The sequence below is a fragment of the Corynebacterium sp. HMSC30G07 genome (assembly GCF_001806945.1).
Lineage (GTDB): Bacteria > Actinomycetota > Actinomycetes > Mycobacteriales > Mycobacteriaceae > Corynebacterium > Corynebacterium riegelii.
The window spans coordinates 1-54,689 of the sequence record NZ_KV786457.1; the positions used below are offsets into that span (position 1 = coordinate 1).

The following is a 54,689-nucleotide window of genomic DNA, read 5'->3' on the forward strand; positions in this document are numbered from 1 at the left end:
CAAGTTCACTGGAGCCAAATGGTTTTGGATGAAATGTCGCGCAATCTACGTAAGCGTATTAATGCGACTACTCAAGATACACGTCGGCTTGAAGCACTGATGAATGACTTCCTCCCTGAAGCTCTTGTTCAAGACGCGCGGTTTGATATCAAGCTTCCTGAAACAGTCTCGGTACATCCAAAAGATCGTCATGTTTTGCAAGCTGCGCTGTGTGTTAACGCCAACATAATTGTCACTGACAACCTAAAGGACTTCCCTGCGGATTGGATGCGAAAGCAAGGAATCCTGCTTGTAGACAGTGCCGCGCTCATCTCTATGCTCGTTATGCAATTTCCAACTCAATTCAAACAGGCTCACGAACTCTGCGTGGAACTAAGCGGCTCTCAGAGCGAAGCGAAAGTCCTCCAACAGCTGGAACGCGCGACCAACGCCAATGTTGTTAAACAAGTCCGAGACCTACTTCGCTCTGTCAGCTGACTCAGAATTACAACAGGCTCCCCTACACCGGGCGGAACGTGTCCGGTGAGGCGGCCTTCCAGTCGGGCGCCCAGGATGACGGGGGATCTTCTAGCAGCTGGCCGGGACGCAACCACTCGTAGATGTTGGCGTAGGAGCGCGAGTCCGTGGGTGAGATGTTGCGGCGCAGCATGTCAGGCGTCAGGTCAGCCGGATCCGTCACACCCATGGACGCCATGAGACGCACCGCGGTGTTGACGGTGGTGTGGTGGTAGTTGTACACCGCCTGGGCCTTGTCCTTAACCACAACGGCGCGGTTGCGGCGCGGATCCTGGGTGGCCACGCCGGCCGGGCATTCGCCGGTGTGGCAGCGCTGCGCCTGGATGCAGCCAACCGCCATCATCATGGCGCGGGCGGAGTTGGTGTAGTCAGCGCCCTGGATCATGCGCATGACAATGTCTGAACCACCTGCGACCTTGCCGGAGGCGCCGATCTTGACTTGGTCACGAAGACCGGTGCCAACGAGGGCGTTATGCACCGTCATCAATCCGTGGGTCAGCGGCATGCCCATGTGGTCTTCAAAGTCGATGGGTGCGGCACCGGTGCCGCCCTCGGAGCCGTCCACAACAATGAAGTCCGGCGCGGTGCCAACCTCACGGATGGCCTTGCAGATGGCCAGCACTTCCCTGCGGCTGGACACGCACAGTTTGAAGCCAGCTGGCTTGCCGCCGGAGAGCTCACGCATCTTAGCGATGAACTCGACCAACTCCACCGGCGTACTAAACACGCGGTGACCTGCGGGGCTGATGCAGTCCTGGCCCATGGGCACTCCACGGATTTCGGAGACCTCTTTGGTGATCTTGTCCGCCGGCAGCACGCCACCAATACCCGGCTTCGCGCCCTGGCTGACTTTGAGTTCAACCATCTTGATCTGGTCATCGGCAGCGCGGTCGCGGAACTTCACCGGATCAAAGTCACCGTCTGGCGTGCGCGCACCGAAGTAGCCGGTGCCCATCTGCCACACCAGGTCACCGCCGAATTCCTTGTGGTACGGCGAGACACCACCCTCACCCGTGTTGTGTGCAAACCCGCCCATGGCCGCGCCCTTGTTCAAGGAGCGCACGGCGTTTTTGGACAGAGAGCCGAAACTCATCGAGGACACGTTCAGCATGGAAATGGAGTACGGCTTGGCGCAGTCCTTGCCGCCGACAAGGATGCGCGGCGGCTCATCCGGCATCTCAACAGGGGCCAACGTGTGCACCAGGTGCTCATGGTTGGTGGCGTAGACGTCCTGCACCGTGCCAAACGAGGTCTCGCTTTGCTTGCCCTTCGCACGCTCATAGATAGCGTTGCGCTGGTCACGGTTGAATGGGCGGCCGTCCCAGTCACGCTCGATGAAGTATTGGCGCAGCTCCGGACCAATATCGGTGAGCATGTTGCGCATGTGCCCAAGGACGGGATAGTTGCGCAGGATCGGGTTTTTCGTCTGCGTCATGTCGTGGATGGCCACGCCACCCAACGCCGCCGCAACTGTGCCGAGGGCGACCTTGCCAAAGTTTCCGGATTTCTCCTTAGCCATGCGCCCCATCATGCCCTAACAGTGCCCACATAGTGGGACAAATCGCAGACCTATTTTTGGCCACCGCGGCCCAGGGCTTGGATGTCCTCCGAAAATCTAGAACTCAGTGGAGCCCATATCTAGCTCGGGTCAGTTTCACAAGCTCATCTGCAGAGATCAAACCATCGACCCAGCGTTGCCCGTCTGCACGAGTAGGAGCGCTCACAGTCAGGCCCTCCAACCGATTATTCACTACGGCTTCTTCAAGCAGCTTTTGCCGACTCAAAGCATCACTCATAGGCTGCGGCCCAGGGCTTGGATCTCCCATCCGGCTGCCTGCCAGGCTTCCGCTGGCAGCACATTGCGGCCGTCGATGAGCTTTTGCTTATCGACGATCCCCGCAACCCACCCCGGCTCCATCTCCTTAAACTCCTGCCATTCTGTTGCGAGGATGACAAGTTCGGCGTTGCGCAAGGCGTCTTCAAGCGAAGAAGCGTAATCAAGCGTTGGGAAGACTTTGCGTGCGTTGTCCATGGCCTGCGGGTCATAAACGCGCACACTTGCACCCGCGAGCGAGAGCTGACCTGCAACGGCGAGTGCCGGCGAGTCACGCACGTCATCCGAGTTCGGCTTAAACGCCGCCCCAAGCACCGTGATGCGGGTACCGATCAGGGAACCGAGCATCTCGCGGGCGAGGTCCACCACGCGCTGGCGGCGGCGCATGTTGATCGCGTCCACCTCGCGCAAAAACGTCAGCGCCTGGTCCGCACCCAGCTCGCCCGCGCGAGCCATGAACGCACGAATGTCCTTGGGCAGGCAGCCACCACCGAAGCCGAGGCCGGCGCCGAGGAATTTGCGGCCGATGCGGTCGTCATGCCCAATGGCATCAGCCAGCTGTGTCACGTCCGCGCCGACGATCTCACAGACCTCACTTACCGCGTTGATGAAGGAGATCTTGGTGGCCAAAAAGGCATTAGCCGACACCTTCACCAGCTCCGCCGTCTGCAGGTCCGTGACAATAAACGGCGTGTTGTGCGCAAGCGGGGTGGCATAGACCTCGCGGGCAACCTGCGCCGCTGAAGATTTCGCCTGGGAATGAGTAGCGTTGACGCCAAGCACAATGCGGTCCGGTTCAATGGTGTCTTTCACCGCGTAGCCTTCGCGCAAAAACTCTGGGTTCCACGCGATTTCTACACTCGCGCCGTTTTGAACCAGCTTGTCCGCGCGTTCCTGCAACGCCGCCGCAGTACCAACCGGCACGGTGGATTTACCGAAGATGATGTGGTGGCCCTGCAGCTTCGGCACCAGATCATCAATAACCGCCTCCACGTAGCGAGTATCCGCCGCGTACGACCCCCGCTGCTGTGGAGTACCCACGCCGATGAAGTGGATGTTGGCGAAGGAGGCGGCGGTGGCGTAGTCCGTCGAAAAGCTAAGGCGACCTGCGTCAATATTTCGCTCAAGCACCTCCGGCAAACCGGGCTCATAAAAAGGCACCGTGGAGTTTTGCAGTGCCTCAATCTTGTGTTGATCCACGTCCACGCCGAGCACCTCATGGCCAAGTTCCGCCATGCACGCCGCGTGCGTCGCCCCAAGATAGCCAGTACCGATCACCGTCATCCGCATAGTTGGCAATTATGCCGTGCGGTGGCCAGATCGGCAGCGCGAGTTAATCCTCGCCATCCAAGTAACCGGTGAACTCCACCTGGAAATCCGGGTGGTCATCCGCCCACGTATTGCCAGTTTCGTCTTCCCAATCCTCCATGGCGTACTTAATGCTCAAGCGTGCGTCGTCCGCGTCCGTGATCTTGATCGGGTGCGACGGCTGCGGCCCCCGCTCACTCAACAGCCTTGCGCGCTCATCAAACGCCCCCTCTTCCGAGGATGCCTGGACGGTGAACATGCCTTCATCATCAATGATGAAGTAGAAGCCGCGGCCGAGATCGTAGACCACCACATCCGGGCCGGACATGTAGCTGGCCTCCGGGAAGACCTCGGACGGGTGCTGCAAGAACGCATCCAACGCCTGCGTGATGTATAGGGACGCAAGCAGCGCAAACAGCTCACACACCGCCGGGGAAAACGCCGGCTGGTTACCGTTTTTCGCAAGCGCGTTATCCACGTCCTCCTCATAGAGCGAGGTGGCCAACGCAAGGTTGCGCAGCGCCATGGACAGATCCACCGCACGCTGCTCGTTGGTCAGCTGCGGGTCCTTAACGACGGCAGCGACCTCAGCCGCATACTGCAAAATGCGCGCCTGGCGCTTTGCAAACTGGTCGTAGATGACATGGTCAGCGTCGATACGTTCGGCAAGCTCAATGATCTCCTGCTGCGTAATCGCAGGATCCTCGCCCTGCACTGGCAGCGGGGTGAAATACAGTGTGTAATCTTCCATCGGTTTCGTCCTTTTGGTTTGTTCTTCTGGTTGGTTAACGGAAGTTCAGGTAGGCCTTCGACGCCGTCGGCCCCCGCTGCCCCTGGTACTTCGAGCCCAACTTGGACGAGCCGTACGGCGTCTCCGCGGCCGAGGTCATAGCGAACAACGCAAGCTGGCCCACCTTCATGCCCGGCCACAACGTGATCGGCAAATTCGCCACATTGGACAACTCAAGCGTGATGTGGCCTGAGAAACCCGGGTCAATGAAGCCTGCGGTGGAGTGCGTCAGCAGTCCTAGGCGGCCCAGGGAGCTTTTTCCTTCAAGACGCCCCGCCAAATCCGCCGGCAACGCAAAACTCTCAAGCGTTGCCGCCAACACGAACTCGCCCGGGTGCAGCACAAACGCATCCCCCTCCGGGACCTCAACCAGTGTGGTCAGGTCCGGCATCTCCTCTTTCGGATCAATGTGCGTGTACTTCGAGTTGTTGAACACCCGAAACAGGCTGTCAATGCGCACATCGATCGAACTCGGTTGAATCATCTCCGGATCAAACGGGTCGATGCCGAGGCGGCCGGACTCAATAGCGTCGCGAATGTCATGATCAGAAAGCAGCACGTATGCGAGTGTACTTCCCCATTTTTGGGCTTGGATTGCACGGTGCTAAAGTCGAGGACGCTGCCGGCGTAGTTTAGTGGTAGAACATCAGCTTCCCAAGCTGAGAGTGCGAGTTCGATTCTCGTCGCCGGCTCCAATTGTCGCCGGCTCCAATGTCGCCGGCTCCACTATGACGTCGAAAATGATAAGTACCCTTTTGCGTTAGCGAGTACGCCCCAAGGGGGTCAAGAAAATCGCTTGCGTTAGCGAGTGTATAGCGCGTTTGCCCTGACCTGCGGAAATGCTTTCCTCTCTTTCGACCGAGCGAGCGTTTGCGTTAGCAGGCGTTGATTTGGTCGAGGTGGATAGCGTGGTCGGCGACCTCGGTAACGAGTTCAGCGTCGTGGGTGATGACGATGACGACGGCACCAGTGTCAGCGAGTTTACGCATTACTCGGGAAATCGCGACAAGGTGCTTGTAGCCAACACCTGATGTCGGCTCGTCGAAGATGTAGACCTTCTTGTTCGCGGCAAGCGCTGTAGCAATAACCAGACGTTGACGTTGCCCACCAGAGAGTGCTTGGGGATGATCAGCCTCATGGTCGGTGAGGTCGAGTTCTTTAAGGATCGCCTGGGCGTCGATGTGTTGTTTTTCGGCTCTCGTTATCCCGAGCGTGACTTCGTCAATAGCGGTGTCTGAGAATAGCTGCCGGGTGGGGTCTTGCATTACGAGGTATGCGTCCCGGTTGGTGAATTTTTGCCTATTGAGTGTGATGGATGCACCTTTGGCTTTTTCGAGTCCGCAGATGATGCGTGCCAGTGTTGATTTGCCTGACCCGCACGGGCCGAGGAGCGCTGTGATTTTCCCTGCCGGAAAGAGCAGATGGCCGATGTTGAGAACCGTGTTTCCGTGGCGGTAGGCGAAGGTGAGGTTGTCAATCTCAAGCCCATCTCCTGCCGGTTGCGGAAGTTGTGGCATAGGCACAGTCACTAGGGATCGCAGCCCAAGCTGTTTGCGCTCCTCATCCGAGGTAGCGTAGAACTCTTCGCCGGTTGCGGTGAGGGCGATGTTACCTTTATCGAAGCAGTAGACACGGTCAGCGATCCCGGAAAGGAAACTTAGCCGGTGTTCAGCAATGATGATGGTGTGTCCATCAGCTTTGAGCCTGGCGATGAGTGTGGCGAGTTGGTCGATAACGTCAGCTGAGAGGTTCGCGGTCGGCTCGTCAAAGACAATCAGCGACGTGTTGTTGCACATGGCGACGGCGCAGGCCACGCGTTGCATCTGTCCGCCTGATAGTTGTGTGACGCGGGATTCCAACAGGTCGGCGATACCTAACTCGGCTGCAACCTCGTCAATGCGGGCACAGATCTCCTGCGGGTCGCGGCCGAGATTTTCTGGGCCGAAGGCGAGTTCTTGACGCACGTGAGTGGTGTAGAACTGGGTGCGCGGGTTTTGAAACACTGTCGAACAGTGGTGGGCAAGCTCTGATAAATCTACTCGTGCCACGTCAATGTCGTCGACTGTGACGCTTCCGGTAAGGTCGCCGTCGTGGAAGTGCGGGATGAGCCCGTTAAACAGCCGCAACGCGGTGGTTTTCCCCGACCCTGACGCACCACACAGCAAGGTGACGGTTCCAGGTGTGATGGTGATGGTTACGTCATTGATTGAGGGGTGGTCTGCTCCCCGATAGGTGAAGGTGACCCCAGTTGCTTGGGCTGTTGTCATAGGACGATTCTCCATATCGCGAAGCTGATAACGATGAGCAGAATGACCGCGTCGATCACACGGAATTTCACGACCGTGACTGAGGTGGGCTTTGCGGTTCCGCCCAGTCCGCGTACAAGGGCAGCAGATGCCAGTTCGTCTCCGCTGCGTACCACGGTCGATAGCAGCGGGATTGTGAAGTACTGGGCCGCACGCAGGGAAAGCGCGGACATGCCGCGTAGTTTCATGGCATCTGAGATCGCTTTAACCTCGTGGCCGATCACGGGCAGCACACGTAACGCGACTGAGATCGGGATCGTGAAACAGGTCGGGATTCGTGAGCTGGCGAGTGCTTTTTGCAAGGTGGCAGGTCGGATCACACCGATCGCGTAGGCTCCCATTCCTGCGCTGACACTGAATCGCCACATCCACTGCAAAAACAGCACGAGGAACGCGCTGGCCGTTGACTTCCACACCAGTGGTATCACGAAGACGAGTGTGCCGAGAGCCGCAAACGTGGCCAGGTAGACGGCAACCCAGCTCGGGCGCACGAGCGTGTTGGGATTGATCGCAGCGCTCGCCAGCATCACGGCGGCGAATCCGCCCAGAGCACACACGAACCACGGCGAGTAGGCACTGTAGATCGTGGTGGAGACGATGACGAGCGCTACGATAATCGTGCGCGGGTCGGGAAGTTTAGACAAGACCGGCCCGTTCAAAGTGCTTACGCGCCACCCTGGTTCCCAACAGACCAGCAAGCCAGCCCACGATGAGCATCACAACGAAGAAGCCCAACAGAATCGGAATCGTGACAACCTGCGCCATCTTCGCGGCATACTCGGCGCCCATTTGTTCGGCGATCTGCGACATATATGCGTCTTGGTTCATAAATAGCGGAATCCACGGGGAAACATAGATCGGCAGGATAAACAGTGCATATGCCAGCGGGACACGAACTTTCACGCTCTTCGGCCCCTTGGTGATCACCAAGTCAGCGAGCAGGCCGAACACAGCGGCGATCGCAATTCCTCCCACCCAGTGACCCGTTACGAAGAAGAGGACTTCGATGAGGATCAGCATGATTGTCAATGCCCCCATCTTCGGAGTGCGGGCAGTAAACAGCGCGAACACGGTGCCGTTGACGAGAATGGAGAGTAAGAAGCCGGCATACATGGCAGCCGGAATGAACCCGAGCATTCCGAATGCAAACACGATGACGAACATCAAGGCGGTGAAGACGCCGATATTGATGAAGTCGCGCGTGTTTAGGCGCGAGGACGTGGGTGTGGACATAGTTTTTCCTTTCATGTGCGTATACGTGCTGTGTTTAGACGAGTTGCCATCCGGCAGCATTGATGCGTTCTTGCCAGAAATCGCGGTATTGACCTGGCTGGTTGACCAGCTCGTCGTGGCACCCGCGCTGGGCGATACGCCCATCGTGGGAGAGCACAATGATTTGGTCAGCTTGGCGAATGGTTTCAAGTTTGTGGGCGATCACGATTAGCGTGGAGTGCTTGCGTAGCTCGTTCATCGCCGCAACAATGTTGGCTTCATTTTCCGCGTCCAACGCGCTGGTGGCCTCATCGAACAGCACGATCGGGGCTTTCTTCACCAAGGCGCGAGCGATGGACACTCGTTGGCGTTCCCCACCTGACAGTGCACGCCCGCCAGCACCCGCCAATGAATTCCAGCCGTCTGGGAGGCGGTTGACAATTTCCGTCACGCCCGACAGCTCAGCGGCCCACCTGATTTCTTCATCAGTAGCTTCGGGATTGCCAAGGCGAATGTTGGCTTCGAGAGTGTCATTGAATAAATAGACGTCTTGGAAAACGAGAGACACCTGGCGCATCAAATCTTCGGTGGTCTGCTCGCGCACATCAACCCCGCCAACGCGTACGCTGCCGGACTGCACATCCCAGAAACGTGCAACCAACCTCGCGATTGTGGTTTTTCCGCAGCCGGAAGGGCCAACCAGGGCACACATGCCGCCTTGCGGGACATGGAAGGACATATCACGGAGAACCGGGGTGTCCGGATCGTAGCCGAAGGTGACGTCCTCGAAACGAACATCACCAGGTGCCCTCACTGGTGTAGAGGCATCGGGTTCGGACAGTTCGGGGGCATCCATGACCTTGTCGACGTGGTTCATCTGCTGGCGGCGTTCTTCCAGCCCGGTCATGCAGCCACCGATGTCTTGGAGCATGGTGGTGAACCGCAGGCACATGCCGATTGTGACCACGGCGTTCAGCGCATTCATTTGCCCGCCGAGGGCGAGTTGGGCGGTCAGCCAGATCATTATCACGACAAGGGCTTGGACGAACATTCCATTAATCAGGTTCGCTAATGTTTCGATCCACAATGCTTTGCGGCTTTTGCGGTCAGCCTGTTTGAATGCCCGATCAAGGGCCGGGTAGTCGTCGGCGACATGGCAGGAGCGCAGCGCGCCTTGGCAGGTGGCGAATTCGACCATGCGAGCCGCCAATTCTGACTCAGCTGGTTCGGAAACCTGCTTACCTTTATCAAGAAGCACGCGGGAGATATGGAGGAAGGCGAGCATGATCGGGAACGCGATCGTCAAGGTCAGTCCCAGCCGCCAATCCCAGAACCAGGTTCCCACAGTGATCACCAGCACGGCTGAGAGTTTTTGGACGAGGGAGAAAATGAAGTGCGCCGCCGACTCGCCCAAGTTCATCATTTCCTGGGTGACCATGCGCGACAGTCGGCCAGAGCTACCCGAATCGAACACTCCCAACGGTAGGCGGGCTACTTTGTTACCTATTGCGTGGTGGACGTCGTGAATGAACCCGAGCGCGCCAATATAGCCGGTGCGCATGCCATAAAACTCGGTGCCTACACCCGCTACCGAGATCACCGCCAAGGCGATGAGCCAGCCCCAAAACGATAACCCCCACACCGGCATTCCGGTCGCTAGGGCACTTGCTGCGGGAAGCAGAATCAGCAGGGCAAAGCCGTGACACAGTCCTGAGACCGCACCCCACGCTTGACCGACCGAGAGGTCACGCCACGAGGCGGGTTCCATCAAACGCTTAAAGCGTGGCAGCAATAGTTGATTCATCGTGTCATCTCCTCACATGCACCTTGGGCAAGAAGTGCCTGATAGTGCGCATTACCCAACAGCTCGTCGTGTTTACCGACCACAGCAATGCGCCCGCGTTCCATGACGACAATCTGATCCGCGCCCCTGATCGAGGCCAACCGGTGGGCGATCACAATCACGGTTCTGCCTTTGGCAAGAGTCGAGAGAGCTTGTTGAATTTTCGATTCCGATTCCGGGTCCGCCATCGCCGTCGCCTCGTCCAGCACCAACACTGGGGCATCAACCATGAGCGCCCGGGCGATCGCGATACGGGCTGCCTGCCCGCCCGAAACGTGGGTGTCCTCCCCCAACACGGTGTCGTAACCATCTGGCAGGCTCATGATGAACTCGTCGATCTGCGCGGCTCTCGCCGCCTGTCGCACCTGATCCAAGGTTGCGTCTGGCGCGCCCAGGGCAATGTTGTTGTGGATGGTGTCGCGAATAAGCTGTGCATCTTGCAAGACGAACGCGACCGTCGAATACAACACATCCTGGGAAATGCTCTTTAGATCAACCCCGCCGATAGTGATCGTGCCAGCGTCCGGGTCATCGAAGCGGGCAATTAAACTCGCCAACGTCGACTTCCCCGCACCCGACGGGCCAACCAGCGCGGTCACCGTGCCTGCCGGAATGCTCAGGCTCACCTCGTCTAATGCCTGGGTGTCGTCATAGGCATACGACACACCCCGAATCTCGATATCATGACCGTGTGGTGTCTGTGGCGCATCGGGCTGACTCAACGCTGGTAGCTCCATAACGTTCACCAGCCTCACTGCCGCAGACCCTGCGAGCTGGTACGACCAGGCGATGGTTGCGACTGCCATCAACGCTCCCGGCAGCACCAAGGCGATCAACGTCGTCGTTATCACCTCGTAGATGCTCACCCAACCGGCGTTCATCATCAACGCGCCACCGCCAAGGTTCACGATCAACAACACCGGGATCGACACCCACGAAAATGAGGCGACCGACATCGACACCAGCGGCATACACCACGCCCGGTAGAACTTAGAAAACTCGTTAGCTGCATCTAAATAGGCTTTATGTGCTTGGCCGACCTTGCCGAATGCTTTCACCACTGAGATACCGGCAACGAACTCGGCCATCGTTGCCGAAACCTGAGCGAGCTTGGTGTCCATTTGTGCGGTCTTCTCATTCATCCCACGCATCGACATGCCATACATGCCCACATAAATCGGAATCGTCGCAATCGACAGCAGAGCGAGCCGCCAATCCACCACAAACGCATATATCAACAAGGCGAGCGGGGATACGATCGCGTTCAGTTTCTCGATCGGCCCGTGCGCGATCACTGTATGCACCGTGGCCGTATCATCCTGAATGGTCTTGCGGATCTTCCCCTCACCCTCGCGGGTAAACCACGACAGCGGAGCAGTCGACATTCGGGCGGCAATTTGCCGACGCATCTGATTACGCAACGACAGGTCAATAAAATGCGTCACGCCCAATGCAACAAAATATAAGGTCAACCGGGTCATGTATGCGCTGACGAGAAGCATGACAATCCAGTTCACCCGCGCCGGGTCCATCTGGTCTTGCATAAGTTCTCTGCCAAGCTCCACCAGAGCCACATACGGGGCAATAGCCAACACACCAGAGAGAAAAGCCAAAACCTGCGCGACGAACAGCTTGCCTTTCACCGGCTGCGATAGCTGACGGATTGCGTTCTGGCCAGCGACAGATTTTTCCTTCGCGGACCCATACTCACCGTCAACAACCTGATCCATTGCACTATCGTCCATGCAAACACCATCCTTCTTAGGCAAGGCTAACCTTATCTAAATTCTGGGAGGTGTACCTAACCGTGCACGTCAACTGATACGAGCATCACTCTTTCAGGGCCATGCTCACCTGTTCACCTGTGCGGAACACGAACCGGATCGTATCCTCGTCTACGATGGCGTGATCGATGAGAGCGCTCCATTGTGCGGGGTGAAACTCGCTCACAGGTTCGCCCGTCAAATCGCCTAGGGCTGTGGTGACGGCGGCATGCTTGGCAGTGTTCGCTGCAATATCTGCCTCTAGGCTCGCTTTGTATGCGAGCGTCTTACGGTAGATAGTATCGAATTCGGTGTAGCGGGCTTGGTAGGCGTCCTGGTCGAGCGCGCGTTGCTGGTTTTCCGCAATCAGCGCTTCGATCTGCTCGGTGAGTTCCACAAGTTTCGCCTGGCACGCGGCAGCTTGTTCTTCCAAACGGCTCGTACCGAACATGTCGCCAAGCACCTGCGGTAGCTGGCTTTGCTGCGGACGGCGGGCGATCAGTTGATTGAGCGCTTGCACGAAAGAATCCTTGATCTGCTCGTCTTTCACCGTCGCGCTGCTGCAGGGATGTTCGTCTGTGTATTTGTGGTTGCATTGCCAGACTGTGTACTTGTATTTCGTGTTCGACGCCCACGTCTTACGCCCATACCACACCCCACACCGAGCACATTTGAGCCGGGTGGAGAACAAGCCGACTTTCGCTGACGATATGTTGCCATGCCTGGTGGCGAGCTCGTATTGCACTTGATCCCAGATGCGTGGAGCAATAATCGGCTCGTGGTTGCCTGTTACGTAGTATTGGGGTACTTCACCTTCGTTGACCTTCATCTTTTTAGTAAGGAAATCGGTGGTGAACGTCTTTTGCAGCAGGGCGTCGCCTTTGTATTTCTCGTTCGACAGGATGGAGCGCACTGTCGATGTCGACCACACTTCTTTCCCGCGTGGGGTGAGGATCTTGCGGGCAGCGAGTTCGGTTTTGATTTCGCTGATGGCCATCCCGTCAAGGAACAGCTGGTAGATCAGCCTGACGGTCGGAGCTTGGGTTTCGTCGATGACGAGGCTGCCGTCTGCTCCTTTCTTGTATCCGAGTAGGGATTTGTAGGGCACCATGACTTTCCCATCTTGAAAACGCTTCCTGTGCCCCCAGGTGACGTTCTCGGAGATCGAGCGGGATTCTTCTTGCGCCAGTGAGCTCATGATCGTGATCAATAGCTCGCCTTTGGCGTCAAAGGTGTAAATATTTCGCCGGCTCCAATATGACCAGGGTTTTGTGCCCTGGTCATTTTCGTGGGTTCGGGCTCGGGCTCGGCGGCAAACATCGGATAGCAAACATCGGATAACGTCCGTTTTGGCGCTTCGGACCCCTATCCGATGTTTGCTATCCGATCTTTAGCGTCTACGTCGACTGAACGCCTCAATCGCGTTTTCATCACCTGGCGGCACATCCATAAACATGTAGCCTAAAAGACATGCTTGACCAGCGTTTGCCCACAACCTTGGCATTGTCTGCTCTCGCGCTTATCTTCAGCGGCGCAGGCGTCCTTCAGCACTACCCCACTACCCCACTATTCACCGCGCTGATCATTATCCAAGCACTCAGCCTCATCGTCGCGCCCAACCATCCACGCATCAGCACCGCCACCTACATCGCAGCATTTATTACCGCATTACTAGTCGGCTACTCGACAGGCTTCGAGCTATTCCTCGGTGTCTTTCTTATCACCGCTCTCACCGCCACCGGCCACCCTATTCTGGCAATCCTAAGCGCCACTACCATCACGCTTGGCGGCTTCTACTCACCCACCAACGCCCGCATCGAATTCGATATCGGCGCTGTGATTATCTTCATCACCATTATCGCCCTGGCTCACCTTCTTGGCTTGTGGATTCACCACACTCACCAACAACACCTGAATTCACAACGGTTTGTCTGGTTTTTGGCTAGAATTCACCCCCGCGAACAGGATCTACTGATCGCTGGTGGAGGCTATGCTCTTGGAGCACTCATCTGCGCAGTTCCTGCAGTTGGACAAAGTGCGTGCTTGGTAATTGGAGCCATTATCACAGGGGCAAGCTGGGCTATCTCCAGCTACGGAAAGTGTAATAATCGTCTGCACGTAGATTTTCGTTGGACTGGATCCGTGAAAGGCGAGAGGTGCACCTAATGACCATCAGCATCAAAGCGATCATCCCCTTCTTTATGGGGGCGTTCTTCTCACTCATGCTAACCGAGAGATACGACTCTTTGATTCTTGGAGTTGGTTTCCTCACTGTAGTGACCATCGCTTGCTACGTGTCGAATCGCGTAATCACAAAGTCGGACTCGACCAAATCTTAAGCGCCACCGAACAGGCAACCCTCATACCCACGCAGAGCCCTTCTATTTGAAAGGGCTCTGCGTTTGTTTTGTACCACCCCAACAACCGGCCTCAAACTACTCCGCGACCGTGCAGGGGGTCGGCGGTTCCATCGACACTAAGATCGCCTTGTAGGAGCTGCCGCCACCGGTAGTGTAGCGCAGGACTTTCCAATCCGGGTTGTACTCCGTTGCACGCGCAAGCTCTTCAGGGTTGTGGTTGTAGGCGCAGACCGTTTCGGTCCCGTTCGGGCTAGTAAACGCGAAGGTGATCTTGGTGCCGTCGTGCTCAAGCACCTCGATGGGGAACCACATGTACTTCTGGTTCATGGCGCGTAGCACCGGAATGTAGTGCTGATTGTGGCCGACAGCCACAAGGTCACACTCCTTATACATGCAGGCGCGACGGGCTTTTGGTTGCTTGGGCAGGGGAACCACGGCGCCACCAACACGCACGGCACCGGAGATTCGTGAGTACTCAAACTTCGCACCGGTATTGGTAATAAACATCATCGCCTCGGCAGGGTTGTTGAATTCTGCAACGATGGCCTCATCAGTCTCGTCCAACGTGAAGGTGAACGAAGCTCCGGCCAGGTTGGATACGGTTGCGGGGGTCCAGTCTGTAGGAAAGCCAGTAGGCATGAGAAAACACTCCTGAAGAATCGCACTTCCGGCGCGGCGATTGCTCGTGCCGGCGGATCTTCTCCCGGGGGCACCGTGCGCGATGTGCGCGGTTGCCAGCCGACGAGCCGGGAGGCTTTGAAATACGTCGGACTTCGTGATCCACGTGAAACCCTACTAGACAGAGCTGTCTGGTGCAAGTTGGCGTCGAAAAGCAATAAGCTCTTGGGGGTGAAATGGTTTATAACACTGGCACTTGGGTACGGCGCGGCGCTGGGACTGCAGGAGCGACCCAGCCTGCCGTTTAACAACCCGGATTTCGTGCCAACGCACCCGACGCCGGTGCTGTATATCCATGGGATTAACTCGCGGACGGCGTCGTTCAAGGAGAACGCGAATTACCTGGCTGCCCAAGGTTTTTGGGTGTGGGGATACGACTACGGTGACATGATCGCGCCCGGGTTTTTCGGCGTGGGCGACCTGGATGCGATTGTGGAGGACGTCGCGCAAAACGTGGAGCGCGTGCTGCGTGAAACCGGCGCTACACAGGTGGATATTGTGGCGCACTCCCAAGGCGCGCTGATGACCAAGCTGTTCATCGCTCGCGGTGGGGCGCCCAAAGTGCGGCGCGTGGTGGCCATGGGCGGCAACTTCCACGGCACGGACATGCGGGGCTGGGCTGGCCGCCTAGGGAAGGTGGCGGCACGCTATCCGCGCCTGACGGCACTGCTTGCTTCCGGCGCGTCGCAGCAGCTTGTGGGCTCGGCGTGGCTGAAGCGGTTCGCGGACGTGCCGGATACGGACCCGTCGATCGTGTACACCTCGATCTACTCCCCCAGGGATCATGTGGTGACGCCGAATTCGGCGTCGCAACTGAACGCGGTCGGTGGCGCCGACGTGGTCAACATTGACTCCGGTGCGATTTACGACGGCTACGCGCCGCTCCACTCACTCATGCCACGCAACCCGCTCTACGCTGCACTAACCGCGTGGGGGCTCACCCGTAAAGTGGGCGAGCACACGCCGCCGGCGCTGGAGATCCACTGAGCAACTGAGAAGAACTAGCCACACTTCACAATCGGCACTGGGGTGTACACCGTGGTCTGGGTTTCGCGGGAAAGCTCGTTGCCCGCAAGGTCATAGATCACTCGCGTGTCAGAAGTGGTGAAGCCCGGCGCGCCCGAGGACGGGATACAGCTGCCGCCGGTAACGCGCTGCTCCTGCGGCTGCGTTGTCGCCCAACGCCCACCGTTGAAGGATTCCACGGTGGTGGTTTTCACGCCCATGAGACTGACGGTGACGCTGCCACCGCCAACGTTGGTGACAATCTTGACTGGGTGCGGGGAGTCGTTGCGGAACTGCAGGTCAATGGCACCTTCATACACGGTCGCCTCACGGCCGGCCGGGTAGCGGGAGATGTAGTAGGAGTGCGGGGTGTGCGCCACATCCGTCATCGCCGCGAAGTATGCGGCGTTGTACAAGGTGGTGGCGAACTGGGAGATACCGCCGCCCACCGCGGTATCCGCGCGGCCGTTCAAAATGATGCCCGATTCCACGTACCCCTGCGCCGTGCCGCGTGGGCCGGTGTAGCCGTTCAAGGAGAACGTCTCACCCGGGTTGACCACAGCACCCGAAACGGTCTGCGCCACCAGGGCGATGTTTTGGCCGGATGCGGCGGAGTATCCGCTGGTGGTGAAGCTGCCAACCACTTGGTCGAACGTAGCGTTGGCGGCGTCCTCAGTAGTAAATGTCGCCGGTTCTGGTTTGTAGGTTGCGTCCCATTCACGTGGGGCGCTATCAAGCAACCTGCCCTCAAAACCGTCTAAGGTTTGCTCCCAATCCACCACCAGTCCGTCGATGGATTCCTGCACGCCGCCGCCGGTGAGTACGCGCGCGTTTTGCGCCTCAACCTCCGTCGGCGCGAGCTGCTCACCCAAAATCCCCTGCGCGGCCTCCACGTTGACCTGCGGCTGGATCTTGCCGTCCACCACCGGGAACTGGATGATCTCACCCAGTCGCTCCTGCGGCACCATCGCCGCCACCGCCGGATCATTACTGCGCACCGTCAGCGGCCCGTTCAACGCCGCGCGCACCGGCCCTTGCTCCGCTGCACGCACCGCCGCCTCGTTCACGGCAGGCTCCACGGTCACCGGCTCAACCTCCACCCCTTCCGGTTGTAGCCACTGGGCCTTGATCGCTTCGCTCAGCTTGTTTGCGGCGACGTCCTGCCCCAACACCGGCTCATCCACATTGGCACGCCCACCTTCAATATGGATCGCACCATCAACGGGATCCCGGTGCAGCTCAGCGCTTAAGGTTTCCATGGCGGGGTTGAACTTCGCGTCATCCACCTTCGCCACTGCATCAACCTCACGCTGCGTAAACAAGCCGCGCAGCCTGCTGATCGGGTTGGCGGACTCAACGCCAACGGCGTCAATGGTTGCGTCCCAATCCATCACCAGACCGGCCTGGGCCGGAACGAACTGCGCGGTGGCCTGGTCAGCGCGTACGGAAACGGGGTTCGTTTCAATGTTGCCAAGCTCGTCTTGGAGCTTGCCTTTGGCGCTCTCAGGCTTCATACCCCCAATTGCCACTCCACCAACGGTGGTGCCGCGCGGGACGTTGCCGCGGTTCATCGCCAGGTCCGCCAGGTAGATCGCCAGCAAGACAGCCAGCACGCCGACGAAAATGCCAACGGCAATCTTGCCGCCGCGGCCTTTGCCACGCGACTCGGATTGTGCTTGCACAGTACTCACCCCGTTAAGCGTAGCCAGATACTCGCCGGCTGGAAAAGCCCCCTAATGCAAACGCTCAACGCGCGCGGCTGCCTCGTCCACACGCGCCAGAGGTATTTCCCCGCTCTCCACAGCGGCGACAACCAGGTCGATCGTGGCCGGCAGGTCAGCGCCCGTAGACCATAACGCCTGGTCAGCGCCCGCGGCAATGGCCATCTTCACGGCTTGCGGGGTCGGCGCGAAGTCTAAAAGCCCACGCATGCCGGAGAGGTCATCGGTGACAATCACGCCGTCAAAGGGCACACCACCCGGGTAGTCGCCTTCGCGCAGGATGCGATACGCCTCCGGGTTCAGCGAACTTGGCACACCTACCGGCCCCATGCCGGGGACGATCATGTGTCCCATCATCACGCTGGCATCAGGAAACCGTGCAAGCAGCGGCCCATACGGAAGCATGTCAAGCGCCTTCAACTCCTCCACGGGTGGGGTCACGGCCAGCTGGTGGTGGGTATCCCCAGAGGCCCGGCCGTGGCCCGGGAAGTGCTTAAACGTCGGCGTCACGCCCGCGTCCACCAACCCCTGGGAGAACAACCCGCCAACGCGCACTACCTCCTCCGGCACGGAGTTGAAGGAGCGGTCCCCCACAATGTCCAGGTCAATCACATCAAGGTCCAAAAGCGGGGCGTAATCCACATTGATGCCGTGGTTGCGCAGGGAAACGCCAATGTCATAGCCGGTCCCCTGGATCACCTCCGGCGGGTTGCCAGCCAGCGCGCGCGGCGGCATGAAGCTACCCAGCACCTGCGTGTGGCGCTGGACGCGGCCGCCTTCAAAATCAATCGCTACGGAAAAGGCCCGCGGGTACTGCTCCCGCAGCGCGTTAATGTTACGGCCCGGCTCCGTCAGTAGCGCCGGATCCGCCCAGCTCGGGATGATCAACCCGCCCACGCCCTGGTCCAGTGCCCAGCGCGCCTGGTCGTAATTAGTCACCCCCACCACCATCAAGGAGGCCACCTTCGCCCGCAGGTTTTGCTCGGGCTCTTGCTTTTCGACGGGTGCTTGAACAGGTGCTTGAACTGGTGCGGGTGCTGGGGTGGGCGTTTGGGCGTCGTCAAGCAAAGGCCCCGAACATGCAGCAAGGCAGCACGCAGTGAGCACAGACGTAAGCCGTGCGCGCATGAAACACCTCCCTGGAAACGAAACGTCATTCACTCTACGCAGCCCGCTCACTGGTAGGGTTCAACGCATGCCGCAACCTGCTGAAAACCGCACCATGTCATCCATCTTGGCCAGTGCTGTCATCGGCGTTGTCCTCGGCCTTGTGGGCGTGCTGGGGCTGGCGGGGTTCTCTGGGCAGACGGTGCCAACCGGCCAGGCCGTGCCGGCGGATGACGCGGTGCTCGGCGGCCCGGAGTACGGCTCCCGACAGTAGTGCGCGCCCATATCCTCGGCTGGATCGGGGCGTTCTGCCTCGCATTTTTACAGCCGCCCGGGCAGGTTGCCGCGGACACCAAGCTGGATTTGGTGGTTAACCCGGCACGTTTCTTGGCGCGCGCCACGCATATATATACAGACGAGTTCCCGCTGGGCCAGTTACAAAACCAGGCGTACGGGTACCTGTTTCCGCAGGGTGCGTTCTTTCTGCTGGCGGATTTGGCGCACGTGCCCGCGTGGGTGACGCAGCGTTTGTGGTGGGCGCTGATTATGGGGTTGGCGTTTTCGGGGACGTTGGTGCTGGCGCGCCGAATAGGACTGCCCGCTGGTCTGCCTTCGGTGTTGGCGGCGGTGTTGTACGCGTTATCCCCGCGCATCCTGACCACGCTGACAGCGATCTCTTCGGAGGCCTGGCCGGTGGCACTCGTGCCGTGGACGCTGGTGCCGTTGGTGCAGCGGCGGCCGAACGTGGCGGCGTCTGTAGTCGTGGTGGCGTGCATGGGCGCGGTCAACGCCACCGCCACCATCGCCGCGTGCCTGCCTGCGTTTATTTATCTTCTGTGGCGGGGGCATGTCCGGCGGGCCGCCGGGTTCACGCTCGGGGCGGTGGCGGTGTCCGCCTGGTGGCTCGGGCCGCTGCTTATCCTGGGCCGCTACGCGCCGCCGTTTACAGACTTCATTGAATCCGCAACAGTCACCACCGCCTGGCTGAACCCGGTGGAAATCCTGCGCGGCACCACCTCCTGGGCGCCGTTTGTGGACGCGGAGCGCACCGCAGGCCACCTGCTGGTCACCGAACCCACGTTTGTGCTGGCCACCTGCGCCATCGCGGCCGTCGGTCTGGTTGGCCTGCACCGCCTTCCGCGTGAGTTTGTCGCCATGTTCGCCATCGGTTTCGCGTTGCTTGCGGGTGCGCATTGGGGCATTTCGCTTCTGGACGCCCAACTGGCCCCCTTCCGCAACCTCCACAAATTCGACCCCCTGATCCGTTTGCCGATGGCGCTTGGGGTGGGTGCTGTTGTTGGGGCGTTGGCGGCAAGGGTCAACCGCGCGCAGGTCGCATGCGTGGTGTTGGCGGCGGTGGTGGCTACCTCGCCGGCGTGGTCTCTGCGCCTGTTGCCGGTTGGCACGTGGGCCTCTGGTCCTGCTGGTGGCGTGTCCCAGGATTGGGTGGAGGCTTGCGAGTACATCGATAAGCACGCCGCGGGGACGCGGACGTTGGTGGTGCCGGCGGCCTCGTTCGCCCGCCAGGAGTGGGGGTGGACGCGCGATGAACCGATCCAGGCGCTGTGCAACTCCCCGTTCGTGTTCCGCGACGCAATCCCGCTGGTAGAGCCGGAAGCTATCCGCGGCCTGGACGGCCAGACTGCGGTGGTGGATGAGGAGGCGCTGCGCGCGATCGGCGTGGGCGCAGTCGTGGTGCGTCGCGACCTTGAGCACCAAACCCCCACCCCGTCTTTGGGCGTGCCCACCGCGAACTTTGGTGATGTGGACGTGTTCCTGCTTGACCCTGCGCGCGACATGATGATCACCGCCGATGCGCCTTTGCCTATTAGCGCCGGCGGCGAAGCCCTCCCCTTTATCTGGCGCGAGCTCGGCTACTTTCCAACGGCGCTGACCTCAGACGATGCTGTAATCACTACCGATACCCCGGCCCTGGCCGTGCGTAACTACGGCAGCTTGGACGGCCAGTCGGCACATCTGACCAGTCTGGATGAGGATGGCTCTGTGTACAACCGCGTGAAGGATTACCCCAGTGCGGGCACCCCGGTCGGTGTGGTGATGGAGGGGGGCGGCGTGGAAGCGTCGTCAAACGCCAGCGCTGCACGCTCGGTGACCTCGGCGTTTGACGGGCTGGACGATACCGCCTGGTGGCCTGCCCCGGGCGACCCCACCCCACGCCTGACAATTCGCAGTGACGCCACCACCGCCACCATCACCGCCACCGCAAACACGCAGGTGGTTGTAGACGGCCGCACCGTGTCCCTTGTCGGCGGCGAACCGCGCGAGGTAGCCAAACACGACACGGTCATGGAGCTCGAACTGACCGAACCGGTGGGCATTACGCAGGTAGACGCCGGTGTTACGCGCATTGTGGAGCTACCCGCAACCGACGCCCGCACGCTTGTCTTCCAGCGCCACTTCCCCGCCACGGACGTGATCCAGCGCCGCTTCACCACCACCACGGACGCCACGTGGCAACTGACCGCGCGCGCCACCATCAACGGCACTGAGCATTCCCCCGGCCCAGTCCACCTGCCCGCCGGCACACACGAGCTGACCAGCCGCGCGAAGGTGGTCATGCTCACCCAACCCTTGGCGCTGCCCACCTGGTCGCCCTTCGACGGCACGATTGATGCGGCCGATACCGAACGCATCATCATCACAACCCGCGGGTTCAACTCGGGGTTGCGCGCAAGCGCAGGCACCCATGAGCTTGAGCCTTTGCTTATCGACGCCTCCACGCAAGCCTTTATCGTCCCACCCGGCGTATCAGGCGAATTCCACATGTGGCACGCGGGCGATGTGGCGTACCGTGCAAGTTTGGCCTTCGGCGGGGCGTTGTCACTGCTGACGGTGGCGGCGTGTCTGTGGGTGCCGTGGCGCCGCTCGGGGCCAGCGCCACGTGCGCTGGCGCGCCCAATTGCCGGCGCGGCGGTGCTGGCTGCGAACCCGCTAGTCGGTGCGGCGGCGTTGGCAACCGCCTGGGTGGTTGAGCGCTTCACCTTGATCCGCGGCAGCTGGCTAGCGTTTGGCGCGATGTTGGTCGCCGGACTGTGGCTGGCGCGCGCACCGTGGCCTGCGGAAAACTACGCGGGCGACAGCCTCTTGCTCACCTTCGCCGGATGCTTGGCCATCGCGGCGGCCGCGGGACGCTCCACCAGCTCGTACGAGGCGTACGACACCACCAGCGACCCCGCAGTAGTAAACACCCACACCGGTACGAAGTGGCCGCTGAACCAGGGCACGCCAATTACCGGGAAGGCGAAGTAGAGCACCGCCACGTGCCACAAAAACAGCGAGTATGACCAGCGGCCCAACGTGCGCATGGGGTGGCTGGCAAGCACACTTTGCGCCCCGGCTTCCGGCCCGGCTAGCGCATACGGGCCAACGATGAACGCGGCGAAGAACGTCCCCAAAATCACCCGCACGTTGAACTCTGCAGGTGTTGGGTGTGTCAGCCCAGCGGGACCTGCAAGACCCGCCAGGTACGCGATGGCTGCGGCGGCCAGCAACCAGGGCCAGCGCGGCCCGCGCCAGCGCACGCCGAGGCGCTCCAGCTCCGCCAAGACCAGGCCCACCGCGAACCACGGAGCGTACGACGGCGGCCACGTCTGCTGGTCCACCAGCCACGGCCACGCCAACCCAAACGGCACGGCAATCAGCAGCGCAAGCTGACGGCCGCGCTCCCCCAACGCCATGTATGCGGGAAGCACCAGGTAGAACGCCACCTCCACGCACAGGGACCACAGTTGCGTCAGCCCCTCGATAAGCCCGTCGGGCACGTAGACCTGCAGCAAAAAAACATTGGCCAGCACCTGTTGGAGGCTCACGTTGGTCAGCGGCGGCAGGGCGACAAGGACCACGGCCACGCAGGTGAGGTAGGCCGGGGCGAGACGGACGAGGCGTCGATAGTAATAGCCCTTTGCCACCCACTGACCGCGAGAGAGCAGGAAAGCCGAAAGTGCGAAAAACACCGCGACGAAGTAATCAAAGCGCTCCACAAACGTGGACGTCAGCCCGGTCTGGAAGGCCACATGCGTGGTCAAAATGCCAAGGGCAGCGAGGCCGCGCAGGCCATCAAGCTGGGGCAGCACTGGAGATACGTTAGGGTTTGCGATGTGGCCATTGTAGGAAACGCCCGCCACTTCAACCCCGTAGTGGCCTACGGTGCCGCCCTTGTTGTTGCGGTGACGTGGCCGTTTCTCATGCCCGGCCAGGCGTTTGCGCTGCGCGACATGCTGGTGTTCGACGGCATGTACCTCACCCGCGCCTCCCTCGGCTACGGCGATCTGCCGGCGCGCAACGTGCCGCAGGATGCGCTACTAGCCATCGTTCCAGACCCGGTACTGGCGCTGCGCGTGATTATGGTTGCCGCGGCCACGTGCGCCGCGGTGAGCGCCTACCGGCTGGGTCGCAGCCCTTTTGGCAAGGCCGCGGCGATGACGGTGCTGCTGTGGAACCCGTTTGTGGTCGAACGCCTCTTGCAGGGCCAGTGGTCCTTGGTTGTCGCGGCGTGGCTGTTGCCTGCGGTGTTTTGCGCGCCGGTGCCGCTGCGGGTGCTTGCGCATTGGTTGGCGTCGTTGACGCCTACGGGCGCGCTTGCGGCGGCGGCGTTTTCGCGCGGGTGGCGCGGTGTGTTGGTTTCTGTGGTGACGTGCGCGCCGTGGGTTGTGGCCAGCGTTGCCGCAGGTAGCGGTGGTACATCTTCGGCGGCGGCGGTGCAGGCCTTCGCCCCGCGCGCGGAGGCGTTCGTAGGCACGCTGGGTTCTCTAATGGGCCTTGGCGGGATCTGGAACGGTGCGGCGGTGCCGTGGTCGCGCGAGGTTGGCTTTGCGCTGTTTGGCCTGTTCTTGTTGCCGCTGTTGGCGCTCGGCTGGCGCGGTGTTCCGCGTCGCTGGCTGTGGCTTGCTGCCCTGGGTGCGGCCATCCCGCTCGCCGCCTGGGCCGGGCTGACTGCTCCGGTTGTGCAGCACATGCCCGGGGGCGGGTTGCTTCGCGACTCCACCAAGTTCCTCCTCCTCACCCTCCCCGCCTGCACCGCCGCCGCGGGCCACCTCAGCGGCAGGTGTGCCGCCGCCGCTCTGGGTGTTGCATTCCTGCAGGTCCCGGACGCATCACTCGCCTTGTCCGCCCTGGCACCCACCACGGTTGCCGTACCTGCGGTTGATCACAAGGGCCGCGACATCTTCTTCGAAAACGCGCCGACGCTTCTGCTTACCGACGCCCACACGCCCACCCTCAACCCCACCCCCAAAGCCATGAACGTGGTGGAATCCGGCGCACTTTCAGTCGACGGCGTGGAGGTAGATCCGCCATCGGCGCGTTGGGTGGCGGCTTCTGATGCTGTTGGCTCTGGTGGGGCCGCTGGGCCTGGTGGGTCCGTGGATTTGCTTCGGGACCTCGGCGTTGGGCTCGTGGTGCTCGAGGACGGATCCGTGCTGGATACGGGGGCTCCCGCGCGTGGTTTGCCGCCGCTTGGGGTAGCACTTTTTGCGTTGTGGTGCGCGGTTCCGCTGCTCGGAATCACGAAACGTGACCAAGATCACATTTCAAACCACTTCTCCCCTGACCTGCACATTTAGCGATATTAGTTGAGCTTCACCCATTAATGGCGGCCGCCAATCGTGGACACCCTTGCATGATTCGTGCCACATGCTTAAAGTGAACTGCAGGTTAACAAATGGTTACGAGAGGAGGCCCCCAGGATGCCACATAGGCACCACGCAACATCTGCAATCACAACTGACAACTTTTCGGCCTCACATACCGCCGTACATACACGAGACGCGTAACCGCACAACTCATCTGAAAGGAACTAGAACAATGCGTAGCTTCAAGGACATCAACAACATCGACTTCTCCATCGTTCGCGAGCGCGCCCTGCGCAATATCCGCGAAGACCTGATCGCTGAGTGGTCGGATCGTTTCGACGCCATGGAGATCAACGACGCTTTCGACGCCGTCCTCCGCTCCCGCCGCGCCGGCGCCAAGGTTGAAGACTTCCTGCCGGTCCTGGTGGAGAAGGAAATGAAGAACCGCCTGTACGCAGGCGAGCTCTTCCCGGCCTCCGCGTAGGACTTCACGCGCAAAATTTCATAGCGAAAAATGTCTGCTAGTGGGACGTGACGTCTCACTAGCAGACATTTTTTATGGCCCTCTATCCCCGCAGGTCGGTTGTTGAGACAAATCGTCGAAAATGCGTTGTGTGCTAGGAGCCCACATGCGCCACTAGCAGATAAACGTTATGTCAAGCTAGGGCCGGTGCAGGGCAAGGCCAAGGGCAGAACGGGAGCAGGGCAAAGCCAAGGCCAGGACAAAAGCTGCTAGGCTTTTAAACCATGTCGGTAGCTTGCACGAGCTGCCTGCAAAAACTCAGCGAACGCCAAGAACCCCGCCACTGCCTGGGTTATGGCAGCTCTATGGCGCCCTGTGGCTACACAGTAGGGCCGGGCAGTTCAACTCTGCCCACAGCACAGTTTTGTAGCCTGCACAACGCACATGGGCATAGATCCTCACAAGGGGTCAGCATTGATTACCAGTTACTACCGCGGCGTTGGGGGTTTGAAGCAGCAGTTTCGTGCAGGTGAGGGTTGGGAACGGGGACATAAACACAGAAGGAGAACCAGCATGTTGCTTGCAGAAGCACTCGCCCGCCGCGCTGAGGCGCAGGATCGTCTCAACGCGCTGACGCAGCGCCTGACGGAGGGCGCGCTGATCCAGGAAGGCGACACGCCTGCTGAGGATCCGACTGCCATGCTCAATGAGGCCTCGGAACTCCTGCAGGAGATTGAGACGCTGGTGCGTCGCATTAACCACACCAACTCGCAAACCCCGTTTGAGGGGGCGACGTTGACGGATGCGATTGCGCGCAGAGACGCATTGCTGCGCGCCCGCCGCCTGTACTCGCACGTGGCGGACGCCGGCTCTGCTCGCCAGAACCGTTACTCCCGTTCGGAGGTGCGCTACGTCCCCACCGTGGACGTTGCGCAACTGCGCGCCATGGCAGACACGGCGTCTGCCGAATACCGCCAGCTAGACACCAAGATTCAGCAGCTGAATTGGTCTACCCAGCTCATTTAGCCAGCTCATTTAGCTGAGTCCGCGACAACCTCTTCGAGCACCTGCTCGAACCGGCGCCCCGTCTCCTCCCAGGAGAACCGGCCAGCCCACAAACGAGCGGCCTCGCCATAATCGCCGCGCATGGTCTCAATGACGGCGTCGGTAAAAGACTCGCCATCAGCAACAAGGCGGCCCGTCACGCCGTCCACGATGGAGTCGCGTACGCCGCCGGCGGAGGAAAACGCCACCGTCGGCACGCCGTGCTGCGCGGCCTCAATCACCGCAATCCCCCAGCCTTCCTTCCGTGAGGGCAGCAGGTGCACCGCGGCGCGCTCCAGCAGCGCATGTTTGTGTTCCTCGGACACGTGCCCGTGGAACACCACCTTGTCCGGGCCCAGGCCGCGGCTTCGCGCGTATTCACGCAGCTTGTCGTCCCACCAGCCGGAGCCCACTACATCCAGCACCGCCCCCTCAATCGCGGCGACGGCATCAATCGCCAGCTCAATGCGCTTGTGCGGGACGAGGCGGGAGACGGTGATGAGGTGCACGTTGGCGTCGTCAAGCAGGGAAATGCCCCTCGCCACCGGATCCACCCCGTTTTCCACAATGTCAATCGGCTCAGTCACACCGAGTGAGAGCAGTTCGCTTTTCGACGCCTCCGAGACCGTCACATACCTCGCCCCGCGATATATCCGCGGCGCGATCTTGGACTCCAAAAACCAGCCGAAGCGACCAATAACCGGACCTGCCACCGGCCATTGTTCGCGGTGGCAATGGTGCGTGAGCAGCACCGTTGGGCGGAAAAACAGGCGGGCGAAAAACGGGATGCCGTTTTGGGTATCCACCACCACGTCCGGCCGGTTGTGCAGAATCGACAGTGGCGCCAGCACGTAGACGCCGTACTTGCCGCCTGCGCGCTCATACCGCACCCCGTTTTTGGTGGAACGCCGCGGCGCATCGGTGTGCTTCGCGGTGCGGTAAATCACCTCGTGACCCTGCGCCGCCAGGTACTCGCCGACGCGCTCAAGGTAGCGCTCCGAACCACCGCCTTGCGGGTGGGTGGAATCGCGCCAGCACATCAGCAGTATCTTCATCGGTATGTACCGTACCCGCAGACTAGCCACGCTTCGACGTTCGCTGCGCCTGCTGCGCTCCTTCACTTACGAACAGTTCCGCCCACGGATCTTCTACGAAGGGTTGGCGCGCGATACGCATGTGCTTCTTAGCGCCCTCACGCAGGACCTGACCAACCGCAGTTTGGCGGGCCAACGCGTGCTGGATGTGGGTGGCGGGCCGGGGTATTTCGCCGACGTATTTTCGGATACCCAGTACGTAAGCCTTGAGCCGGACGTGTCAGAGATGAGCGCTGCCGGCATCAGCGGCTACGGCGCCGTGCGTGGCGACGCGCTTGCACTGCCCTTTGCGGACAACACCTTCGACATCACGTTTTCCTCCAACGTGGCCGAACACATCCCCGACTGGCAGGCCATGGCGCGCGAGATGCAGCGCGTGACCCGCCCCGGCGGCCTTGTCGTTGTGAGCTACACGGTGTGGCTCGGACCGTTCGGCGGCCACGAGACCGGCGTGTGGCCGCATTACGTCGGCGGGGAGTTTGCGCGGCGCAGGTACACGAGGGTCCACGGGCACGAGCCGAAGAACCGCTTCGGCGAAACCCTCTTCGCCGTCTCCGCCGCCGAGGGCCTGCGCTGGGCCGAGTCCACCGGCCAGCTTGCCTTCGCGTTTCCCCGCTACCACCCGTGGTGGGCGTGGTGGCTCACTCGCGTGCCGCTGCTTCGGGAGTTCGCCGTTTCCAACCTTGTGCTTGTGTTGAGGAAGGGTTAGCCCAAGGGGTTGAACAACAAAATGCCCGCCTCACGGCGGGCATCCTGCAAAATTAACAACAGATCTTGTCTGAAGTTTTCCGCTACTAAAGCTACATGACTAAATCTGCTCTAGTCAAGCATTTTCAGCAGCTCCTGACACGAAACCACTACGCCTGGCCGGTGGACTCCAGCCACTCGCGGGTCGCCTTGTTGGCGGCCTTCACGCGGTCGCCCAGGCGGCCGAGCTCCTCGAAGATCTCCTTCGGCACACGCGCGCCGAGCTCCTCGAAGTACTCGTGAGCCTCCTCGACGTCGTTCTTCCACAGGTCAGGACCTGCGTAGAGGGCCTCCTGCACATCCTCGAACGGGATGTCCAGGCCGGTGAGGTCGATGTCCTCTGCACGAGCGGTCAGGCCAGCGACGGTCTCGTTGCCGCCAACGCGGCCTTCGATGCGGTCCACGATCCACTTGAGCACGCGGGAGTTGTCGCCGAAGCCCGGCCAGAGGAAGCGGCCGTCATCACCACGGCGGAACCAGTTGACCAGGAACACGGCCGGCATGCGGTCGCCGCCCTTGGCGCCCATGTCGATCCAGTGCTGCAGGTAGTCGCCCACGTTGTAGCCAATGAACGGCAGCATCGCCATCGGGTCGTGGCGCAGGGAGCCAACCTTGGCCTCAGCAGATGCTGCGGTCTGGCCGGAGGAGAGCATCGCACCGATCAGGGTGCCATGGTTCCAGTTGTGTGCCTGGGTAACCAGCGGGACGGTGTCCGGGCGGCGGCCGCCGAACAGGATCGCGTCAATCTTCACACCAGCCGGGTCGTTGTACTCCGGTGCAGCGGTCGGGCACTGCTCAATTGCCACGCAGTAGCGGGAGTTCGGGTGCGCGGCCTTGCGCTCATCATCCGGCGTCCAGTCGTTGCCGCGCCAGTCAATGAGGTGCTCCGGTGCGTCGCCGTCCATGCCTTCCCACCACACGTCACCGTCATCAGTCAGGGCGACGTTGGTGAACAGGGTGTTGCCCGGCTCCATGGTGCGCATGGCGATCGGGTTGGAAGCGTAGTTGGTGCCCGGCGCGACGCCGAAGAAACCGTTCTCCGGGTTGACGGCGTACAGGCCGTCCTCACGCAGGTGCAGCCACGCAATGTCATCGCCGACAACCTCGGCCTTCCAGCCTTCCAAGGTTGGGGTGATCATGGCCAGGTTGGTCTTGCCACATGCGGACGGGAATGCGCCGGTGACGTGGTAAACCTTGCCCTCTGGGGAGGTCAGCTTCAGGATGAGCATGTGCTCCGCCATCCAGCCTTCTTCCTTGCCCATGACGGATGCGATACGCAGCGCGTAGCACTTCTTAGCCAAAATGGCGTTGCCGCCGTAGCCGGAGCCGTAGGACCAGATCTCCTTGGTTTCCGGGAACTGGGAGATGTACTTGGTCTCGTTGCACGGCCAAGCAACGTCTTCCTCGCCCGGCTCCAGCGGTGCGCCCACGGAGTGCAGGCAGGGCACGAAGTTGTCGCCCTGGATCTTGTCCAGTGCCTCGGTGCCCATGCGGGTCATGATGCGCATAGACATCACCACGTAGGCAGAGTCAGTCAGCTGCACGCCCAGCTTCGGGTCCGGGTCCGTGATCGGACCCATGCAGAACGGCACGACGTACATCGTGCGGCCCTTCATGGAGCCCTTGAAGTGCTCAAGCATCTCTTCCTTGAGCGCTTCCGGCTTCATCCAGTTGTTGGTTGGGCCCGCGCCTTCCTGCTTCTCGGTGGAGATGAAGGTGCGGGATTCCACACGTGCCACGTCGGACGGGTTGGAGCGAGCGAGGAAGGAATTTGGTCGCTTTTCCTCGTTCAGTTTGATCAGCGTGCCTTTTTCAACCAGCTCGGCGGCGAGGCGGTCCCATTCTTCCTGGGAGCCATCCGCGAACACCACGCGGTCTGGGTTGAACAGTTCCACTGCGTCGTTGATCCAGGCGATCAGTGCCTGGTTGTCCGTAGGTTGCGTGCCTTCCAATCGCTGCACTGCAGTCATGGTTACTCCTTGGCCTTAGTAAGTACAGTCCCTACCTCCCAACACTACAGAGCTTTTGCTTATAGACGCAGACTTTTTCTCTCCCGGCGCGCTTACTTGCACCGATGCACGTCATGTGGACAATTGAGGCAATGAATAAAGAGGCACAAAACATTTCCGAGCTGCCCTCCGGCAGGCCGATGCAAACCCAGTTTGATACCGGGTTGGATTACCCCCGTTTGGGTTCCGTGACGTTTCGCCGCGGCACGCTGACGGATAACCAAGAGGCGTTGTTTGAACAGCACTGGCCGCGGCTGGGCCGCATTTTGGCTGATGAGCTGATTGATGTAGACGCCTGGTTTGGCCGCTCCGGCCACCCCACGGTTGTGGAGATCGGCTCCGGCACCGGCACGTCTACCGCGGCGATGGCGCCGCTGGAGGCGGACACCAACGTTATTGCGGTTGAGCTCTACAAGCCGGGTTTGGCCAAGCTCTTGGGCTCGGTTGTGCGTGGTGAGATTGACAACATTCGCATGGTGCGTGGGGACGGCGTTGAGGTGCTTGCCCGCATGATCGCCCCGGAGTCTTTGGACGGCGTGCGTATTTTCTTCCCGGATCCGTGGCCGAAGGCGCGTCACCACAAGCGTCGGATTATTCAGTCGGGGACGTTGAATTTGATAGCTAGCCGTCTTAAAGCAGGAGGCGTGCTGCACGTAGCTACTGACCACGCGGATTACGCGGAGTGGATCGATGAGCTGGTGAACGTGGAGCCGAGCCTGGAGTACAAGGGCTGGCCGTGGGCGGATGCCCCGCTGTTGACGGATCGCCAGGTGATCACCAAGTTTGAGGGCAAGGGCCTGGACAAGGATCATGTGATCCGCGAGTACCTCTGGCAAAAGCGCGATGAGCGCGAAGAGAAGACTGGGGAGAAGTAACCCTAAATGGACCTGCACGACAAAATCCACCCGTACACCCCAGGCGCAGCACCCGGCCCGGCCAGCTACCTGTTGGTGTGGGACGCACCGAACCTAGACATGGGCTTGGGCGCAATCCTGGGTGGCCGCCCAACAGCGTCGCACCGCCCGCGTTTTGACGCTGTTGGTCGTTGGCTGGTTGGTGAGGCCACGCGCCTTGGCGCAGAGCCTGAGGCGACCTTGTTTACCAACGTCTCTCCCGCAAGTGCGGATTCGGTCCGCCCCTGGGTTGAGGCGCTGCGCAACGTGGGTTTTGCCGTGTTTGCCAAGCCGAAGGACGGCGAGGATTCTGATGTGGACCAGGACATGCTGGATCACATTCAACGTCGTGTAGATGAAGGCGTGCTGCGTGGCCTAGTGGTGGCGTCGGCAGACGGCCAGAACTTCCAGGAAGAGATCGAGCGGCTCGCGCAGACCATCCCGGTGACCGTGATCGGGTTCCACGAACACGCTGCGTGGGCGGTCAACTCCGAGCACCTGAAGTTTGTGGATTTGGAAGACATCCCGGGTGTGTTCCGTGAGCCGCTGCCGCGCGTGAACCTGGACAACCTGCCGGTTGGTGGCGCGTGGCTGCAGCCGTTCAGGCCGCTGGCGGCGCTGCTTACCGGCCATGGTGCTTCGGGGGCCGGGCAGTGAATGACGGCATGAGTAACGGTGCATTCGCCCAGTGGGGGCGCGTTGCGTATCGCGGTCGGCGCATCATCCCGGTGATTCTGATCGCGCTGATTGCGTTAGGGCACCTCCTGTTTGGTGCTCATTTGGGCGACCGCCTCTCCCAGGAGGGTTGGGAAGATCCGCGGGCGGATTCCACTACTGCTGCGGTGATTGAGCAGGAGACGTTTGGCCGCGACAATTCCGGCGACGTGATTGTGCTTGTCAGTGCTGCCGATGTGAATGACCCAGCGGTGTTCAATTCGGCGAATGAGCAGATCAGCGCACTGAAGGACCGTCCTGAGGTTGCTGGTATTCGCAGCTACTTCGCCACCCCGAATGCGGCGTTGATGACGCCGGATGGGACGAAAGCGTTTGCGTCGATTGGCCTAAGTGGCGACGGTGAGCAGACGCTGAAGGATTTCCGCTCCCTGTTGCCCGAGCTTGAGGCCATCGAGATCCCCGGCGCCGAGGTACAGATTGCCGGTGCAACCGCCGTTGCAGACGCCTTGGATAAGGGCATGGCCAACGACATCGCGCGTGCAGAAAAAGTTGGCCTGGTTTTCGTGGCGATCATTCTGCTGTTCGTCTTCGGCGGCGTGATCGCGGCGGCGATGCCGCTGATTGTGGGCATTTTGTCCATCATCGGATCCCTGTCACTGTTGGCCGTGCTTGCACAGTTCCAGCAGGTCAACATCTTCTCCCAGTCCATTATCACGCTGCTGGGCCTGGGCCTGGCCATTGATTACGGCCTGTTTATGGTCTCCCGCTTCCGCGAGGAGCTGGATAAGGGACGCACCACCGAAGAAGCCGTGATTGAAACCACCGCCACGGCTGGCAAGACGGTGTTTTTCTCCGCGCTGATGGTGGGTGTGGCGTTGTCGGGTCTGTTCATGTTCCCGCAAGCGTTTTTGAAATCCGTGGCATACGGCGCGATTAGCGCGGTGCTGCTCGCCGCGATCATTTCCGTGACGGTGCTGCCTGCCATGTTCGGCATGCTGGGGCCGAAGATTGATAAGTGGGCGGTGCGTCGCAACAACACCAAACCGCATCGCTTGTGGACGTCTATGCCGTCTTGGGCCATGCGCCACGCCAAATCCACCACGACCGGTGTCACGGCGCTGTTGCTGTTGATCACGGTGCCGATTGTCACCATCACGTTCGGCGGCATCAATGAGTCCTACCTGCCGCCGCAGCAGGAGACCCGCCAAGCGCAGGACGCGTTCAACGAGGCCTTCCCGGCGTACCGCACCGACCCGGTCAAGCTGGTGATCTCCGGTGCGGACAACCAGCAGCTGGGCGCGATCATGCAGCAGGCTCGCCAGGTTGAGGGCTTTGCCACCCCGCTGGCACCTTCGCGCCCGACGACGGACGGCGTGAACGTACTTTCCGCTCCCCTGGCAGACCGCAACGGCGGCCAAGAGGTCATCGACCAGCTGCGCGCCATTGACACCCCGGAGGGCGTAGACGTCTACATTGCGGGTACCCCGGCCATGGAGGTCGAATCCATCGAGGCGCTGCTGGAACGCCTGCCGTGGATGGCGCTCTACATGATCCTGGCCACGTTCCTGTTGATGGCTATCGTGTTCCGTTCAATGATCCTGCCGGCGAAGGCCGTGATCATGAACGTGCTCGGCATCGGCGCAACGCTTGGCTTCCTCACCCTGGTCTTTGTCCAAGGCGTGGGCTCCGGCCTGCTCAACTTCACACCCGGCCCGCTGATGAGCCCGGTGCTGGTGCTGATCATCTCCATCCTCTACGGCCTATCCACGGACTATGAGGTGTTCTTGGTCTCCCGCATGGTGGAGGCACGCCACAAGGGAGCAGATACGGACACGGCAATTAAGGACGGCACCGCCCATACCGGCGGCATCATCACCGCAGCAGCCGCCATCATGATCGTGGTTGCCGCGGCTTTTGCGGCCAGCGACATCGTGATGATGAAGTACATCGCCTACGGCATGATCTTCTCGCTGGCGCTCGACGCCACGATCATCCGCCTGCTGCTTGTACCCGCGGTGATGCATTTGCTTGGAGAGGACAATTGGTGGATGTTCGGCAAAGCGTCGGCAAGCAAAAGCTCCCGCCCGGAGGGCGAAATCCCGATTGAGGAGACGGTGGTGGACACGCAGCCCTACCGCAGCGGGGTGAGCGTGGATGAAGATTCCCAGCTCGTGCCGTTTTCGCAGCTGATGCGCGATCTGCAAGAGCGTGAACGTTAAAACCTGGCTGCGCTGGCTCGCACCACTTGCGGTGTTGGTGCTGGTCCTGGTGGTGTTCCGGGACCGGATGCCGTTTCTGGGCCAGGCGTGGGAGCTGGCCCGGCACGCGGACACCGGGTTTTTGTTTGGCGCGGCGCTGAGCGCGAACCTGGCCATGTTTGCCATGTCTGCGGTCATGCAGATCCTGGTCAACGTAGACCGGCGCGTGGCCAACCCGGTGAACACCAACGCGATTGTGTACGCCTCGAATGCCTGGTCAACCTCGGTGCCGGGCGGGCCGGCGATCTCTGCGTGGCTGACGTATCGGGTGCATCGCTCCTGGGGTGCCTCGACTGGCGTGTGCGGCTGGTTTTTCGTGGTTTCGGGCGCGCTGAGCACCGTGTGGATGGCACTGATTGGCGTGGCTGCGGTGGTGTTTCTCGGCGCGGAGCTCTCGCCTGCCACGCTCGGCTTGAGCCTCGGCGGCGCGGTGGCCATCATGGCGGCGGTGTTCTGGGGGATCATGCACCCCGCGGCGCTGAAACGCTGGACGCCGACGCGCGTACACACGTTGATTGACCAGGTTGCGGCGATTCGCATCTCCCCCGGCTCTTTCGCACTCGCTGCGCTGTTTTCTCTGCTCAATCGGCTTTTGGACGTACTGACGCTCCTCCTCTGCGCCGCCGCCGTCACCGATTCACGCCTCAGCGTCTCCGCGATCTGCCTGGCGTTCATTATGACGAAACTCGCCGGCGCCGCCCAGATCACCCCAGGTGGAGTAGGCACCGTCGAGCCCGTTGCGGTTGCCATGCTGGTGGCCGGGGGCTTTTCGCTTAGCGACGCCACCGCCACCACCCTCATCTACCGCCTCATCTCATTCGCACTGATCACAGCCTTCGGCTGGGTGGTATATGCCACGACCTACGCGCGGATGGGGCTAGGCTTACGGTCATGAAGAACGCCTCCGTCAAGACCCCCACCGCTATTGCCGCTGACTACGTAGCCATCGCAGTCTTCGCGTTGGCAGCACGTGCCGCGCATCAGTCTGAAACCATGCCGTTTAACTTCACCGGCTGGCTATCCACCCTCTGGCCCTTCGCGCTTGGCGTGACGCTGGGCTGGCTGATTGTGCGCGACAACAAGGGCGGCGCCATCTGGGGCATCACCGTGATCACCGGACTGGCAATCTGGGGGATTCGCAACCAGGCGATCCCGCACTGGTCGTTTATCATCGTGGCCACCATCATGTCGGCGCTGCTGATGTTGGGGTGGCGCTTTGTGGCGTCGAAAGTCAAGCCCTAGGGGTTAGAACGAAGAACCCCAGTTGTACAGCGGGTTGCCGGATGCCAAGCCGTTGAAGAACCAAACGAGGCCGTTGATCAGGTCACCGAGGATATCTACAGCGCTGGAAAGCATATGAAAACCTTTCTTACTGGGTTTCTCCAGTTGTTACAGGGGCGAAATTGTGTGCTTCTTAGGCAGGTCGAACTCCTGCTTGGTTGCCAGTTGGCGCAGGGCACGCCGCAAAGCAAGGCGAGTCTCAGACGGCTCGATCATTGAATCGATGAAACCACGCTCAGCGGCAACATACGGAGAGGTCATGTTCTCGTCGTAGAAGTCCATGAACATCTTCTTCATTGCCTCGCGCTGCTCCGGGTCCTCAATCGCATTGAGTTGCTTGCCCTGCAATGTAATCGCTGCAGCGGCCGCGCCCATTACAGCGATCTGCGCCGTCGGCCACGCCAGGTTCAAATCGCCCGACAGGTTCTTCGAGCCCATCACCGCATACGCGCCGCCGTAGGCCTTGCGCACAATCAGCGTCACCTTCGGCACGGTTGCCTCCACACCAGCGAACGCGAACTTCGCGCCGCGGTGAATCAGGCCTTGACGCTCCTGCTCCACGCCCGGCATGTAGCCAGGCGTATCAACGACGTAAACGATGGGGATGTTGTAGGCGTCGCACGTACGGATAAAACGCGCGCCCTTATCGGCGGCATCCGCGTCGATACACCCCGCGAGGTACATCGGGTTGTTGGCTACGAAGCCGACGGGTTTGCCGTCAATACGCCCGAAGGCACAAATGAGGTTCTCTGCGTAGTTGGATTGGATTTCAACGAGCTCTTCATCATCACCAAGCTGGACCAGAAGGTCCATCATGTCGTAGCCAGCGTTGGTGTCATCCGGCAAAAACTCGTTCAGGTGCGCATCATCCAGCTCATCGTCCGCGGGCGCCGGGAAGGTTGGCACCGCATCAAACGCGGAAGTAGGCAGGTGATCTAGCAGGTCACGCACGAAATCGAAGGCCTCTTCCTCCGAATCCACAACGGCAGAAATGTTGCCGGCCTGCTCCTGCTGGCGCGCGCCACCCAGCTCAGCGGACGTGATGTCCTCACCAGTAACCTCACGGATCACGTTCGGGCCGGTGACGTACATCTCCGTCTGCCCATCCACCGCAATGACAAAGTCCGTGGTCACCGGCGCGTACACCGCGCCACCAGCGGACTTGCCCAGCATGATGGAAATCTGCGGGCAACGACCTGACAGCGGCAGCTGACGGCGCGCAATCTCCGAATACATGGCCAGAGACGTCACCGCGTCCTGAATACGCGCGCCACCAGAATCCTGGATGCCAATCACCGGGCAGCCGATCTTGATGGCAAACTCCATCACCTCGACCACCTTGCGGCCAAAGGTCACGCCGACGGAACCGCCGTAGACGGTCTTGTCGTGGGCGTAGATGGCTACCGGGCGGCCGTCGATACGCCCGTAGCCCGTCACCACACCGTCGGAGTACACGGCGTTTTCATCGCCCGGGGTGCGCGCAAGGGCGCCGATTTCTACAAAGGAGCCCTCATCTAACAGCGCCGCAATGCGCTGGCGCGGCGTGGTAATCCCAGCATCATCGCGCTTCTTGCGGGAGCGCTCAGAGCCCGGGTCCTGCGCCTTGTCTAGGCGCTCGCGCAAATCGGCGAGTTTTTCAGCGGTTGTCATCGCTTGCCTTCGATCCAATCGTTCATGTGCTTGCCAACGATGCCTACCGCTGGCTCATCCACTACCGCTAGATGGTCACCCGGCAAGTGCACGATGGTCAAATCCTGGACGATTTTGCCCCAGCCGCCGTCCTCATCAATGTGGGCGTAATTGGGCTCCAACCGGATCGCACCGTCATGCATCCGTTCCGCACGGAACAACAGCACCGGCACTGTCACATCCGCCCAGCGGGTGAAGTCGAGGTGGTTCAGGATCTGGTTATCCACAAATGACGCCCGCTGGTGTTCCAACACACCGGAGGCCAGACCGTGCTCGGAAGCGTCCGTGTTGGTGAGGAACTCCCGCAGCATCTCCATCAGCGCCTCTTCGCCTGCGGTCTCCAGCAGCTCATACGGCACCTCGAAGTCCAGGCCGTAGGTCTCCTTGGCAAACTCGGCGTAGCGGCCCCAACGCGCCTTGGTTTCCTCCATCGTGCGCGGGATCGGCACCGACGGTTGCGTGGTGTCCAGCAGCGCAATGAAATCAATGCGCTCGTTGCCCAGCTGGTGTGCAACCTCGTACGCCAACGCGCCGCCGAAGGACCAGCCGGCCAGGATCACCTTCCGCTCACCCGCGATGCGCTCGATGTCACGCACGTACTCTGCCGCGCGCTCTTCGAGCGATCCTTCTCTGCGCTCAACGCCATACACCGGCACGTCATCGCCCAAGCGTCGCGAAAGCGGCGCATACACGGAGCTCGAACCACCGGCCGGGTGGAACACAAACACCGGAGACTTATCCGGCGAACCGTCACGGAAGACGCGGATGTTGCCATCCACTGGGGTCTCAAGCCCCTCACGCACCTTGTTGGCCAACGGCTCCAGAGTCTCCGCGTCCAGTACATCCTGGGTGCTGACCTCAATGCCGGAACGCTCCGTCAGGTGCGCGGCAATCTCTGCTGCCTGCTCGTCGGTGATCTGCGGCAGCGGGCTGGTCACACCAGCTGCGGCCGCACCCGCGTACTTCGCCCAAGTGCCAAACACCATGCGTTCCGACGCATCACGCGGCGCCACACCAACGCCAGCAGCGCCAGCACCGCCAGCAGCTGGTTTCTCTGCGTCCGGTTTCTCTGCGGCAGCCTCAGCTGGCGCAGGCTCAGCATCAGCCTCAGGTGCCTCCGCCCTACCAGCAACGGCGTCCTCGACCATGGTGATGACGTCGGCCACAGAAGCGTCGCGAAGCGCCTGCACCTGCAGCGGAGGAATCTGGAAGTCATTCTCAATGCGGTTCTTAATGCGCATGCCCATGAGCGAATCCAGGCCAAGGTCAATCAGCGGCAGCTCATCCGGCAGGTCCTCTGCCTCAAAGCCCATGGAGTCAGACACGATGGCGCGCAGGCGCTCCTCCACCGTCTCCTCTGCCGGGTTCCAGCGGAACGCCTCGATGCCGTCGGCGTCATCGGAGCCAGCGACGGAGGCGGAAAGGGCGTCTGCGTCAGAAGCCGTGACCTCGGTCACACCGGCCAGCGGTGCCGCGCCCGTGCCCAGGGTGGTGGCAAAACCTTCCGCGATCAGCGTGTCACCGTCGTACACGCGGATGCTCGCACCGCCAAGGGTGGTGGTGACCATGGTGGTCACCTCTCCGTCCGCAGGCAGGTAGCCATGCTCCTCGGTGGCAACCACGCGCGAGCCCGGCAGCACCTCCGCCGCAGCGGACTCGATGAGCTGGTACGGGCTGAACACCGAATCCGCAGGCGCAGAGAACGCCGTCACACCATTCGGCAGCTTCACGGAAGCCGCGCCCGACTGCGGACGCGACGTAGTCCACAGGTGGTTGCGCTGGAAGGTGGTCCGCGGGGCGTCGATACGCTTGCCCTCACCGTAGAAACCAGTGAAGTCGACCTTCTGGCCCTGCACGTACAGCTTGGCGGCGAGATCCAGGAGGGTCTCGGCCTCATCAAGCTTGCGCTTGGTGGTAAACAGCAGCTGCGCATCCGGCTTGCCCGCGGCAAACGCGGTGTTCATCATGCCCATCAACGCAACCGGGTTCGGGGTGATCTCCACCAGCGTGGAATGCCCTGCATCAAACGCCGCCTGGGTGGCGTCCTGGAAGTACACCGGCTGGCGCGTCATGCGCAGGAAGTACTCATCCGTGTGTACCACAGATCCAACCGGGTAGGTCACCCCCTGGTCCACGGAGGAAAACAGCGGCACCGTGATCGGGCGGGCGTGAATGCCAGCAATCTGGCCGGCGAGATCACCCATGATGGAATCCAACATGGAGGTGTGTCCCGCGCCGCGCACGTTGAGCTTGCGGGCGAACTTCTCCTCAGCCGTGAGCTTCTCCACCAGGGCGTCGACGGCCTTGCTGGGCCCACCAACCGTGGTCATGCCCGGGCCCGCGTAGACGGCGGGCTCTACGCCCTCGATGTCGACGAGCTGGTCCGCGGCCAGCTCCACCACAGCCATCGCGCCTTCCTGATCAGTGCCGGCGATCAGGGCTTCGCCCTCACCCATCAGGCGGGCACGCTGGCAGGCAATCATCATCGCATCCGTATCAGTGATGCCACCTGCGGCATAGGCAGCGGCGATCTCGCCCATGGACATGCCCATCACGCCAGCGGGTCGGATCCCCATGCTTGCCAGCAGGTCCGTCTGGGCGATCTGGATGGCGGTGATGGTGACTTGGCCGGTTTGGGTGTCGTACGTCTGTGCGTCGTTATCAATCAGCTCGATCATGGACCAGCCGGATTCGAACTTCACCACCTCATCCAGCTCACGCATGCGGGTGGCAAACAGCTCGCTGGCCTCCATCAAACGCTTCGCCATCTTGCGGTGCTGCGAGCCAAAACCGGAGTACACAAACACCGGCCCCAGTGCTTCCGGGGAATCCGCAACGGCGATACCTGCGCCCTTGCCCTCAGCAATCAGGCGCAGGCGGCTGACCGCCTCATCCACCGTGCTAGCGGTAACCACTGCGGAGGAACGGCCGTGGTTGCGCTTGGCCAACGAACGCGCGACCGGAATCAGATCACTGTCCGGGCGGCCTTCCAAGAAATCAGCCAGCGTTGCTGCTGCAGCCTTCCTGCGGCTCGGCAGCATGCCGGACACCGGCAACGCGGCCACGTCTAGGCCAGCAAAGCCGGTGCTTGCAGTACCGGAAGCACCGGAAGCACCAGAAACAGCCGCATCGTCCTCGTAGTCCGCCGGATCAAAATCCGTGACCACCACGTGCGCGTTGGTGCCGCCGAAGCCAAAGCCGGAGACGCCAGCAACCCTGCGCCCGGAGTAGTAGGGCCACTCGCGCGGATCAGCCACCACCTCAATGTGCTCAGCGTCAAAGTCTACGTAACGGTTCGGGCCGTTGAAGTTCGCGGTTGCCGGAATCGTGTCGTGCTTAAACGCCTCTAGCACCTTGATCAGCGCCACCACACCCGCAGCGGATTCGGAGTGGCCGATGTTGGACTTAGCGGAGCCCAACAGCACGGGGTTGGCCGGCGTGCGGTCGCGGCCCAAAACGCGGCCCAAAGCCGTGGCCTCAATCGGGTCACCCAGGATGGTGCCGGTGCCGTGGGCCTCAACAAGGTCCACGTCGGCCGGGTCAATGTCCGCGTCCAGGTAGGCGCGCTCCAGCACGTCCACCTGCGCATCCGGGTTCGGCGCGGTCAGGCCGTTGGAGTGGCCGTCCGAGTTGGTGGCGGAGCCCTTGATCACGGCGATGATATTGTCACCGTCCGCAATCGCATCCGCCACGCGCTTGAGCACCACAAAACCTGCGGCCTCGGAGCGCACGATGCCGTCCGCGTCATCAGAAAACGCCTTGATGGTACCGGTCGGCGAAATCACGCCAAGCTCAGAGAACATCAACGACGCAAACGGGTTGGCCAGCACGTTCACGCCACCAGCCAGCGCCACGTCACACTCGTGCTCACGCAGCGCGCGCACCGCGTGGTGGGTAGACACCAGCGAAGACGAGCACGCGGTGTCCACGTTCATGCTGGGCCCACGGAAGTCGAACGCGTAGGAAATACGGTTCGGGATAATCGAACTAGATGCGCCGGTCAGCGCATAGGGGTGCGCCTGCGCCGGGTCCGCACCCATCAACATCCCGTAATCATTCGCGCTAGAACCCACGAACACACCGACCGGCGTGCCGCGCAGGCTGTCGGCCGGAATGTGCGCATCCTCCAGCGCCTCCCAAGCTGTTTCCAGCATGATGCGCTGCTGCGGGTCCATGTGCTGCGCCTCCAGCGGCGACAGCCCAAAGAACTCGTTGTCAAAGCTGGCGATGTCGTCCAAGTACCCGCCGTCGGTGGATTCCTCCGCCATCTTGGTTTTCAGGTACGCATCGCCCGAGTACTCGCTCCAGCGCCCGGGGGGCAGTGGGGAGGTGCTCACGCGACCGTCGATAAGCAACTGCCAAAACTCGCTCGTGTTGGCAGCGCCCGGGAATCGGCCGGCCGCACCCACAATCGCAATGTCGCGCTCCGCGGGGGAGCTTATGTTTGCTTGCTTGCGCCCACGTGACGCCCTTTCCGGCACCACCGTCAACGCACGCGCAAGCTCCGCGATCGTGGGGTATTGGTACGCAATCGTCGGGTCCAGGCGGCGGCCTAGGAGGGTCTCCAGCTCACCGGACAAGATGACAGCGTCCCGAGACGAAAGTCCGTAGGACTCAAGCGGCTTGACGGGGTCAACGGTATCCTCCCCCGTTGTTTTCTTTACCCACTGCTCGAGCCATTGGATCAATTCGTGTTCAGTCATACACACAGACCTTATTACCGCTCCATGAATTTCTTAGCGTTTACGCGGCGAGCGATCTTGCCAGAGGAGGAACGCGCAATGCCATTCGGGGGGTAGAACTCAATAACAGACGGCGCAATACCGTGCTTAGTGGTCACCGCGAGACGGATCGCATCCTCTGCGGCAGCGTCGCCATCCTCGGAAGCCGTGTCAGCGCGCTCTACCAAAAGGATCAGACGCTCCACGTCCTCACCCGGCACGGCGAACGCCGCGACGGAATCCGGACGCACGTGCTCGCTGGCCTCCTGCACGGTGGCCTCAATGTCCTGCGGGTAGTGGTTACGGCCAGCCACAACCACCAGGTCCTTCACGCGGCCAGTGATGTAGAGGTGTCCGTTCAGGAGCACGCCCAGGTCACCGGTGTTGAGCCAGCCGTCCTTCGGCAGGTTCTCCTGCAGCGTCTCACCGATGGTGTTGCGGAAGGTCTCCGCGGTTTCCTCATCACGGTCCTGGTAGCCCTTGGCCACGTTCGCGCCGTGGATCCAGATCTCGCCCACGTTGCCTTCCGTCAGCTCATTGCGGCTCTCCGTGTCCACAATGGCGAACTTCATCAGCGGCACCGGCTGGCCGTTGGACGCGAACGGCACGCCGTCTGCGGACTCCTCCGCACGGCCCTGCGCAAGCGCCTCACGATCGAAGTAGGTGAACTTCGGACGCTCATCCGTCTGCGGGGTGGACACCATCAAGGTGGCCTCCGCCAGACCGTAGGAAGGACGCAGCGCCTTGCGTTCCAGGCCCTTCGGGGTGAAGGTGTCCAAGAAGGCATCAACGCTGGTCTTGGTCACCGGCTCAGAGCCACAGATCACAGCCTCAACCTGGGAGAGGTCATAATCCTTCTCACCCGCGTAGCGGGCCGCAAGTTCAAGGGCGAAGTTCGGTGCCACCGTGTAGATGTGCATGTCTTCCGGATCCTCGGCACGGCGGTCCAGGCGGTCCATCCAACGCTCCGGGCGCTGGATGAAATCGCGCGGGCTGAAGATCTCAAACTCATCGCCCAACACCATGGCCAGCGTTGCCAGGATAATGCCCATGTCATGGTGCATTGGCAGCCAGGACACAATGCGCATCGGCTCCTTGATCTGCGCCGCGGTGTAGATCTGGATGACGTTGGTGACAATGGACTCATTGGTCAGCATCACGCCCGCCGGGTTCCTGGTGGAGCCAGAGGTGTACTGCAGAAACGCCGTGTTGTGTGCGGTGTCCAGTGCGGTAGCCGGGTCTACTGCCGGCGGTTGGAAGGACTCAGCGAGCGTATCCGGCAACGCATCCACAGTGATCACGCGTGGGCGCTCAGCGGCCGGCAGCACGGAGAAGTACTCACGCACCGCAGGCCCTCCCTGCTTGTTGGTCAGCACCGTCTGCGCGTGCGAGTCATGCAGCACGGCCTTTAAGTGGTGCTCATGGCCCGGCTCATTCGGGTCATACAGCGGGATCGGCACCTGACCGGCGTAGAGCACGCCCATGAACGCGAAAATGTACTCCGGCGAGTTGCTTGCCAGGATGGCCACGCGGTCCCCCGGCTGACCCACCTGCATCAGACGGGCAGCAACTGCCTTGATGCGCGTGTTGGCCTCGCGGCGAGTGTAGGCAACATCCTCACCATCAGGGTTTTGCGAGTAGTCCCAGAAGCGAACGTTGACGTTATCTTTTTCGCCTGCTTGGTACAGCATTTCGGTCATGGCTGGCAGCGTGAATCCCGGCGGGATGCTCACCTGGCCCTTGTCATCGAGGAAGCGTTGGATGATGCTGCTGATATCCATAGGACTCCTTAAACGCGAGATAGTTTTGTACTACAAAGTATCTATCGTAGACGTCGCCCACGCGAGCGTCCACTGCGGCACGGTTGTACCCGGAATTACATCCGGATTGGACGCATAAAGCGCATGGTTACCGTTTGCAAGCAATAAATCGGCCGCACGGTCAATCGCGTTACCCACAGCGAACGGTGCGTCACACACCGTGTCGTTCGGCGCGCAGATCTCAAACGCCCTGTCCGCAACCTCACCAAACTTGCCCTCACGTGGACCCGTCATGGTTGCACCCGGCGTAGCCAGGTTCACCACAGCCTGCAGCGGCTGCATCGTAATTTCCGCACCCTGACCAGCAAGATCCACGCCAGGGTTCACACCCACGCCATTCTCACGACGCCCATCCGCAATCATCACCGCGCCCAGCAGACGCTCCGGCTCAATCGCGCCGGTACGCGTACCAATGGCATCCGCGGCATCGCCCACAATCACCGCGCCCTGCGAGAAGCCCGCGATGATGAACTTGGTGCTCGGGCACTGCTCCGCCACAAAGCTCAGCTCACCGTTTAGCTTGGCCAGGCCTTCCGCGCGGGACTCGTCATAGGTCATCTCCCGGCGCCCATGGTCCGTCTGAATGTTCCTAAACTGCGCCGTGTACGGCACGGTGAACACACGGACATGCCCAATGTCGTAGTGTTCCTGCAGCGGCTGCGTAATAGACAGCATGAAGCTCGCCGGGTTCGCCTGCGGATTAAACGGGTCATCATCGGCCGAGGACTCCCAGGTCCCCGGCACGGAAACAAACTCCACCGCTGGGCACCACTCGGGCTCAGGCGGTGCGGCCTGCGTCGTCTCACCAGGGTCGGTATCAGGGCCTTCGCTTGGCGACGGCACATCCCCCGGCTTCTGCCACTGGAAAATTCCAAGGGCAATCACCGCCAGCACAACAAGGACGGCGGCAACAGTAAACACATTGCGCGATTTGCGCATGGGCGCTCCTAGCAGAGGTTGGCGCGAGCGGCGTCCACAATCAGCTGGCCAAGCGCATCCGGAGCCATATCCGTACGTCGCTGCTCAACCAGCTGGCCGGCCACCGCGTCGCGAGTGATCAAATCATCCGCGCACACATTAAGCCCCGTAGCTGTGAGTTGATCCTCAACTCCCGCAACGTTCAGCCCGTTTTCGCTTAAGTAATCCAGGTAAGCCTGCTCCTCCGCAGAGAAGTGGCTCGCCTGCTGCGGCAAAGACTCAATAGCGCTTGCAGGCTTATCAACAGGCCCCGCCGACTGCGCCGGCGCCGGATTCCCAGCACTAGCGCTCGGGCTCGTCGCAGTAGCCGTGCCCGTGGCAGTGTCCGTTGCAGACGTTGCAGCGCTAGTTGCGGACGCGGTTGGGGTCGCGGGTGCGTCAGTTTTCGACACCGTCGCCGAGCCGCCGCAGGCGGCCAGCGGGAGGGCGAGGATGAGGGTACACGTGAGCGTCGTTAAGCGAAAAGCTCTCATCGCTTCCTCGCAATCACCACACCGTTGACCTGATCCAGCGAACCGTGCTGGAAATCAATGGTCAAGCCGCCAGCCGGGATGTCCTTCATATCCGAAGTCGGCCAGCCCAGCTCACCCTGCTCGTAGCCGCGCTTGCCCCACTCGTTGAAAATATCACCGTAGAAGATGGCATGTGCGCCAGACTCCGGGCTCCAGTAAATGTTGCCCTTCTCAAACTGCTGGAAGAAACCACCCTTGATGGCAATCTCATTGCCAGTTGGGAAACCAAGCGCGCTGGTAGCAGCACCCATCTCGCCGTACTTCTCGCCGATCTTGCCAAAGACCAGGAAGTTCTTGCCATCCGGGTTGCGGGTCAGGAAACCGCCCTGGAACTTCTGCACGTAGCCTTCGCCAACCTTGGTTGCCTCGGCCACCGGGTAGCCCAAGGTAGAAGTCTCATAGCCCTTCTCACCCCAAGCCTTGAACATGTCACCAGGGATTGCGTACGCGCCAGTCTCGGCCGTCCAGTAGATCGAACCGTTCTGGAAGTGCACGAAGCGGCCCTTGCCGTCCGGCGCCTTCAGCTCACCCGTGGTTGGGAAGCCCAACCAGCCCGTGGCGCCGCCCAGGCCGTTGTACTTCGCCAAAATCGCGCCGAACAACGCATGCGCACCAGTCTCTGGCGACCAGAACGCCGTACCACCACGGAAGTCCTGCGCACGACCATGCTCCGCCACCACGTACTCATCATTCACACAGTTACCGATGACACCGGACTGGGTCGCCTCAGCAATCGCACCAATCGGCGCACACTGCGCACCGCGATCACCCTCCGGCAAGTTCAACGCATTCGCAATGTACGGCCACGCCTGCGCCATCTCGAACTGCCAGTACTCCCACGAGTGCACACCCGACGGACGGAACTTCACGACCGGCTTGACGTTGGTGCGGTTGGCGTAGTCCACAAACGTCTGCGTAGACAGGCGGGAAATAACCTCAAGGCCCTTACCCGCCGGGTTCGCCGCACCCTTAGCCACCGACTCTGGAGAGCCAAAATCATCACGACCGGAACCAGCCGAAACGTAGACAATCTTGCCCTCAAGCGCCTCAATGCCCAGCTTCGGATCGTGGTCCACCCACGCCTGCGAGCCCGCAGGACCCCACATCGCGTCCGTGTTGTAGCCACCAGCGTCCATCTGCGCAGCCTTGATCGCAGCCGGCATACCAGTGGTCGTGGTATCCAAGTAACCCGAGAAAGAACCAACAAAGTCGAACAAGTGCGGGTTGCGCTCCGCCAAGTTCATCGCAGCAGTGCCGCCCATGGAGATACCCACAACAGCGCGCTTGTGGTTGGAGCGGAACTCATTGTTCAAAATCGGGACGAGCTCCTTGGTCAGGAACGACTCCCACTTGTAGTTCTTGCCGTTATCCGGACGCAGCCAGTCTGCATAGAAGGAAGACTCACCGCCCACCGGCAGGATCACGTTGACGTTCTTGTCAGCGTAAAACTGCTCGATGTTGGTCTCAATGGTCCAACCGTTTTCATCATCACGCGCGCGCAGACCATCGAGCGCCCACACCTCAGGGAACTTCGCGCCCGGGTTGGAGTGCCAGTCACGCGCCAGCAGGATCTGCACCTGCATCAGCTGCTCCGGCATAGCAGCGGACTTGATGAACACTGCTACACGACGCTGCGTCAACCACTCAATACGATCCACCGACACACCCTCCGGCAGATTCGGGATCTGCGGGTTCTTGTCAACCTCAATCGGTGTACGCTTTGGCGGGTCCGACGGACGCAGTCCGTCACTGATGCCGTTGGAAGAACCAATGGCGCTGGACAGGTCCGAAGACTGCGCCGCCGCATTCGGCGCCATCATCAGCGGGGTAACTACGGCCGTTGCAGCAAGAGCCGCGAAGATACGGCGGGTGCGGAAGTCGCGCATGGGAATCAGCCTCTCGTCAGGGGTCAGTCCCTCAAAGGTTAAGTTTCACTTGAGACTTGAGGAGGGTGACACGCCGGAGACAGGTGATGTTTCTTGTTATTTTGTGTTGCGTTTGTGAATTTTGGTACCTCGGCCTGACTTTGGCTTTAGCCCTGGGTCCCGCCAGGCTCTGACCCCACCATGCTCTGGCCCCACCGTGCTCTGGCCCCACCGTGCCCTGGCCCCACCGGCCCTGACCAGTGGGGGACCTTTTTTCAATTGCGGCAGCATGTTGCCAAACCGGGGATAGTTGCATTGCTTGACAGGCAATTGTCAGGTTTGAGGCTTGGCAAGGTGCCCCCCTCGCCCCCTTGCCCAACAGATTGGGTGACGTAACAAATGTCGTCTAGCAGGGAAAGTTTCCTGCTAGACGACTTTAAATTTCAAGCCCCAAATGCCCATGTCGAATATGGAGACATTTGGCGAGATTCTCGTTATCGTCTAGCAGCGGACGAGGAGCGCTAGACGATAACGAAAAAGCGCAGGTCACTGAAAACACAGCTCACTGAAGAACACAGCTCACGATTCCGGTGGGGCAGCTGGCAATTGCGGCAGATATCCCCGGTTTGGCAACATGCTGCCGCAATACAAAAAAGGACCCTCAGCACCCGGGCGGGGTGGGGAGGGCCACGAAGCCGGCAGGCGTGCGGAGGGCCACGAAGAAAGCCGGCTGTCGGCCAGGCGGGCAAGCCAACCAGGCGGGGGTTACCAGGCGTTCATCACGTTGAGGATGCGTGCCTTGTTCGCCTCAAGCTGCGAACCGAACTGATCCCAGTTGTGCAGGCCAGTCGGGGTGAACACCGCGGTGTGCTGGACACCGGTGGCGGTTGCCTTCGCGCTCCACATGCGGGTGGTGAAGTTCGACACGACCTCTAGCGCGGTGCCGGCGGCCCGGTGCTCAGGCTTATACTTCGCGTCCGCCGGGCCAGGGGTCCCGGAACCAGCAGAGACGTACACATCCTTGCCGCGCAGGTTACCCATATTGAGGAACGGATCGTTCTCGTAACGACGCGGGTTCAGCACGGAGCCCCACATGGCGTTGAGATTGTACAGGCCGCCGTCTAGAAGCGCGATGCGCAGACCCGTCTGCGCACCCGGGATGGTGGTGGTGAGGTAGCCGGAGAAGCTCAGCACCTGGCGGAACATGTCCGGGTGCAACGCCGCAAGGTTCACCGCTGCGGTGCCGCCCATGGACAGACCCAGGATGGAGTTGTTCGTCGGCGACACACCGAAGTGCTGCTGCAGGTACGGCGGAAGTTCCTTGGTCAGGAACGTGTCCCACTTGTACGTCACCGGGTGGTTGAAATCATAGGTGGCAGGCGCGTTCCAGTCCGTGTAGAAGGAGGACTCGCCCCCAACCGGCATGACCAAGGTGATGTTGCTGTCCACGAAGGTGCGGGCCGCGTTCACGTCAACAAGCCAAGCGTTGGAGGTTTCCTGGGCTCGCATACCGTCGAGCATGTACAGGCCCGCGTTGCCGCCACGCGTTGCCGGCTGGATCTGCACCGTGATGTGGCGGTTCATCGCCGGCGACCAGACCGTGCAACGCTGCACCCAAAAACCAACGCCATCCCACTCACAGTGGCCCGTGGAATCCGGGCGCAACCAGTCACGGTTCGCGGCCGACGCCTGCGGCGGCGCAGCGACGGTGACAACAAACGTCAACAGGACAGTAAGCAGAGCAGTGAGAAGCGCCAGCGGTCCGCGGCGGGTCTGAGATCGCAGCATTCTCGGGAGATTACCAAAAAATAGGTCACCAAGCGATCTGGTTGCCGTTTGTCTTCAATCCCATATCGGCGCCGCGGCGTAGTTGCCTCAGGGTGGTGGGGTCGAGGTAGTGCGTGGGGTCGTCGTCAAGCATAAGGCTCCTACCTGGGCCAAGGCTGTAGCGAATGTTGGCCAGGAAGCGTTCGCGGCTCATCGGTTCACGCGAACTGGCGAGCAGTTCCGCGATCTCCGGGGTGCGCAGCGCCGCGCGGGCCTGGCGGGCTTTTTCCTCGTCGATCCACTCCGGGAGTTGGTGCAGGTCAACGGCGGTATCCGCAACTTGCCACTCGGCGGAAAGCTGCTTGTCATGGCCCACGCGGCCGTCCGGGTCGCGCGGCATACGCGCAGCAAGCGGGGTGGCCAGGCCAACCGTGTCCAGAATGCGCGCATCCAACGAAGCGTTCATACTGGTCATGCCCAGATTGATCCAGTAGACGGTGGTGCCCAAATTCTGCAGATCCGTATCCAAGTGGACACGCTCGCGCGGGTACCACTCATACGTCAGCGGATCTTGCGAGGTGCGCACCAACGCGATCTGCGCCGCGTTATCCTTCACAGCCTGGCGCAGCACTGGCTCATACGTACGCATCAGCGGCGAGGTGAGGAAGTCCTCGGCGTACATGGGGGCGTTGCCTTGCTCGCGGCCCAAGGCTGCGGTCCAGAAACTGCGCTCGTCCACAATCCCCAGCTCAGCGTTGGGACGGTTGAACGTCTCCAGATCCGCCTCATGCCCGCGGAACACGATCACGGTTGCCCATACGGCGACGATGGTGGCACCGACGGCGACCTTGCGGGAATACGGCACGGTCATCAGGGGCAAAAGCAACGCGAACAGGGGAAGCAGCAACATGCGGCCATGCATGAAATCGCCACCGACGCGGATGACATACAGCACATGTACGAAGGCGCAACCCACAATGAGCAGGGCGATCGCAAGCCTTCGGCCACGCGCCACTCCCCTGGCCGCCACCAGGGAAACAGCGGTGATCAGCGCGACGAGCAAAGGCAGCCACAACACGTACGGGTCAACGAAATCACGAACGTAGCCCCAGCCCTGGGCCCACTGGCTATCCGACGCAGACTTCGCCACCGCCGTATGCGGAGTAAGCAGGCCGTAGTAACCCATGCGGAAAATTTGATACGCCGCCGGAATGGGCAGCGCGGCAGCCAGAATGCCCGGCGCCTTACGCGGAGAGAACGCGAGCAGCACGATGCCGGTCAGCCCGCCGTAGAGCGCAAGCTCCGGACGAACCAGCCAGGACAGCCCAGCCCAAAAAGCCAGCAGGTAGCCCGCCTCGGGCTTCGCACGGCGGGCTGGCGTTGCCCAATCCACAAGCAACGCAAACCACACAGCCAGCCAAAACAGCGATAGCCCCCACTCCAGACCAGAGGTGGCAAAGTCACGAGCCGGCGGCAGCGCTACATAGATGACAATGCCAAACGGCACGACGGGAAGCGGATGCAACGCGCTGCGCTGCCACAACCTTCCCGACGCATACGTAGCAATGCCCGCAGCCAGAATGGTCAAGGTCAGCGCGAGGGAGGTTGCAACGTCTTCCAAACGCCCGCCGGTCACCCACGCGAATGCGGTAATCAGGTACTGCCAGAGGGTGGACGTGTTGGCCTCCACCCGCTCGCCAATGTTGAATACCGGACCGTTGCCCGCCAACAAGTTGCGGACAGTGCGCAGAACAATCAGCCCATCATCAGACATCCAGCGGCGAGTCCAACCACCCCAAAACGCCAACACCGCCGCAATGGCGGTGGCAACGTACAGCGAAATCCTTTCGTGAGACCGCATCGATTCAGACCGCATTATTACAGTGCAGTCCCACCCAACGCAGGCGCCACGTACACAGCCATAGCGATGCACACCAGCCACGCCACAGCCAACAGCTGCAGCACGCGGTCCTCCAAAGCGATCTCATCAGGCGCGCCACCACGGCCGCCGTCAACCTCAGCGGCGTAGCGCAGAATCGCAATCACAAACGGCACCATGGAGATCTGGTACCACAACGCCGGCGCACCACCCACGGCGGCGGACAGTTCAAAACCCCACAGGGCGTAGAAGATCACCACGGCGGCCGCGGACAAGGTCCACACGAAACGCAGATACGTCGGCGTATAGCCCTCCAGCGCCTTGCGGATCTTCGCGCCAGTCTCCTGCGCCAAAATCAGCTCCGCGTAACGCTTGCCCGAAGCCATAAACAACGAACCAAACGCCGCAACCAGCAGGAACCACTGCGAAAGCACAATGCCCGCGGCCACACCACCGGCCATCGTGCGCAGCATGAAGCCAGAAGACACCAGGGCGATATCAATCACCGGAATGTGCTTCCACCCAAAGCAATAACCCAGCTGGAGCGCAATGTAGACGGAGATGACGGTGGCGAGGGAAACGCCGTCCGTCGCAAAGAAAGACAGCCCCACCGCCAGCACAATCAGGATCACCGCCATGGCATACGCCAAATTGATTGGCAGCATGCCCGAGGCAATCGGGCGGAAACGCTTCGTTGGGTGCTGACGATCCGACTCCACATCACGCGCGTCATTGATCAGGTAAATCGAGGAGGCGCCGAAGCAGAACACCACAAACGCCAACGCGATATCCACAAAGGTGCGCGCATGCAACGCGTCCAAACCAGCCGCAAGCGGAGCGGCCAGCACCAGGACGTTCTTCACCCACTGCTTGGGACGAAGCCCCTTGATCATCGCATCCGGAAGGTTCTTCGGCGGCGTCTTAGACACCACCACATCCACCCCGGCCGTGTGCGGCTCAGGCCTGAGCAGTGGCTCTGGGGGCAAAGTCATCGCGTTCGCCTTTCTCCCTCAATCACAACCTTTGCTGACAGCGCACCCAACGCGGCACCCGCGAGCGTATCAGTTGGGTAATGCACGCCGAGCACGTTACGCGACAACATCATCACCGGAACCAAAAGCCACGGCCACTTCTTTCCGGTGATGTTGGCCAGGTGTACTGCGGCGGCACCCGTGTTTGCGGCGTGGGAGGAAGGAAACGACAGCTGCGAAGGCGTCTTCACGCCAATCTTCACCCGCGGATCATTCGGTCGCGGGCGACGCACGATGCGCTTGAGCACCACCGTTGCAGCATGCGCCGCAAACGTACCGACGCCCAACGCAACCCACTTCCTACTCTTCGTCTTTTCCCCAACCGCGGCACTGGCAACAGCGCCCGTCGCCGCGAGCGCCAACCACCCAAGGTCGTGCTCGCCGAAGTGGCTCAGCGCACGTGCGCCCTTGACGGTGGATGGGCAGTACAACGCGTCCTGGATGGCTACCAGCAGGTCGGTTTCCTTACTGGCGTTCTTGGATTTACTGCGCATCGAAGATCTTCCCCCAGTTCTCATGACTGCTCAGCTCCGGGCGAGCCTCACGATACGTGCGCTTCAGCTCAGCCCAACGCTCCTTGATCTCAGCGCGCAGCTGCTTCTGCTCCTCCACCAGCTGATCCGCCAGCTTCTTGTTGCGCTTGCGGAAGGCCACGCCGGTACCACCTGCGGTGGACACGGTTGCGGAATCCACACGTGCCAGCGTGTACCAGCGAGCCTCCTCCGCGGTCAGGTTCAGCTGCGGGGCGTCCCAGTGGGAACGGTCTTCCTCCTTACGCAAGTGCAGCAACGCCTTCGCCGCCCACGGGATCTTCTTCACCTTGGCCAGGCGCCCGCCAAGCTTGTTGGTGGGCACGCCCGGCGCGCCGGTGGGTGCTGGCAGTTCGGTTGCAGACGGCAGAACCTGCGCATCCGAGTACTCCTTACGGATCTCTTGAATCCGAGGTAACGAGGATTCAAGGATGTCGAAGAGCTGGTCCGGGCCGGCGAGGAAGTCGCGCATCGCCTCGTTTTGGATAGCGATGGTCGAATACTCCATGCAGAAGTAGTGCTTGAGCGTGGACTTCTGCATGTTCTTCAGCATCGCCTCTGGGTTGTCGGGCCCGTAGATGGAGGCGACGATGAGGCGGTTGCGCATGTGGAAATACGCCTGCCAGTCAATCGCGTCATCCTTATCCGCCCAGGCCATGTGCCAAATGGCAACGCCCGGCCAGGTAACCGTCGGAAAGCCTGCTTCCTTGGCTCGCAGGGCGTATTCGTTGTCGTCCCACTTGATAAACAGCGGCAGCGGCAGGCCCATCTTCTCTGCGACGACGCGCGGGAACAGGTTCATCCACCAGCCGTTGTAGTCCACGTCGATGCGGCGATGCAGCGGGCGCGAGGTGGTCTTTTTCGGATCCAGGTCCTCTTCGTCCGTGCCCACGTAGCCGAGCGGGTACTTGGCAAAGTCGTGGTCGTACACAGCGTGCTTCGCGGCGGAGAACATGAAGATGTTCGGGTCCACGGTCTCACCCGTGGTGCGCAGCTGCGAGCGATCCTGCAGGTTCAGCATCTGCCCGCCCACCAGAATCGGTTGCTTGGCATAGCGTGCGGCCTGCACCGCGCGCACGATCGAGTCCGGCTCAATCGCAATGTCATCATCCATGTACAGGATGAACGGAGCGTCGGTGCTGTTCAGCGCCTCGTACATAATGCGGGAGTAGCCGCCGGAGCCACCCAGGTTGCCCTGCTGGAAGATCTGCAGCTTACCTTCGAGTTTGGCCTCGGCCTCGTTAAAGTCCGGCTCGTCCGCCGGGTGCTGGTTGCCCTGGTCCGGCATGAGCACATGGCTTATCGACGCCCCCACGTACGAGTCCTCACCCAACGCATGCAACGCGTTGACGGCGTCGCGGGGGCGGTTAAACGTAGGGATGCCCACCGCCACTTGTTTGGGTTGGGGTGGGACCACGGTGCCGTCGGCAAGCAACTGGTCCTGCGGAGCCTGCGGGGAGCACCACGCCGCATCGCTGATGCGCGTGTCCTCCTCGGCGGTGATGTCGAACCACAGCCAACCGCCGTCCTCGAAGTTGCTGAGCTTGAGCGGGATCTCCGTGTAGCCGGTGGCGTCCACGTTGGTCACGCTGATGCGGGTGCCGTCATACTTCGAGCGGTACACCGACACCGTCGCGCGGCCCTCGATCTCCATGGCCAGGACAACGGTGTCCAGCTGCGACCAGCGGCGCCAGTAGCTTGCCGGAAACGCGTTGAAATACGTCTGGAAGCTGACCTCGTTGCCAGCCGGGATGCTGAAGCTCGTGCGGTCCGACCACGTCAGACGCTGCTTGTTCTGCTCCTGCTCAATCAGGTACAGCATGCGCACATCGTGCGGCTCGCCCTTCTTCGGCATGAGTACACGCGCGAGCACGCGATCCATCAGATCCGCGTCTTCGATCTGCGTGTTCTGCGCGTTCTGGGTGTTCTGAGCATTTTGAGATACCACAGCACACAGCGTAACCGCTCGGGGGCCGAATCCAGGTGTGGCTCGCGGTTCGGCGGGGGTTAACCGGAGAAGAGCAGGCACAAGCCTTCGCGGAGGTCGGCCACGATGCGGTCGGCCTCCGATTCGGGAACCCGCAGGTTGTCCAGAGCGAGACCGTTGATCAGCGCGGTAACTAGGCGCGCCTTGGGCTTTGCGTCCTCCTCACCGCCCAGCGCAGCGACAACGCTGCCCTGAAAGTCTTCAAGCACCTCGGTGTAGAGCTTCGCAATCCAGCCCCGGGTTGCAGAGGCGGAGCCGTACGTGACCCAGATCGCGGCGTCTTCGGAACGCACCCCTCCGATCGGGAGGAGCTCGGCAAGCCTCGCCACCCAGGTTTCGAGCTCGCCTTCCCTTTCAGGAACTGCCGCCACCCGCTCGCTCTGGCGCTGGATGGAGCGGATGAACGCGTGAGCCAGCAGGGTGTCCCTGTTCGGGGCGTGGTACTGCACAGAGCCGGCGGCGAACCCGGATTCCTTCGCCACCTCCCGCACGCTCACGGCATCGAGGCCGCGCGTCGCGATGATGCGGATAGTGGCGTCGGCAATTGTCGCGGCCGATTCTGAAAACTGATGGTCCAGGGAAAAGTCATTCATGGTTGCACACCAGTCTAGATTCTCGTACATTCGTAAGGCGTAATACGTTCGTACGAGAGATCCGGAGATCCTCATGGGTTCAGTCATCCCCGTTGTTGGCTTGGCGCTGCTCGACAGCCTGAGCCTGGGCACCCTTGTTATTCCCCTCGCGCTCATCGTCCACTGGCGCGCCGTTAAAGTTCCGGCACTGACCACCTACCTGTTCACCGTTGCGGCGGTGTACTTCCTCCTCGGGCTGGGGATCCTCCTCGGATTCGCCGGTCTGGGCTCAATTGCCGAACGGGTCACGCAGACCGAGGTCTTTCCCTGGATCACGTTGATACTGGGCGCGGTCCTCGCGCTTTTCGGCATCTTCGGCCCCAACCCCAAGAAGCCCGAACCCGGGCAGTTGCCGAAACGCGCAGCCGGAGCCACAAGCAGTGTTCCGAGCATGGTCGCCCTGGGCCTCGGCGCATCTCTCACCGAGGCGGCGACGATGCTGCCGTACATCGCAGCGATGGGCATCATCGGCAGCTGGGATATCCCATCCGTGGCAAAGGCTGGAGCCGTGGGCATCTACTGCCTCATTATGATCGTGCCAACAGTTGCCCTCGCCACCTTGGCACTGCTCTTCGGCCAGAAGTTCTTCCCGCGACTCGAACGCCTCATCCCCCGCCTCGAGTACGAGGCAAAAGTGACGCTTTTATGGATCGCCGCCATCGTCGGCATCTACATGGTGACTCAGAGCGTTCCGGCGATCCGGGGTTAACCGGTCGCCCTTCCACCCTCGCCGGGATTTAGCCGCTGGGTTTGGCCGTAGGGTTTGGCCGTAGGGTTTGG

General features: G+C 61.2%; 42 protein-coding genes, 1 tRNA gene, 2 pseudogenes and 1 riboswitch. Of the genes and pseudogenes, 16 read left to right on the forward strand and 29 right to left on the reverse strand.

Annotated features, from left to right (window positions below; translation table 11 throughout):
- Nucleotides 1-477: pseudogene (locus tag HMPREF3104_RS04390) on the forward strand (hypothetical protein); the annotation flags it as partial.
- 22 nt (nucleotides 478-499) lie between these two features.
- Here the strand turns inward: HMPREF3104_RS04390 and HMPREF3104_RS04395 are convergent.
- From HMPREF3104_RS04395 to dcd, 5 genes are all read right to left on the reverse strand, one after another.
- Nucleotides 500-2,035, reverse strand: coding sequence for an FMN-binding glutamate synthase family protein (locus tag HMPREF3104_RS04395; protein WP_246816352.1), 1,536 nt, complete (start codon nucleotides 2,033-2,035; stop codon nucleotides 500-502).
- 103 nt (nucleotides 2,036-2,138) lie between these two features.
- Entirely contained in the window at nucleotides 2,139-2,342 is a 204-nt protein-coding gene (locus HMPREF3104_RS12940) for an antitoxin VbhA family protein (RefSeq protein ID WP_371441038.1), read from the reverse strand.
- The gene (locus tag HMPREF3104_RS04400; RefSeq protein ID WP_070494556.1) at nucleotides 2,309-3,640 is read right to left on the reverse strand and encodes a UDP-glucose dehydrogenase family protein; all 1,332 of its coding nucleotides are present in this window, start codon (nucleotides 3,638-3,640) and stop codon (nucleotides 2,309-2,311) included. Before HMPREF3104_RS04400 ends, HMPREF3104_RS12940 begins: the two co-directional genes overlap by 34 nt.
- Nucleotides 3,641-3,683: 43 nt before the next feature.
- The gene (locus HMPREF3104_RS04405; RefSeq protein ID WP_070494557.1) at nucleotides 3,684-4,409 is read right to left on the reverse strand and encodes a hypothetical protein; all 726 of its coding nucleotides are present in this window, start codon (nucleotides 4,407-4,409) and stop codon (nucleotides 3,684-3,686) included.
- A 34-nt stretch (nucleotides 4,410-4,443) separates the two neighbouring features.
- A complete protein-coding gene (gene dcd, locus HMPREF3104_RS04410) occupies nucleotides 4,444-5,007 on the reverse strand; it encodes a dCTP deaminase (protein WP_052205878.1) in 564 nt (187 codons plus the stop codon).
- Nucleotides 5,008-5,069: 62 nt separating this feature from the next.
- Between dcd and HMPREF3104_RS04415 the strand changes: the two genes are divergently transcribed.
- Nucleotides 5,070-5,143, forward strand: a tRNA-Gly gene (locus tag HMPREF3104_RS04415).
- A gap of 180 nt (nucleotides 5,144-5,323) precedes the next feature.
- Here the strand turns inward: HMPREF3104_RS04415 and HMPREF3104_RS04420 are convergent.
- The 6 genes from HMPREF3104_RS04420 to HMPREF3104_RS04445 form a co-directional block, all read right to left on the reverse strand.
- Nucleotides 5,324-6,715: an ABC transporter ATP-binding protein gene (locus tag HMPREF3104_RS04420; protein ID WP_052205876.1), complete on the reverse strand. Its 1,392-nt coding sequence runs from the start codon at nucleotides 6,713-6,715 to the stop codon at nucleotides 5,324-5,326.
- The gene (locus HMPREF3104_RS04425; RefSeq protein ID WP_052205874.1) at nucleotides 6,712-7,398 is read right to left on the reverse strand and encodes an energy-coupling factor transporter transmembrane component T family protein; all 687 of its coding nucleotides are present in this window, start codon (nucleotides 7,396-7,398) and stop codon (nucleotides 6,712-6,714) included. Before HMPREF3104_RS04425 ends, HMPREF3104_RS04420 begins: the two co-directional genes overlap by 4 nt.
- Nucleotides 7,391-7,987 carry an MptD family putative ECF transporter S component gene (locus HMPREF3104_RS04430; protein ID WP_035757768.1) on the reverse strand — a complete coding sequence of 199 codons (597 nt, stop codon included), beginning with the start codon at nucleotides 7,985-7,987 and terminating at the stop codon, nucleotides 7,391-7,393. Before HMPREF3104_RS04430 ends, HMPREF3104_RS04425 begins: the two co-directional genes overlap by 8 nt.
- Before the next feature lie 34 nt (nucleotides 7,988-8,021).
- The gene (locus tag HMPREF3104_RS04435) at nucleotides 8,022-9,770 is read right to left on the reverse strand and encodes an ABC transporter ATP-binding protein (protein WP_052205872.1); all 1,749 of its coding nucleotides are present in this window, start codon (nucleotides 9,768-9,770) and stop codon (nucleotides 8,022-8,024) included.
- Nucleotides 9,767-11,554: an ABC transporter ATP-binding protein gene (locus HMPREF3104_RS04440; protein ID WP_052205871.1), complete on the reverse strand. Its 1,788-nt coding sequence runs from the start codon at nucleotides 11,552-11,554 to the stop codon at nucleotides 9,767-9,769. Before HMPREF3104_RS04440 ends, HMPREF3104_RS04435 begins: the two co-directional genes overlap by 4 nt.
- Before the next feature lie 85 nt (nucleotides 11,555-11,639).
- Nucleotides 11,640-12,782: a recombinase family protein gene (locus tag HMPREF3104_RS04445; RefSeq protein ID WP_246816353.1), complete on the reverse strand. Its 1,143-nt coding sequence runs from the start codon at nucleotides 12,780-12,782 to the stop codon at nucleotides 11,640-11,642.
- Nucleotides 12,783-13,042: 260 nt separating this feature from the next.
- Between HMPREF3104_RS04445 and HMPREF3104_RS04450 the strand changes: the two genes are divergently transcribed.
- Nucleotides 13,043-13,738 carry a hypothetical protein gene (locus HMPREF3104_RS04450; protein WP_052205869.1) on the forward strand — a complete coding sequence of 232 codons (696 nt, stop codon included), beginning with the start codon at nucleotides 13,043-13,045 and terminating at the stop codon, nucleotides 13,736-13,738.
- Nucleotides 13,739-14,007: 269 nt separating this feature from the next.
- Here the strand turns inward: HMPREF3104_RS04450 and HMPREF3104_RS04455 are convergent, their stop codons facing one another.
- Complete coding sequence (locus HMPREF3104_RS04455; RefSeq protein ID WP_070494558.1) at nucleotides 14,008-14,571, reverse strand: hypothetical protein; 564 nt, start codon at nucleotides 14,569-14,571, stop codon at nucleotides 14,008-14,010.
- A 17-nt stretch (nucleotides 14,572-14,588) separates the two neighbouring features.
- A riboswitch (SAM riboswitch) is annotated at nucleotides 14,589-14,713 on the reverse strand.
- A gap of 68 nt (nucleotides 14,714-14,781) precedes the next feature.
- Here HMPREF3104_RS04455 and HMPREF3104_RS04460 point away from each other — a divergent pair.
- The gene (locus HMPREF3104_RS04460; RefSeq protein ID WP_246816355.1) at nucleotides 14,782-15,597 is read left to right on the forward strand and encodes an alpha/beta fold hydrolase; all 816 of its coding nucleotides are present in this window, start codon (nucleotides 14,782-14,784) and stop codon (nucleotides 15,595-15,597) included.
- 14 nt (nucleotides 15,598-15,611) lie between these two features.
- On the opposite strand, the gene HMPREF3104_RS04465 is transcribed toward HMPREF3104_RS04460, so the two are convergent.
- Nucleotides 15,612-17,186: a VanW family protein gene (locus HMPREF3104_RS04465; RefSeq protein WP_083278933.1), complete on the reverse strand. Its 1,575-nt coding sequence runs from the start codon at nucleotides 17,184-17,186 to the stop codon at nucleotides 15,612-15,614.
- A gap of 162 nt (nucleotides 17,187-17,348) precedes the next feature.
- Complete coding sequence (locus HMPREF3104_RS04470; protein WP_083278928.1) at nucleotides 17,349-18,464, reverse strand: glycoside hydrolase family 3 N-terminal domain-containing protein; 1,116 nt, start codon at nucleotides 18,462-18,464, stop codon at nucleotides 17,349-17,351.
- 67 nt (nucleotides 18,465-18,531) lie between these two features.
- Between HMPREF3104_RS04470 and HMPREF3104_RS04475 the strand changes: the two genes are divergently transcribed.
- Both HMPREF3104_RS04475 and HMPREF3104_RS12730 read left to right on the forward strand, forming a co-directional pair.
- On the forward strand, nucleotides 18,532-18,717 hold the full coding sequence (locus HMPREF3104_RS04475) for a DUF2613 domain-containing protein (protein WP_052205860.1): 186 nt from the start codon (nucleotides 18,532-18,534) through the stop codon (nucleotides 18,715-18,717).
- A pseudogene (locus HMPREF3104_RS12730) lies at nucleotides 18,717-20,153 on the forward strand (alpha-(1->3)-arabinofuranosyltransferase family protein); the annotation flags it as partial. The gene HMPREF3104_RS04475 and the pseudogene HMPREF3104_RS12730, both read left to right, overlap by 1 nt.
- Before the next feature lie 1,376 nt (nucleotides 20,154-21,529).
- Here HMPREF3104_RS12730 and HMPREF3104_RS12580 read toward each other — a convergent pair.
- Complete coding sequence (locus tag HMPREF3104_RS12580) at nucleotides 21,530-22,537, reverse strand: acyltransferase family protein (protein WP_246816356.1); 1,008 nt, start codon at nucleotides 22,535-22,537, stop codon at nucleotides 21,530-21,532.
- 24 nt (nucleotides 22,538-22,561) lie between these two features.
- Here HMPREF3104_RS12580 and HMPREF3104_RS04490 point away from each other — a divergent pair, with 24 nt between their 5' ends.
- The 3 genes from HMPREF3104_RS04490 to HMPREF3104_RS04500 all read left to right on the forward strand — a co-directional run bounded on the left by HMPREF3104_RS04490 (nucleotide 22,562) and on the right by HMPREF3104_RS04500 (nucleotide 25,523).
- Nucleotides 22,562-24,025, forward strand: a complete 1,464-nt coding sequence (locus HMPREF3104_RS04490) for an MmpA family trehalose lipid delivery protein (RefSeq protein ID WP_083278929.1) — start codon at nucleotides 22,562-22,564, stop codon at nucleotides 24,023-24,025.
- Nucleotides 24,026-24,266: 241 nt separating this feature from the next.
- Nucleotides 24,267-24,518: a three-helix bundle dimerization domain-containing protein gene (locus HMPREF3104_RS04495; RefSeq protein WP_052205855.1), complete on the forward strand. Its 252-nt coding sequence runs from the start codon at nucleotides 24,267-24,269 to the stop codon at nucleotides 24,516-24,518.
- Nucleotides 24,519-25,070: 552 nt separating this feature from the next.
- The gene (locus tag HMPREF3104_RS04500) at nucleotides 25,071-25,523 is read left to right on the forward strand and encodes a DIP1984 family protein (protein ID WP_052205853.1); all 453 of its coding nucleotides are present in this window, start codon (nucleotides 25,071-25,073) and stop codon (nucleotides 25,521-25,523) included.
- 5 nt (nucleotides 25,524-25,528) lie between these two features.
- Here the strand turns inward: HMPREF3104_RS04500 and HMPREF3104_RS04505 are convergent, their stop codons facing one another.
- Nucleotides 25,529-26,596, reverse strand: a complete 1,068-nt coding sequence (locus HMPREF3104_RS04505; protein ID WP_070494562.1) for a glycosyltransferase family 4 protein — start codon at nucleotides 26,594-26,596, stop codon at nucleotides 25,529-25,531.
- Between the two features lie 4 nt (nucleotides 26,597-26,600).
- Between HMPREF3104_RS04505 and HMPREF3104_RS04510 the strand changes: the two genes are divergently transcribed.
- Nucleotides 26,601-27,344, forward strand: coding sequence for a class I SAM-dependent methyltransferase (locus HMPREF3104_RS04510; RefSeq protein ID WP_070494563.1), 744 nt, complete (start codon nucleotides 26,601-26,603; stop codon nucleotides 27,342-27,344).
- 148 nt (nucleotides 27,345-27,492) lie between these two features.
- On the opposite strand, the gene HMPREF3104_RS04515 is transcribed toward HMPREF3104_RS04510, so the two are convergent.
- A complete protein-coding gene (locus tag HMPREF3104_RS04515; RefSeq protein WP_070494564.1) occupies nucleotides 27,493-29,352 on the reverse strand; it encodes a phosphoenolpyruvate carboxykinase (GTP) in 1,860 nt (619 codons plus the stop codon).
- Nucleotides 29,353-29,483: 131 nt separating this feature from the next.
- Between HMPREF3104_RS04515 and trmB the strand changes: the two genes are divergently transcribed.
- Genes trmB through HMPREF3104_RS04540 form a run of 5 tightly spaced genes read left to right on the forward strand, consistent with a single transcriptional unit; the run spans nucleotide 29,484 to nucleotide 34,459 of the window.
- Nucleotides 29,484-30,266 carry a tRNA (guanosine(46)-N7)-methyltransferase TrmB gene (trmB, locus tag HMPREF3104_RS04520; protein ID WP_083278935.1) on the forward strand — a complete coding sequence of 261 codons (783 nt, stop codon included), beginning with the start codon at nucleotides 29,484-29,486 and terminating at the stop codon, nucleotides 30,264-30,266.
- A 6-nt stretch (nucleotides 30,267-30,272) separates the two neighbouring features.
- Entirely contained in the window at nucleotides 30,273-30,941 is a 669-nt protein-coding gene (locus tag HMPREF3104_RS04525; protein WP_141738126.1) for a PIN domain-containing protein, read from the forward strand.
- An 8-nt stretch (nucleotides 30,942-30,949) separates the two neighbouring features.
- Nucleotides 30,950-33,178, forward strand: coding sequence for an MMPL family transporter (locus HMPREF3104_RS04530; protein WP_070494599.1), 2,229 nt, complete (start codon nucleotides 30,950-30,952; stop codon nucleotides 33,176-33,178).
- The gene (locus HMPREF3104_RS04535) at nucleotides 33,168-34,112 is read left to right on the forward strand and encodes a lysylphosphatidylglycerol synthase transmembrane domain-containing protein (RefSeq protein WP_070494565.1); all 945 of its coding nucleotides are present in this window, start codon (nucleotides 33,168-33,170) and stop codon (nucleotides 34,110-34,112) included. Before HMPREF3104_RS04530 ends, HMPREF3104_RS04535 begins: the two co-directional genes overlap by 11 nt.
- Nucleotides 34,109-34,459 (forward strand): DUF3054 domain-containing protein, encoded by a 351-nt coding sequence (locus HMPREF3104_RS04540; RefSeq protein ID WP_070494566.1) that lies wholly within the window; start codon nucleotides 34,109-34,111, stop codon nucleotides 34,457-34,459. The genes HMPREF3104_RS04535 and HMPREF3104_RS04540 overlap by 4 nt, the downstream gene beginning before the upstream one ends.
- Before the next feature lie 147 nt (nucleotides 34,460-34,606).
- Here the strand turns inward: HMPREF3104_RS04540 and HMPREF3104_RS04545 are convergent, their stop codons facing one another.
- From HMPREF3104_RS04545 to HMPREF3104_RS04600, 12 genes are all read right to left on the reverse strand, one after another.
- Nucleotides 34,607-36,148, reverse strand: a complete 1,542-nt coding sequence (locus HMPREF3104_RS04545) for an acyl-CoA carboxylase subunit beta (protein ID WP_070494567.1) — start codon at nucleotides 36,146-36,148, stop codon at nucleotides 34,607-34,609.
- On the reverse strand, nucleotides 36,145-40,890 hold the full coding sequence (pks13, locus tag HMPREF3104_RS04550) for a polyketide synthase Pks13 (protein WP_070494568.1): 4,746 nt from the start codon (nucleotides 40,888-40,890) through the stop codon (nucleotides 36,145-36,147). Before pks13 ends, HMPREF3104_RS04545 begins: the two co-directional genes overlap by 4 nt.
- 14 nt (nucleotides 40,891-40,904) lie before the next feature.
- Nucleotides 40,905-42,689, reverse strand: a complete 1,785-nt coding sequence (locus HMPREF3104_RS04555) for a FadD32-like long-chain-fatty-acid--AMP ligase (protein ID WP_070494569.1) — start codon at nucleotides 42,687-42,689, stop codon at nucleotides 40,905-40,907.
- A gap of 30 nt (nucleotides 42,690-42,719) precedes the next feature.
- Nucleotides 42,720-43,667: a cutinase family protein gene (locus HMPREF3104_RS04560; RefSeq protein ID WP_070494570.1), complete on the reverse strand. Its 948-nt coding sequence runs from the start codon at nucleotides 43,665-43,667 to the stop codon at nucleotides 42,720-42,722.
- 8 nt (nucleotides 43,668-43,675) lie between these two features.
- Nucleotides 43,676-44,179, reverse strand: coding sequence for a DUF732 domain-containing protein (locus tag HMPREF3104_RS12270; RefSeq protein ID WP_070494571.1), 504 nt, complete (start codon nucleotides 44,177-44,179; stop codon nucleotides 43,676-43,678).
- The gene (locus tag HMPREF3104_RS04570; RefSeq protein ID WP_070494572.1) at nucleotides 44,176-46,104 is read right to left on the reverse strand and encodes an alpha/beta hydrolase-fold protein; all 1,929 of its coding nucleotides are present in this window, start codon (nucleotides 46,102-46,104) and stop codon (nucleotides 44,176-44,178) included. Before HMPREF3104_RS04570 ends, HMPREF3104_RS12270 begins: the two co-directional genes overlap by 4 nt.
- Before the next feature lie 744 nt (nucleotides 46,105-46,848).
- On the reverse strand, nucleotides 46,849-47,871 hold the full coding sequence (locus HMPREF3104_RS04575) for an alpha/beta hydrolase (protein WP_070494573.1): 1,023 nt from the start codon (nucleotides 47,869-47,871) through the stop codon (nucleotides 46,849-46,851).
- A 25-nt stretch (nucleotides 47,872-47,896) separates the two neighbouring features.
- Nucleotides 47,897-49,711: an arabinofuranosyltransferase AftB family protein gene (gene zomB, locus HMPREF3104_RS04580; protein ID WP_070494600.1), complete on the reverse strand. Its 1,815-nt coding sequence runs from the start codon at nucleotides 49,709-49,711 to the stop codon at nucleotides 47,897-47,899.
- A gap of 17 nt (nucleotides 49,712-49,728) precedes the next feature.
- A complete protein-coding gene (locus tag HMPREF3104_RS04585; protein ID WP_070494574.1) occupies nucleotides 49,729-50,721 on the reverse strand; it encodes a decaprenyl-phosphate phosphoribosyltransferase in 993 nt (330 codons plus the stop codon).
- Nucleotides 50,718-51,254: a phosphatase PAP2 family protein gene (locus tag HMPREF3104_RS04590; protein ID WP_070494575.1), complete on the reverse strand. Its 537-nt coding sequence runs from the start codon at nucleotides 51,252-51,254 to the stop codon at nucleotides 50,718-50,720. The genes HMPREF3104_RS04585 and HMPREF3104_RS04590 overlap by 4 nt, the downstream gene beginning before the upstream one ends.
- Nucleotides 51,244-53,172 carry a glycosyltransferase gene (locus HMPREF3104_RS04595; RefSeq protein ID WP_070494601.1) on the reverse strand — a complete coding sequence of 643 codons (1,929 nt, stop codon included), beginning with the start codon at nucleotides 53,170-53,172 and terminating at the stop codon, nucleotides 51,244-51,246. The genes HMPREF3104_RS04590 and HMPREF3104_RS04595 overlap by 11 nt, the downstream gene beginning before the upstream one ends.
- 125 nt (nucleotides 53,173-53,297) lie before the next feature.
- Nucleotides 53,298-53,900 carry a TetR/AcrR family transcriptional regulator gene (locus HMPREF3104_RS04600; protein WP_168156357.1) on the reverse strand — a complete coding sequence of 201 codons (603 nt, stop codon included), beginning with the start codon at nucleotides 53,898-53,900 and terminating at the stop codon, nucleotides 53,298-53,300.
- Nucleotides 53,901-53,943: 43 nt separating this feature from the next.
- On the opposite strand from HMPREF3104_RS04600, the gene HMPREF3104_RS04605 reads away from it, so the two are divergent.
- Nucleotides 53,944-54,618: a GAP family protein gene (locus HMPREF3104_RS04605; RefSeq protein WP_052205831.1), complete on the forward strand. Its 675-nt coding sequence runs from the start codon at nucleotides 53,944-53,946 to the stop codon at nucleotides 54,616-54,618.
- The last annotated feature ends 71 nt before the right edge of the window (nucleotides 54,619-54,689 follow it).

Bases quoted from the DNA above. Each gene is read 5' to 3' on its own strand.
- HMPREF3104_RS04395 (WP_246816352.1), bottom strand. From the start codon at position 2,035: ATGGCTAAGGAGAAATCCGGAAACTTTGGCAAGGTCGCCCTCGGCACA.
- HMPREF3104_RS12940 (WP_371441038.1), bottom strand. From the start codon at position 2,342: ATGGGAGATCCAAGCCCTGGGCCGCAGCCTATGAGTGATGCTTTGAGT.
- HMPREF3104_RS04400 (WP_070494556.1), bottom strand. From the start codon at position 3,640: ATGCGGATGACGGTGATCGGTACTGGCTATCTTGGGGCGACGCACGCG.
- HMPREF3104_RS04405 (WP_070494557.1), bottom strand. From the start codon at position 4,409: ATGGAAGATTACACACTGTATTTCACCCCGCTGCCAGTGCAGGGCGAG.
- HMPREF3104_RS04420 (WP_052205876.1), bottom strand. From the start codon at position 6,715: ATGACAACAGCCCAAGCAACTGGGGTCACCTTCACCTATCGGGGAGCA.
- HMPREF3104_RS04430 (WP_035757768.1), bottom strand. From the start codon at position 7,987: ATGTCCACACCCACGTCCTCGCGCCTAAACACGCGCGACTTCATCAAT.
- HMPREF3104_RS04435 (WP_052205872.1), bottom strand. From the start codon at position 9,770: ATGAATCAACTATTGCTGCCACGCTTTAAGCGTTTGATGGAACCCGCC.
- HMPREF3104_RS04440 (WP_052205871.1), bottom strand. From the start codon at position 11,554: ATGGACGATAGTGCAATGGATCAGGTTGTTGACGGTGAGTATGGGTCC.
- HMPREF3104_RS04450 (WP_052205869.1), top strand. From the start codon at position 13,043: ATGCTTGACCAGCGTTTGCCCACAACCTTGGCATTGTCTGCTCTCGCG.
- HMPREF3104_RS04455 (WP_070494558.1), bottom strand. From the start codon at position 14,571: ATGCCTACTGGCTTTCCTACAGACTGGACCCCCGCAACCGTATCCAAC.
- HMPREF3104_RS04465 (WP_083278933.1), bottom strand. From the start codon at position 17,186: ATGAACCGCGGCAACGTCCCGCGCGGCACCACCGTTGGTGGAGTGGCA.
- HMPREF3104_RS04470 (WP_083278928.1), bottom strand. From the start codon at position 18,464: ATGCGCGCACGGCTTACGTCTGTGCTCACTGCGTGCTGCCTTGCTGCA.
- HMPREF3104_RS04475 (WP_052205860.1), top strand. From the start codon at position 18,532: ATGCCGCAACCTGCTGAAAACCGCACCATGTCATCCATCTTGGCCAGT.
- HMPREF3104_RS04495 (WP_052205855.1), top strand. From the start codon at position 24,267: ATGCGTAGCTTCAAGGACATCAACAACATCGACTTCTCCATCGTTCGC.
- HMPREF3104_RS04500 (WP_052205853.1), top strand. From the start codon at position 25,071: ATGTTGCTTGCAGAAGCACTCGCCCGCCGCGCTGAGGCGCAGGATCGT.
- HMPREF3104_RS04505 (WP_070494562.1), bottom strand. From the start codon at position 26,596: ATGAAGATACTGCTGATGTGCTGGCGCGATTCCACCCACCCGCAAGGC.
- HMPREF3104_RS04510 (WP_070494563.1), top strand. From the start codon at position 26,601: ATGTACCGTACCCGCAGACTAGCCACGCTTCGACGTTCGCTGCGCCTG.
- HMPREF3104_RS04515 (WP_070494564.1), bottom strand. From the start codon at position 29,352: ATGACTGCAGTGCAGCGATTGGAAGGCACGCAACCTACGGACAACCAG.
- trmB (WP_083278935.1), top strand. From the start codon at position 29,484: ATGAATAAAGAGGCACAAAACATTTCCGAGCTGCCCTCCGGCAGGCCG.
- HMPREF3104_RS04525 (WP_141738126.1), top strand. From the start codon at position 30,273: ATGGACCTGCACGACAAAATCCACCCGTACACCCCAGGCGCAGCACCC.
- HMPREF3104_RS04530 (WP_070494599.1), top strand. From the start codon at position 30,950: ATGAGTAACGGTGCATTCGCCCAGTGGGGGCGCGTTGCGTATCGCGGT.
- HMPREF3104_RS04540 (WP_070494566.1), top strand. From the start codon at position 34,109: ATGAAGAACGCCTCCGTCAAGACCCCCACCGCTATTGCCGCTGACTAC.
- HMPREF3104_RS04545 (WP_070494567.1), bottom strand. From the start codon at position 36,148: ATGACAACCGCTGAAAAACTCGCCGATTTGCGCGAGCGCCTAGACAAG.
- pks13 (WP_070494568.1), bottom strand. From the start codon at position 40,890: ATGACTGAACACGAATTGATCCAATGGCTCGAGCAGTGGGTAAAGAAA.
- HMPREF3104_RS04555 (WP_070494569.1), bottom strand. From the start codon at position 42,689: ATGGATATCAGCAGCATCATCCAACGCTTCCTCGATGACAAGGGCCAG.
- HMPREF3104_RS04560 (WP_070494570.1), bottom strand. From the start codon at position 43,667: ATGCGCAAATCGCGCAATGTGTTTACTGTTGCCGCCGTCCTTGTTGTG.
- HMPREF3104_RS12270 (WP_070494571.1), bottom strand. From the start codon at position 44,179: ATGAGAGCTTTTCGCTTAACGACGCTCACGTGTACCCTCATCCTCGCC.
- HMPREF3104_RS04570 (WP_070494572.1), bottom strand. From the start codon at position 46,104: ATGCGCGACTTCCGCACCCGCCGTATCTTCGCGGCTCTTGCTGCAACG.
- HMPREF3104_RS04575 (WP_070494573.1), bottom strand. From the start codon at position 47,871: ATGCTGCGATCTCAGACCCGCCGCGGACCGCTGGCGCTTCTCACTGCT.
- zomB (WP_070494600.1), bottom strand. From the start codon at position 49,711: ATGCGGTCTCACGAAAGGATTTCGCTGTACGTTGCCACCGCCATTGCG.
- HMPREF3104_RS04585 (WP_070494574.1), bottom strand. From the start codon at position 50,721: ATGACTTTGCCCCCAGAGCCACTGCTCAGGCCTGAGCCGCACACGGCC.
- HMPREF3104_RS04590 (WP_070494575.1), bottom strand. From the start codon at position 51,254: ATGCGCAGTAAATCCAAGAACGCCAGTAAGGAAACCGACCTGCTGGTA.
- HMPREF3104_RS04595 (WP_070494601.1), bottom strand. From the start codon at position 53,172: ATGGATCGCGTGCTCGCGCGTGTACTCATGCCGAAGAAGGGCGAGCCG.
- HMPREF3104_RS04600 (WP_168156357.1), bottom strand. From the start codon at position 53,900: ATGTACGAGAATCTAGACTGGTGTGCAACCATGAATGACTTTTCCCTG.
- HMPREF3104_RS04605 (WP_052205831.1), top strand. From the start codon at position 53,944: ATGGGTTCAGTCATCCCCGTTGTTGGCTTGGCGCTGCTCGACAGCCTG.